General features: G+C 63.2%; 47 protein-coding genes and 2 pseudogenes (1 of these 49 running past the window's edge). 31 read left to right on the top strand and 18 right to left on the bottom strand.

Going from position 1 to position 57,671, the window contains the following annotated elements; all coding sequences use genetic code 11:
- Positions 1-12, top strand: a pseudogene (locus tag VN047_RS09235) (hypothetical protein) (its annotated part extends 195 nt beyond the left edge of the window); the annotation flags it as partial.
- 243 nt (positions 13-255) lie between these two features.
- Here VN047_RS09235 and VN047_RS09230 read toward each other — a convergent pair.
- From VN047_RS09230 to VN047_RS09205, 6 genes and pseudogenes are all read right to left on the bottom strand, one after another.
- A pseudogene (locus VN047_RS09230) lies at positions 256-1,317 on the bottom strand (alginate export family protein); the annotation flags it as partial.
- Between the two features lie 283 nt (positions 1,318-1,600).
- Positions 1,601-2,722, bottom strand: coding sequence for a histidinol-phosphate transaminase (locus tag VN047_RS09225; protein ID WP_325541970.1), 1,122 nt, complete (start codon positions 2,720-2,722; stop codon positions 1,601-1,603).
- 11 nt (positions 2,723-2,733) lie between these two features.
- Positions 2,734-5,370, bottom strand: coding sequence for a TonB-dependent receptor plug domain-containing protein (locus VN047_RS09220; RefSeq protein ID WP_325541968.1), 2,637 nt, complete (start codon positions 5,368-5,370; stop codon positions 2,734-2,736).
- Positions 5,371-5,496: 126 nt separating this feature from the next.
- Positions 5,497-5,805 carry a VOC family protein gene (locus VN047_RS09215; RefSeq protein WP_325541966.1) on the bottom strand — a complete coding sequence of 103 codons (309 nt, stop codon included), beginning with the start codon at positions 5,803-5,805 and terminating at the stop codon, positions 5,497-5,499.
- A gap of 220 nt (positions 5,806-6,025) precedes the next feature.
- On the bottom strand, positions 6,026-6,508 hold the full coding sequence (locus tag VN047_RS09210) for a nuclear transport factor 2 family protein (RefSeq protein WP_325541964.1): 483 nt from the start codon (positions 6,506-6,508) through the stop codon (positions 6,026-6,028).
- An 11-nt stretch (positions 6,509-6,519) separates the two neighbouring features.
- Positions 6,520-6,672, bottom strand: coding sequence for a heme-binding protein (locus VN047_RS09205; RefSeq protein ID WP_325541962.1), 153 nt, complete (start codon positions 6,670-6,672; stop codon positions 6,520-6,522).
- Here VN047_RS09205 and VN047_RS09200 point away from each other — a divergent pair.
- The gene (locus VN047_RS09200) at positions 6,671-7,132 is read left to right on the top strand and encodes a hypothetical protein (RefSeq protein ID WP_325541960.1); all 462 of its coding nucleotides are present in this window, start codon (positions 6,671-6,673) and stop codon (positions 7,130-7,132) included. The two genes, VN047_RS09205 and VN047_RS09200, sit on opposite strands and share 2 nt — an antisense overlap.
- An 80-nt stretch (positions 7,133-7,212) precedes the next feature.
- Here VN047_RS09200 and VN047_RS09195 read toward each other — a convergent pair whose 3' ends face one another.
- Positions 7,213-7,686, bottom strand: a complete 474-nt coding sequence (locus tag VN047_RS09195) for a hypothetical protein (protein WP_325541958.1) — start codon at positions 7,684-7,686, stop codon at positions 7,213-7,215.
- A gap of 620 nt (positions 7,687-8,306) precedes the next feature.
- On the opposite strand from VN047_RS09195, the gene VN047_RS09190 reads away from it, so the two are divergent.
- The 3 genes from VN047_RS09190 to VN047_RS09180 all read left to right on the top strand — a co-directional run bounded on the left by VN047_RS09190 (position 8,307) and on the right by VN047_RS09180 (position 12,966).
- Positions 8,307-11,204, top strand: a complete 2,898-nt coding sequence (locus VN047_RS09190; protein WP_325541956.1) for a TonB-dependent receptor domain-containing protein — start codon at positions 8,307-8,309, stop codon at positions 11,202-11,204.
- A 74-nt stretch (positions 11,205-11,278) separates the two neighbouring features.
- Positions 11,279-11,953 (top strand): Rid family hydrolase, encoded by a 675-nt coding sequence (locus VN047_RS09185; protein WP_325541954.1) that lies wholly within the window; start codon positions 11,279-11,281, stop codon positions 11,951-11,953.
- Positions 11,938-12,966 (top strand): LamG-like jellyroll fold domain-containing protein, encoded by a 1,029-nt coding sequence (locus VN047_RS09180; RefSeq protein WP_325541952.1) that lies wholly within the window; start codon positions 11,938-11,940, stop codon positions 12,964-12,966. Before VN047_RS09185 ends, VN047_RS09180 begins: the two co-directional genes overlap by 16 nt.
- Here the strand turns inward: VN047_RS09180 and VN047_RS09175 are convergent.
- From VN047_RS09175 to VN047_RS09165, 3 genes are all read right to left on the bottom strand, one after another.
- Positions 12,935-14,101, bottom strand: coding sequence for a hypothetical protein (locus tag VN047_RS09175; RefSeq protein ID WP_325541950.1), 1,167 nt, complete (start codon positions 14,099-14,101; stop codon positions 12,935-12,937). The two genes, VN047_RS09180 and VN047_RS09175, sit on opposite strands and share 32 nt — an antisense overlap.
- Positions 14,102-14,179: 78 nt before the next feature.
- A complete protein-coding gene (locus VN047_RS09170) occupies positions 14,180-15,046 on the bottom strand; it encodes a LytTR family DNA-binding domain-containing protein (RefSeq protein ID WP_325541949.1) in 867 nt (288 codons plus the stop codon).
- Positions 15,043-16,167: a sensor histidine kinase gene (locus tag VN047_RS09165; protein ID WP_325541947.1), complete on the bottom strand. Its 1,125-nt coding sequence runs from the start codon at positions 16,165-16,167 to the stop codon at positions 15,043-15,045. Before VN047_RS09165 ends, VN047_RS09170 begins: the two co-directional genes overlap by 4 nt.
- Positions 16,168-16,576: 409 nt before the next feature.
- Here VN047_RS09165 and VN047_RS09160 point away from each other — a divergent pair, with 409 nt between their 5' ends.
- The 5 genes from VN047_RS09160 (at position 16,577) to VN047_RS09140 (ending at position 25,170) form a co-directional block, all read left to right on the top strand.
- Positions 16,577-22,342, top strand: a complete 5,766-nt coding sequence (locus tag VN047_RS09160) for an autotransporter domain-containing protein (RefSeq protein WP_325541999.1) — start codon at positions 16,577-16,579, stop codon at positions 22,340-22,342.
- A gap of 220 nt (positions 22,343-22,562) precedes the next feature.
- Complete coding sequence (locus VN047_RS09155; RefSeq protein ID WP_325541945.1) at positions 22,563-22,889, top strand: hypothetical protein; 327 nt, start codon at positions 22,563-22,565, stop codon at positions 22,887-22,889.
- The gene (locus VN047_RS09150; RefSeq protein ID WP_325541943.1) at positions 22,883-23,356 is read left to right on the top strand and encodes a hypothetical protein; all 474 of its coding nucleotides are present in this window, start codon (positions 22,883-22,885) and stop codon (positions 23,354-23,356) included. Before VN047_RS09155 ends, VN047_RS09150 begins: the two co-directional genes overlap by 7 nt.
- Positions 23,357-23,372: 16 nt before the next feature.
- Positions 23,373-24,446 carry a hypothetical protein gene (locus VN047_RS09145; RefSeq protein ID WP_325541941.1) on the top strand — a complete coding sequence of 358 codons (1,074 nt, stop codon included), beginning with the start codon at positions 23,373-23,375 and terminating at the stop codon, positions 24,444-24,446.
- Positions 24,447-24,528: 82 nt separating this feature from the next.
- Positions 24,529-25,170 carry a carboxypeptidase-like regulatory domain-containing protein gene (locus tag VN047_RS09140; protein WP_325541939.1) on the top strand — a complete coding sequence of 214 codons (642 nt, stop codon included), beginning with the start codon at positions 24,529-24,531 and terminating at the stop codon, positions 25,168-25,170.
- A gap of 6 nt (positions 25,171-25,176) precedes the next feature.
- Here VN047_RS09140 and VN047_RS09135 read toward each other — a convergent pair whose 3' ends face one another.
- Genes VN047_RS09135 through VN047_RS09125 form a run of 3 tightly spaced genes read right to left on the bottom strand, consistent with a single transcriptional unit; the run spans position 25,177 to position 30,203 of the window.
- Entirely contained in the window at positions 25,177-27,366 is a 2,190-nt protein-coding gene (locus tag VN047_RS09135) for a winged helix-turn-helix domain-containing protein (RefSeq protein WP_325541938.1), read from the bottom strand.
- Between the two features lie 35 nt (positions 27,367-27,401).
- Positions 27,402-28,241 (bottom strand): hypothetical protein, encoded by an 840-nt coding sequence (locus tag VN047_RS09130; RefSeq protein ID WP_325541936.1) that lies wholly within the window; start codon positions 28,239-28,241, stop codon positions 27,402-27,404.
- 33 nt (positions 28,242-28,274) lie between these two features.
- Positions 28,275-30,203 (bottom strand): TonB-dependent receptor domain-containing protein, encoded by a 1,929-nt coding sequence (locus VN047_RS09125; RefSeq protein WP_325541934.1) that lies wholly within the window; start codon positions 30,201-30,203, stop codon positions 28,275-28,277.
- A gap of 291 nt (positions 30,204-30,494) precedes the next feature.
- On the opposite strand from VN047_RS09125, the gene VN047_RS09120 reads away from it, so the two are divergent.
- A complete protein-coding gene (locus VN047_RS09120; protein WP_325541932.1) occupies positions 30,495-30,803 on the top strand; it encodes a hypothetical protein in 309 nt (102 codons plus the stop codon).
- A gap of 259 nt (positions 30,804-31,062) precedes the next feature.
- Positions 31,063-31,749 carry a hypothetical protein gene (locus tag VN047_RS09115; protein WP_325541930.1) on the top strand — a complete coding sequence of 229 codons (687 nt, stop codon included), beginning with the start codon at positions 31,063-31,065 and terminating at the stop codon, positions 31,747-31,749.
- A gap of 140 nt (positions 31,750-31,889) precedes the next feature.
- On the opposite strand, the gene VN047_RS09110 is transcribed toward VN047_RS09115, so the two are convergent.
- Positions 31,890-32,855, bottom strand: coding sequence for a FecR family protein (locus tag VN047_RS09110; RefSeq protein ID WP_325541928.1), 966 nt, complete (start codon positions 32,853-32,855; stop codon positions 31,890-31,892).
- Positions 32,852-33,394, bottom strand: coding sequence for a sigma-70 family RNA polymerase sigma factor (locus VN047_RS09105; protein WP_325541997.1), 543 nt, complete (start codon positions 33,392-33,394; stop codon positions 32,852-32,854). Before VN047_RS09105 ends, VN047_RS09110 begins: the two co-directional genes overlap by 4 nt.
- A gap of 239 nt (positions 33,395-33,633) precedes the next feature.
- Between VN047_RS09105 and VN047_RS09100 the strand changes: the two genes are divergently transcribed.
- The 13 genes from VN047_RS09100 to VN047_RS09040 all read left to right on the top strand — a co-directional run bounded on the left by VN047_RS09100 (position 33,634) and on the right by VN047_RS09040 (position 48,721).
- Positions 33,634-36,240 (top strand): TonB-dependent receptor, encoded by a 2,607-nt coding sequence (locus tag VN047_RS09100; protein WP_325541926.1) that lies wholly within the window; start codon positions 33,634-33,636, stop codon positions 36,238-36,240.
- Between the two features lie 266 nt (positions 36,241-36,506).
- Positions 36,507-38,405: a S9 family peptidase gene (locus tag VN047_RS09095; RefSeq protein WP_325541924.1), complete on the top strand. Its 1,899-nt coding sequence runs from the start codon at positions 36,507-36,509 to the stop codon at positions 38,403-38,405.
- Between the two features lie 261 nt (positions 38,406-38,666).
- Positions 38,667-40,835 (top strand): CHASE3 domain-containing protein, encoded by a 2,169-nt coding sequence (locus VN047_RS09090; RefSeq protein ID WP_325541922.1) that lies wholly within the window; start codon positions 38,667-38,669, stop codon positions 40,833-40,835.
- Entirely contained in the window at positions 40,832-41,203 is a 372-nt protein-coding gene (locus VN047_RS09085) for a response regulator (protein ID WP_325541920.1), read from the top strand. The genes VN047_RS09090 and VN047_RS09085 overlap by 4 nt, the downstream gene beginning before the upstream one ends.
- The gene (locus tag VN047_RS09080; RefSeq protein ID WP_325541919.1) at positions 41,196-41,480 is read left to right on the top strand and encodes an Hpt domain-containing protein; all 285 of its coding nucleotides are present in this window, start codon (positions 41,196-41,198) and stop codon (positions 41,478-41,480) included. Before VN047_RS09085 ends, VN047_RS09080 begins: the two co-directional genes overlap by 8 nt.
- A gap of 87 nt (positions 41,481-41,567) precedes the next feature.
- Entirely contained in the window at positions 41,568-42,194 is a 627-nt protein-coding gene (locus tag VN047_RS09075) for a response regulator transcription factor (protein ID WP_325541917.1), read from the top strand.
- Positions 42,195-42,372: 178 nt separating this feature from the next.
- Positions 42,373-42,942, top strand: a complete 570-nt coding sequence (locus VN047_RS09070) for a hypothetical protein (protein ID WP_325541915.1) — start codon at positions 42,373-42,375, stop codon at positions 42,940-42,942.
- 62 nt (positions 42,943-43,004) lie between these two features.
- Entirely contained in the window at positions 43,005-43,361 is a 357-nt protein-coding gene (locus tag VN047_RS09065) for a hypothetical protein (protein WP_325541913.1), read from the top strand.
- Positions 43,362-43,459: 98 nt separating this feature from the next.
- Positions 43,460-44,395 carry a hypothetical protein gene (locus tag VN047_RS09060; protein WP_325541911.1) on the top strand — a complete coding sequence of 312 codons (936 nt, stop codon included), beginning with the start codon at positions 43,460-43,462 and terminating at the stop codon, positions 44,393-44,395.
- Between the two features lie 146 nt (positions 44,396-44,541).
- Complete coding sequence (locus VN047_RS09055; protein WP_325541909.1) at positions 44,542-45,102, top strand: hypothetical protein; 561 nt, start codon at positions 44,542-44,544, stop codon at positions 45,100-45,102.
- 71 nt (positions 45,103-45,173) lie between these two features.
- Entirely contained in the window at positions 45,174-45,341 is a 168-nt protein-coding gene (locus tag VN047_RS09050) for a hypothetical protein (protein WP_156377318.1), read from the top strand.
- A 129-nt stretch (positions 45,342-45,470) separates the two neighbouring features.
- Positions 45,471-46,226 (top strand): fimbria/pilus periplasmic chaperone, encoded by a 756-nt coding sequence (locus tag VN047_RS09045; RefSeq protein WP_325541906.1) that lies wholly within the window; start codon positions 45,471-45,473, stop codon positions 46,224-46,226.
- A gap of 17 nt (positions 46,227-46,243) precedes the next feature.
- Positions 46,244-48,721, top strand: a complete 2,478-nt coding sequence (locus tag VN047_RS09040) for a fimbrial biogenesis outer membrane usher protein (protein WP_325541904.1) — start codon at positions 46,244-46,246, stop codon at positions 48,719-48,721.
- A gap of 72 nt (positions 48,722-48,793) precedes the next feature.
- On the opposite strand, the gene VN047_RS09035 is transcribed toward VN047_RS09040, so the two are convergent.
- The gene (locus tag VN047_RS09035; protein WP_325541902.1) at positions 48,794-49,663 is read right to left on the bottom strand and encodes a LysR family transcriptional regulator; all 870 of its coding nucleotides are present in this window, start codon (positions 49,661-49,663) and stop codon (positions 48,794-48,796) included.
- A 125-nt stretch (positions 49,664-49,788) separates the two neighbouring features.
- Here VN047_RS09035 and VN047_RS09030 point away from each other — a divergent pair, with 125 nt between their 5' ends.
- Both VN047_RS09030 and VN047_RS09025 read left to right on the top strand, forming a co-directional pair.
- Complete coding sequence (locus VN047_RS09030; protein WP_325541900.1) at positions 49,789-51,285, top strand: MFS transporter; 1,497 nt, start codon at positions 49,789-49,791, stop codon at positions 51,283-51,285.
- A gap of 213 nt (positions 51,286-51,498) precedes the next feature.
- Complete coding sequence (locus VN047_RS09025; protein ID WP_325541898.1) at positions 51,499-52,635, top strand: GGDEF domain-containing protein; 1,137 nt, start codon at positions 51,499-51,501, stop codon at positions 52,633-52,635.
- A gap of 227 nt (positions 52,636-52,862) precedes the next feature.
- On the opposite strand, the gene VN047_RS09020 is transcribed toward VN047_RS09025, so the two are convergent.
- Positions 52,863-53,270 carry a hypothetical protein gene (locus VN047_RS09020; RefSeq protein WP_325541896.1) on the bottom strand — a complete coding sequence of 136 codons (408 nt, stop codon included), beginning with the start codon at positions 53,268-53,270 and terminating at the stop codon, positions 52,863-52,865.
- Between the two features lie 107 nt (positions 53,271-53,377).
- Between VN047_RS09020 and VN047_RS09015 the strand changes: the two genes are divergently transcribed.
- On the top strand, positions 53,378-53,518 hold the full coding sequence (locus tag VN047_RS09015) for a hypothetical protein (RefSeq protein ID WP_325541894.1): 141 nt from the start codon (positions 53,378-53,380) through the stop codon (positions 53,516-53,518).
- Between the two features lie 7 nt (positions 53,519-53,525).
- Here VN047_RS09015 and VN047_RS09010 read toward each other — a convergent pair whose 3' ends face one another.
- Positions 53,526-54,674 (bottom strand): YadA-like family protein, encoded by a 1,149-nt coding sequence (locus VN047_RS09010; protein WP_325541892.1) that lies wholly within the window; start codon positions 54,672-54,674, stop codon positions 53,526-53,528.
- A gap of 169 nt (positions 54,675-54,843) precedes the next feature.
- Here VN047_RS09010 and VN047_RS09005 point away from each other — a divergent pair, with 169 nt between their 5' ends.
- The 3 genes from VN047_RS09005 to VN047_RS08995 form a co-directional block, all read left to right on the top strand.
- Positions 54,844-56,220 (top strand): HAMP domain-containing sensor histidine kinase, encoded by a 1,377-nt coding sequence (locus VN047_RS09005; RefSeq protein WP_325541995.1) that lies wholly within the window; start codon positions 54,844-54,846, stop codon positions 56,218-56,220.
- Positions 56,221-56,228: 8 nt separating this feature from the next.
- Positions 56,229-56,873 (top strand): response regulator transcription factor, encoded by a 645-nt coding sequence (locus VN047_RS09000; protein WP_325541890.1) that lies wholly within the window; start codon positions 56,229-56,231, stop codon positions 56,871-56,873.
- 328 nt (positions 56,874-57,201) lie between these two features.
- On the top strand, positions 57,202-57,671 hold a 470-nt coding region (locus tag VN047_RS08995), incomplete at its 3' end, for a response regulator transcription factor (RefSeq protein ID WP_325541888.1).

The raw sequence follows: 57,671 nt of genomic DNA, 5'->3' as shown, positions 1-57,671 counted from the left end.
CGCCAGCTCGTCTGTCTGGTCCGTGCCTATCTTGCGGACCCTTCGGTGCTGGTACTCGACGAGGCGACGTCGGCGATCGACGTGAGTACCGAGCGTCGCATACAGCAGGCATTTCGGGTGCTGAGCGAAGGGCGCACGACGCTCGTCATTGCGCACCGGCTGGAGACGATCCGTTCGGCGCACCGGATCGCGCACGCCGGTCGTCGAAAAGCTGTCGAAGCGCGAGGCGAGCCAGAGCGGACGGTAAGCGGCAAAGGCATCGATGCGCTTGGATGGTGTCGCCTCGAGCCGAATACCGGTGGCGACGAGATTGGCGCGGCCGACGGCGTTGTAGAGGCCGGCAGGCGCGAGGTCCGCTCGTCTCATCCCGAACAGCGTATCGAAACGGCCGAACTTTCCGCCGCGACCGTCGCCGCTTGCATAGTCCAGCTCGATCGCGATGCGAGGCGACCAGGGATGCCGGAGGGTGTAGCCTGTCTCGAGATGGGTAAACCAAGCGGAGACGTCGATCCTCGCCGCCGTTGGCGATAGCGAGGCACTGACCGATCCCGACTGGTAGATCGTTTCGCTCTCGAAGTCGGTTCGGCCAGCGGCAGGATCACGATAAACGCGCAGGCCGACCGTATTCAGCGAGCGGTCCCGCGTCGCAAGTCTTGGCGCATCGCGTTCGCCGAGATGATAGTAGGACAGTTCGATGGCGTCGCGCTTGCTCGCGAGTTTCTTGCTGAGGAGGCCGCCCCACAGAACAAGGTCGAAACTCTCACGGTCGAATTTGACTCGATTATCTACGATCTCGGGTCGCTTGTCGGGAAGCCGGACCTGCGGCGACGCGTAGATCAGTGTCGCGGTCAGATCGTCCGGCAGGCCGAGATCGGCGCGCAGGCCCGTATAGCCGTTGGTCGTGTTGCGATAATCGTCGGCGGCGACGAGGCGGCGCGATCCGAGATTGAGGGTGAAGCGGCCGGCCTGCAGGCCGAGCTTCGTACCCGGTCCGAAGGCGTTCGGCACGTCGTAGCCGACATAGGCCTGCACCAGTTCTAGCGTGTTGACCTCTCCGGTCGTGATCGGCGTCCCCGCGTCGCCTCCATAGACGCGGCTGTCGTAGAGCTCGGCGCCGAATCTCAGCCGTCCGGTGCGAAATTCGCCGGTGACGATCGTGCGCATATTGAAGAGATCGTCTGACTCGTTGAAGCCGGTGCGGGGCTGGTCTTCGATCGTCTCGTACCGCAGGCGTGTGTTTGCGCTCAGCGTCAGACCGTCTTCGGCATAGGCAGGGGTGGAGACGAGCAGCAGGACCGGGAAATAAAAGCGCTTCAAACAAACCTCCTCATCCCCGCGCGGGCGGGGATCAAAAGGCAACGCTTGAGCGCACGCCGCGCTTGTCCGGGAGGTTGCTTCGCCCCGGTGATCATTCGATATTCTCCGGAGATCATCTTGGCAAGCTCTGCGCGCAGGACGACGGCTTGCCGGGCGTCAACCGCCGATACAGCCAAGAAGCAAGAGGAGGGCAAGGACGCCCCAAGGTGCCAGCCCGGAGGAGGTCGCAGCGATCGCTTCGCGAATTCGATTTCGCGCCGGCAATGTGGAAAATTCCGCCACCTCAGCCCGCTGTGACATGCGGGGTCTCGCGGATCAGCCCGATTGCAGCGTCGACCTCTTTCGGCGTTCCGACGGTGATGCGCACCCAGTCGCCCAGTGGCGCGAAAGCGCGTCCGATGCGGATATCGCGCTTGGCAGCCTCAGCGCGGAGCGCGTCGGCCGCCGGGGTGCGGAAATAGACGAAGTTGGCGCGGCTATCGGTGCGTTCGAAGCCGAGGGCGTCGATGGCTTGTTCGAGCCGCCGACGACCTGCATGCGTCCAGTCGCGTACGCGCGCAATATAAGCCTGGTCGGTCAGCGCCGCGGATGCGGCCCCGAGATTGATGCGGCTGAGGCTATGCGGTGCGCCGATGCCGGCGTCTCGCAGGCCTTTTGCGAGCTCGGCCGGAGCCACAGCATAGCCGATCGACAGTCCGGCTAGGCCATAGGCTTTGGCGAGGGTACGGAACACCAGCACATTGGCGCCGGCCCTCAGCTGGCGGATCGCGCTGCGGGCGGCGAGATCGTCATATTCGAGATATGCCTCGTCGACGACGACGAGGGTTCGCTTCGCCGATTCGACGAGAAATCGATCGAAGCTTACCGCATCATTGACCGTTCCGGACGGGTTGTGCGGGTTGACCAGATTGACGGCAAGCGTGCGTTCGTCGATCGCGGCGAGCAGGGCAGGGAGGTCGTTCTCGAGCCGTGCATTGAGCGGCACCGGCTTTCCGACGCCGCCGAGCGGCGCCGCCGCATCGACGAGCGCAGTGTAGCCGGGCGCCGAATAGACGACATTGCCGCCGCCGGGGCGTTGGCGCGCGAGATAGAGGCCGAGCGGTTCGAGGACTTCGCCGATCACCACCTGTTCGGGTGCGACACCCTCGATCCGGGCGATTTGCCCGGCGAGCGCATCAACTTCGGTCTGATCGACGTAGCGCGCGATATTGCCGAGCGTGGCCTCGATCGCCTTCGCGACCTTTGGTGAGGGTCCGAAGGCGCTTTCGTTGAGATTGAGCCGGATGGGTGCTGCCGCCGTAGCCTTGGCGCTGCAGGTCCCTGGCACGGCCACGGCCGCCGCGACCATGCCGGATGCCGCCAGCCAGTCGCGGCGCGTGAAGCCGCCTTGTCCTTCGCCGATCATCGCTCCCACCATCAGAAATTGAACCCAAGGCGGGCATAATAGAAGGCGCCGCTGAAGCCGAAAGGCGAGAATTCGCTGTAGGGGAAGACTCCGAACGTATCGGCGCCGGTCAGCGCAGGGGTCGAGGCGATGTTCTTCGTCGGATAGATGTTGAAGATATTGTTCGCGCCGAAGGTTGCGGTGACGTTTGGCGTCACCTCGCCGGTGAAGCTGAAATCGGTGATCCATTTGGGCTTGAGCTGCTGAATGACATCGACATTGCCGGCGGCGCCGGACGCGGTCGGGATCGTGCGGTAGGGCGTCGACTGCGCTGCGATCAGCGCGATATTTGCCGGCGTCTGATTGGTGAGCGCGACCTGCTCGACGCGGCCGTAGCGCGTGCCGCGCACATCGAAGGTGATCGGCCCGATCTTCCAGTTCGCTCCGATCGCCACCTTGTCGCGCGGCTGGCCATGTTCGAGCCGGGTCTGTTCGTTGATGTCGAAGATCGGCGTCGTGATGCCGAGCGCAGTGATCTGGCCCGGTGTCGCCGAGAGGCGCCGGATCTTCACATCGTTATAGTTGTAGGCTGCGGTCAACTTCAGTTCGCCCGCGTTGCCGAGATCGACGGCATAGGCTGCGGTGACGTCGACGCCCTGCGTGCGCGTATCGACGGCGTTGGTGAAATAACGCACCGAGGTCACGCCCGGGATACCGAGCGCGGCGAGATAATCGCGCAGCGTCCGGCGGCCCGCAGCATCGACGAAGTTCGACGACAAGACGATCTGGTCGTCGATGTCGATATGATAGTAGTCGATCGACGCTGAGAGCTTGCCGCTCGCGAAGGTCAGGCCGCCGCCATAGGATACGGCCTTCTCAGGCTTGAGATCCTGCGCCCCCAGTGCCTGCGCCAGCGACGATCCGACGGGCGCGGTGCGCACGAGCACGAATTCCGGAAAACCGGTGTTATTGTTGACGATGGTCCGTGAACTCGTCGAGCTGAAATATTGCTGCGCCAGCGACGGGGCGTGGAAGCCGGTGCTCACCGAACCGCGCAGTGCAAAACCCGCGGGGAGGGCAATGCGAGTCGACGCCTGGCCGTTCCATGTGTCGCCGAAATCGCTGTAATCCTCATAGCGCCCCGCGAGGTTGATGTTCCAACCATCGATCGGCTCGGCGTCGAGTTCGGCGAAAGCGCCGATCGTGTCGCGGTTCGTGTCGATCGCGTCGGCGGGCTGGATGCCCGCGAAGCCTTGCGAACCGATCGTCGGCACGCCGCCCGCGCTCGGGCCGTCGAGGATACGCGCCGGGCCGAAAGCGTAGCTGTCGGGCTCGCCTGGGGTGATCTTGTAATAGTCCTTGCGATACTCGGTGCCGATCGCAAAGCCGATCGGATTGGCAAGGCCGACCTCGAAGTCATGCGACAAGGTCAGGTTGGTTGTCCACTGGGCGTTTGCAAACTTGCCGGCGTAGAAACTCGTCGGTGAACTCGCGCCGAGCGTCGCATTGAGCGTGTTGTTCGGACGGTAGGCGATGCTGTTCCCGCCATAGACGCTCGACAGGTCCCAGGCCCAGCTGCCGAGATCGCCGCGCAAGCCCAGCGCGCCCGAATAATCGATACTCTTGGTGTCGATGAAGGGGAGGAAACCGTCGGGATAAATGGCGCGGACATTTTCGTCCTGTCCGGCGCGGCGGAACGAGGCATTGGAATGCGCCTTGCTGACCCGGTAGCCGCCGAAACCATAAAGCTCGATGCTGTCGCCCAGCGGCTTCTCGAGATTGACGATGACACTGGCATCCTTGAGGTCGCCCTGGTCGGCGAAACGCCAGACGTTGCGATCGACGGTCGCTTCGCGCGGATCGAGCCGCGTGCCGGCCACGCCGCCGGGCGGATTCAGGCCAAGGCCGGCGCCATATCTCGCCGACAGCGGTTGCAGCGTGCCGGTCGGCGAGATGCCGAAATAGAATTGACGCGTGTCGGGAAGCGCGCGGTTCGCAGCCTTGTGGTCACGGTAATAGCCGGTCGCGTTGATGAAGCCGTCGTCGCCCAGCTTGATCCCGCCGCCTAGCGAAACCTCGTATGTGTCGCCGCCGCCGTCATACGTCGTGCCAGCGCTCGCCGATCCGTGAAACGCCGTGTCCTGGCGAAGCAGGATGTTGATCACGCCCGCGATCGCATCCGAGCCATATTGTGCCGAGGCACCATCGCGGAGGATTTCGACACGGCCGATCGCGGCGGCGGGAATCTGGTTGAGGTCGGTCGGGGTCGAGCCCTTGCCGATCGTGCCGCCGGTATTGACCCAGGCGGCAGTATGCAGGCGCCGGCCGTTGACGAGGACGAGTGTCGCATCGGGCGAGAGACCGCGCAGCGTCGCATTGTGAATATGCGTGTTGCCGTCGGGGGTCGTCGGTGTCGCGAAGGCGAAGCTCGGCGCGAGCTGGCGGAGGATCTCGGTGGTTTCCTGATAGCCCGAGGCGCGAATTTCGTCGCCCCTGAGCACGTCGATCGGCACCGGCGAGGTGGTCGCGGTACGCTCCGATACGCGCGTGCCCGTCACTACAATATCCGAAGCGTCGCTATTTGCATCGGCCGTTTGGGCGTGCGCCGGAAAGGGAAGGAGCGCGATCGAGAGCAGAAGTGCTGTTTTGGGGGAGAGCTGGAAGGTCATGGCGGTTTCTCCTGTTGCCTGACGCCCACGTTACTCAACCAAATTAATAGACAAACATAGTTTTTCTATGGGCAGGGATAATGGCGGAGGCGAACGTTGCGTCGCCAGCGCGCCTTCTGGGGCAGCTTAACGCTTTGAAGGGTCGTGAAAGACCACCTCGATATTGCGGCCGTCAGGATCGCGCACGAACGCAGCGAAATAGCCGGGATGATAATGCGGCCTGTAGCCCGGTGCGCCATTGTCGGAGCCGCCGGCAGCCAGCGCGTCGGCATGGAATTTGTCGACAGCCTCGCTGGCCCCTTCCAGCGCAACGTGCAGTTTGCCGTGCGTTGGATCATGTTCGGCAATCCAGAAGCGCGGCCGCGCATTGCCATAGCCCGCCACTCTGACCGAGCCGTCGCTGTCGTCGCACTGATAGCCGAATAATTTCGACAATTAGGTTCGACAAAATCGATAATATTCGGACTCATACTGCGCAGGATTGCTCCGCCATTCCATTAGATAGCTTGCCCGGGATCGGTCGATTGACGTGATCGCGGAAAGGCGATCGCCGATGTCCGCTTCTCGATTTTCGGCCCCAAAAGCCGCCCGTCCGCTAGCGGCCAATCGCGAAACTGTGGGCGGTGAGCGATACCGCCTACAGCTTCGCAAAGGCTCATTCAGCAATCGGTATCACGCGCGTCCAGAAATCGTCGAACGCATGTGCGTCGAAGAAAGCGTGGGCCCGCACGATCCGCCCGTCCTTCAGCGTCAGGATCCATGCATAGCTGTTGACATAGGGCTTGCCGTCGCGCGCCGTGCCCTTGGCGTCGAAATGCGCGATCACCGTGTCGCCGTCGGCATAGATCTTGTGCACGCTGGGGATCAGCCGTGCGCTCATCCGTGCATTGAACGGACGGATGACCTCGCTCATGAATGCTTCCTTTGAGGGATAGGTCCTGCTCGCGAGCGAGTTGCCCGAGATCGTCCATACCGCATCGTCGGCGAGCAGATCGTAAGGCCCGCCGGTCCCGGCCGCCCAGGCATCCATCGCCTTGGCGATCGTAGCGCGGTTGGTTTCGGCTTCGTTCGCCGAAGCCTTGGTCGTCAGGGCCAGTGCGGCAATCGCGAAGCCGATGGTCTTGATCAAGTGTTTCATCGTCTCTCTCCTCAGTTCAAAGCCGCGACAGCGGCGCTGGCCACTTCAAAATCCTGGTCGACCATGCCGCCCGACACACCGACCGCGCCGATCAGCCGGCCTTCCGCGTCCTTCACCGGCACGCCGCAAGCGATTGCAGCGAGCGGGATGACATGGACCTTCATGCGGCACGCCCTGTACCAGGAACTGCTGCTCTATTCGTTGCCCCAAGGAATTGCCTCCGGGCAGTTGGCTACGGCGACCGAGGACAAGGGTCGACATTCCGTATCGCGGGACGACTGCGCCCGTGCAGACGCCGCAGTGCTCGCATCGAGCGACCGAACCAATCGAATTTATGAAGTGACCGGTCCGGCCGCTGTGCCGACGTCCGAGGTTTTGGCCCTGGTCGCGGAGATTACGGGAAAGCAGATCGACCATATCTCCATCAGCAAGGATGATCTCAAATCGGCGCTGACGGCCACAGGTTTGCCGCCTTCGCTAGCCGCTATGATGGCACGGTTCGATGAAGCGACGGCTCTTGGTTTCCATGGCACTGTCACCGATGTTGTGCGCGAACTTACCGGTCGGGAACCGCGGTCAGTGCGGGAGTTTCTCCGGGAAAGCCGGGCGGCGCTTCTGGGCTGACGACGAATACCGAATCGGTGGTCCGCTTTCCCCGATTTGGGCCTGAAAGCGGACTGGCTTCAAACGGCGAGCAAAGTGATTTACCGCCTTGCTGTCCAATACTCTCCCGGGCGTTCCGGCTCCGGAACGGCGGACGCTAAAATTCTATGGAACAGCTTGGACAATGTTTGCCCCTCAGGATCGGCGCTCGTCAAAAACCTTCGGATTTGCCAGCCAGTGGTTTCGACCCGCAAGTCGAAGCTGGTGCCGTCGACGCTGATTCCTCGCCCGCGCGCAGTGTCTTGCCCGGAAAGCACATCTGCCGTTGGGGCAAGAACGGGAGCGATTTGAGTCGCGACAGCTTCATATTCATCCGCGCGGATCGGTATCTCCCACCGTGCCTCGACGAGATACAAATTGCAGTCGCTGCGGCGAAGCAAACGGACGACGGTTAATGTCGCCGGCTGCGCGTGGCGATCCTGGTACAGCCGGATCACCCATGCTCGGCCTGGATATTCGAGCGACGGTGTCGCGCCGAAGGTTACGACGTTGTCGAAGCCTTTGCTGGGCGCCAAGCCGGCAGCCTCAATCGCTGGTCCCAAGGGCTGTGGTTCACAATTGTCCGCAGCGGCTTGCGATGGAATAGCTATTGCAACCGAAAGCCATAGAGCAATGAAAACGGGCCGCATACTACACCTATCTCATTGAACACCCTGTATTCACAAGCATAAATCGGTATTGGCTGCTGCGCCGACGTGGCTATCGATTGCACGTCCGCTTTGGCAAATCCTTCGCTAAAAGCCGACCGTCTCCAAGCGGCCACGAGCGACGCAGAGGTTACTCGTAAGGTTCATTGCGACGATAACTCGATACGCTCATGATTTGCCGATGAGGTGAACAGCAGCCGCTCGCCCGAGTGTGCGAAGCCTCCCGGGCGGGCTTCCCCTGATCGTTTGCGACCCGGTCGCAACGGGCATCCTCGCTCTTTTTGATCTTCGCAGGGGGCACGATATGCCTGCGCAGACAGCAGCGCGCCGTTCGTCGCGGCGCTGCGCCATTCACCGATTGCAGCCTCTGACAATCGTCGGGTTTTCCTAAGCTCCGCGCATGTCCGCAGCATCGCGGGCCATAGCCATGCGCGCCGAAGAGGCGAAATCGCTCCGACGCCATGGACTTTCAACAGGGAGTACATGAGATGAAGAAGACTGTTAGCGCGCGCCTGCTGGGCACCGGCGCCGCGTCCCTTGCCATGGGGGTGGCTTTGCTTTCGGGACCGGCGGCGGCGCAGGAAATTGTGAACGACGGCGCGGTGGGGGGCGACACCATCGTCGTCACAGGGTCACGTATCGCGCGCCATGACGTGGACGCTCCGGTCCCCGTATCGGTCGTGAGCAACACGGACCTGCAATATGACGCCGCGCAGAATATCCAGGACACGCTCAACGAAATGCCGCAGGTCGCGATCGGCCTGACGCGCGCCAATTCCAACTTTCTGATTTCGGGAACCGGCGTTGCGACGATCGACCTGCGCGGGTTGGGGGATTCGCGCACGTTGGTGCTCGTCAACGGGCGTCGCTTTGTCGGCGGCCTTCCGGGCGATTCTGCAGTCGACGTCAACAATATACCGACCGATTTCATCGAGCGCGTCGAGATCGTCACGGGGGGCTCGTCGGCCGTTTATGGTTCGGACGCCGTCGCCGGCGTCGTGAATTTCATCCTCAAGGATCAGTTCGAAGGGGTTTCGGTTCGCGGTCAGGCTGGCCTGACCGGCAAGGGCGACAACGCGCGCTACATGACGAGCGTCACCGCCGGCACGAGCTTTGGCGCGGACGATCGCGGCAACATATTGACCAATTTCACCTATGATCGCGATGCGGGGCTGTTTTCGCACAAACGCGCCCGCTCGGCGCAGGATTGCGCGGGCCTGATCTGCGGCCCCGCTTCCTATAGCAGCTATGCGTCGCAGGGCCGGTTTCAGCTCGTCGACGCCGATGGTCTCGCTAACAACGCCTATCAGAGCGGCAGCTTGTTCACCTTTGACCGTGGCAATAATGTCGTGACGGGTTTTCCGGCCGATGCGGGCTATAACCGCAACGACGATCGCTATATCTCGGTGCCGGTCGAACGTTATCTCGCCTCGGCGATCGCCAATTTCGATATTTCCGACAGTGCGAAGCTCTTTGGCGAGCTGACCTATGGCCGCGTGCGCTCGAACAGCCGGCTCGAGCCTTTTGCGCTCGACTGGACCGACGTCTATACCGGCGTCGACGATCTCGGTATGTCGATCGACAATCCGTTCATTCCTGCCGAGGTTGCCGCGGCGATCGCGGCGCGGAACAGCGATGCGGACCCCGACAATGACGTCGCCGCGATCCAGTTCCGTCGCCGCCAGAACGACGTGTTCGACCGCAGCAATGTCGTGCGTCGCGACACATGGCGTGCGGTTGCTGGCATCCGCGGCGATCTTGGTTCGAAGTTCAAATATGAAGCTAGTTATGTCTATGGCTACATGAACGACTACAACGCCAGCGAGGATATCGACAATCGGCGTTATCGCAACGCGCTGAACGCGATCCGCGTTGGTCCGGGCAATGTACTGGGCGTTGACATCGTTTGCGCCGACGCCGCCGCCCGCGCGGAGGGTTGTATTCCAATCAACCTTTTCGGCTATGATACGGCAGATCCGCGCGCGGCGGCATATGTCCAGGCGGTCATTCCCAAATCGCAGGAGATTACGAATCAGCAGCATGTGGCGACCGCAACGATCAACGGCACGCCGTTCGATCTTGGGGCGGGCGACGTCGGTTTTGCCCTGGGCTTCGAATATCGCAAGGAAAAGTCGGTCAGCGATTGGGATACGCTGACCAACACCGGCGGCAATTCGGGTAACCAGACCCCGGACCTTGTCGGCAGCTACACGGTCAAGGAAGTCTTCGGCGAAGTGAATGTCCCGCTGATCCGCGACAGCTTCGTCGACTATTTCGGCCTTATCGCGGCGGCGCGACTGTCGGACTATTCCACCGTGGGCAGCGTGCTGAGCTGGAACGCCGGCGCCGAACTCCAGCCGTTCGAGGGCCTGCGCCTGCGCGGCGTTTATGCCGAAGCGAACCGGGCACCGAACACATCCGAATTGTTCAGCCAGCCGTCGGAAACCTTTGCCTCGGTCACCGACCCCTGCAACGGCGTGACCGCATCGACATCGAACCAATATGCGGCCGCCTGCCGCGCGGTTCCGGCCATCCAGGCCGCGATCGCGGCGAACGGCGTGTTCGAATATACGCTGGCTGACCTGCAAGGCATCAACGGCTTTCAGGGCGGGAACCTGAATCTGCAGGAAGAAAAGGCGCGGACCTTCACGATCGGCGCGGTCATCACGCCGCTCCAGATGCGGAACCTGTCGTTGACCATCGACTATTACAACATCAGCATCGACCGCGCGATCAACACGATCGACCGCACCTATGCCATCCAGCAGTGCTTGCTGACGGACCTGCCGCTTTATTGCGACAATGTCGTCCGCAATGCGAACACGGGCCGGGTGACGCGGGTCGACGGTCAATTGATCAACGTCGCCGGATACAAGAACAGCGGTATCGACGTCGGCCTGCGCTACTGGACCGGACTGGGCATCGCCCCCGACGATCGTCTGTCGATAACGGCCAATTATACCTATCTGATCGAAAACTCGACCCAGGCCGACCCGGTCGCGCCGGTCGAGGATGCTGCCGGCACCTTCGGCCAGGCTTTCTCGCGCCATCGCTTCACCGGGCGGGCGGCCTATTCGGTCGATGATTTCACCTTCAGCTGGCAGACCAAGTTCATGAGCGGCGGCGATTATGTGCTGAACTTCACCAGCACCAATCCCGACATTCTCGCGCTGAACAAGATCGACGATTACTGGTTGCACGATCTGCAGGTCCGCTACGACATCGACCAGAAGTACAGCTTCTATTTCGGGATCGACAATGTGTTCGACACACAGCCGCCGTATCTGCCGGGTACTCCCTTCGGCACGCCGACGGGTCTCGAAACGGGCGATGCGTTCGACCTGTTCGGGCGCGCCTTCACGGTCGGCGTCAACTTCCGCTTCTGACGGGTCGCTCAGAGGCGGGAAAGGGGGTGGGTTCGCAGGTGCCCGCCCCCTTTCTTTTGGATTCCGAGGCATATATGACAACCACCGGATTTCTCTCGAGAATGCGCAGCCAATATCGTTCGGCTTGGTACCTCCTGGGCGTTTACACCTTCGCGCTTGCGGCCCTGACAGCCGGCGCGAGGGCGGATGCCCGGCCCGCGCCGAATGCTGGCGGTACGCATGGGGATAGCGAGGTCGCTGGCGCCGGCGAGTCCGCGCCTGCAAGCGCATCAAGCGAGTTCCCGCGCTACCTGCCGGTCGCCGGGGGCGAAGTGATCCTTCCGACGTCCGGTGCGCAGCGCGCGCATGACCTGTATCGCTTCGCTGCGGCGAGGCGAAGCGGGAACATCCTGTATCTATCCGGTGTGATCATCGGTCGCGGACCCGGCGTCGGGCGGGATGTCGAACAGTTCAAGAGCCAGGTGCGGCGCGCTTTTGTTCATCTGGAGACGACGTTGGCGGCAGGATGCGCCACATTCGGCGATGTCGTAAAGGTCACCAGCTTCCATGTGTGGGACAGTCCGGATTTTTCCGGGGGGCGCGATGCCCAATTCGCTGCATTCAGCGAGGTGCTCGGAGAATTTATTGCCCCGCCGTACCCCGCATGGACGGCGGTCGGAACGACAGGACTGCTTGCCGAGGGCGGCATCGTTGAAGTCGAACTCGTCGCCCATCTGGCTCCTGGAGACCGCGCATGTTCCCCGGCGTGACGTTATTGCGGGGCGCCCTCCTCGCAGGGGTGCTTTTGTTTGCGCATCCGAGTCAGGCGCATTCCATCCGCTTCTCGGAAAATCGCCCGACGGACTATGCCTTCCTTGATCTTTCCGCGGTGCCCGCAGAATTTGGCATGGGCGAATTCAGTCTCGAGTTCTGGATAAGGCCCGATCCGACATTCCCCGTCGGTTCGACGCTGCGAGGGACCTATGGCCAGCTGCGCAACTGGTCCGATGCCGACCCCGAACCCTATTCGAGCTCTGGATGGTGGCATGCCGGCAACTGGCTGCTGGACGGTCACACGCGGCCGCGAGGGTTTGGAGCCAGCGATACGCGCGAAGGGACATTTTCGCTTCAATTCTATGGCGGCGGGCGCCTGCGGTGGATGTTCGCGGATTCGGGCGACAACATGCCGCCGGGAATGGTGTATGCTGTGCAGGCTTGGCCCGCGGACGCGACACCCAGCCTACTCGACGGTCAATGGCATCATGTTGTTGCGATCAGGCGCTGGCGCGAGCCCGCGGGCGCCACCTTGGAACTGTGGATCGATGGCCGCCGGATCGCACAAACCGACATAGCTTTGCGCACCGACATGCGACGTTTCTGGCATGCGTTGCCGCATCCCCGGAATCCGCCCGGACTGGGCGGATGGAGCTTCGGCGCGGAAGTAATGACCGCATGGGGCCAGTTTTTCACGCAGTATGAAGATTATAAGGGCCTTCTCGACGATATTCGATTCTGGGGACGCGCGCTCGAACCTGTCGAGATCGAGCAACTGGCGAGCGGACGAACGGCAAAGCGTCTGCATCGCTTGTTGGCCCAGTTCACCTTCGATGAGGGGCGGGGAGATCACGCGATCGACACATTGGGTTCGGGTCTGCGCATGGCGATCCGGAACCGCCGTCCCGATACATGGTCGAAAGAAAGCCGACCCGAATGGCGGGCCGGCGAGGGGGGCGGCGTGACGACCAGCAGCGCTAGCCGGGAGCGGGTGGCTGATAATCCTTGAGTTCCGGAGTTACCGGTCGCTGCGGCGACGGCTGCTGGTTCGCGCGCCCCGGCATGACCGGCCCTTCATCGCCCTCCGGCGTGCCGCGCAGGCGGTGATCGGGGTTGGTGCCCCGGCGGCCGCCATAATCCTGCAACGGCGGACTGTTCGGCCGCTCGGCGGGAGGCTGCGTATCGGCGCGCCCCGGCATGACCGGCCCGTCGCCGCCCTCTGGCGTGCCACGCAGGCGATGATCGGGATTGGTTCCGCGGCGGCCGTCATAGTCGGAAAGTGGAGGGGTATTTTGCCGCTCGGCGGGTTCCGCGCGACGCGGAAGCTCTGAACGGTCGCGCTGGCGCGGATTTGTCGCGCGCCGATCGATCGATTCAAGTGCTTGCTGGCGCGCCCGATATTCGTTCGGGGCATTCTCGCGCAAAAATGCCTGATAGCGTTCTTCGGCAAGACGAACCCGCGCCTCTTCGCGTTCGACAATCCGGACGAGATCCTGATTCCCCGGATCGTCGTCGCGCCGGCGCATTGCATCGTCATATTGGCGGCGGGCCTCAAGCAGGTCGCGCTCGAGCGCGTCGCGTTCCTGCATGGGATTACGGTCCCTGCGAGGCGCTTCGTCCTGACGCTCCTCTTCGGGGAGCTTGCGCTTCACGGTTTTGCGGGCTGGCGGCGGCTGGCGCCTGCGGTCCGCGACATTGATGTCGAGTGTATCGTGATCGGGAACGAGCACGGGGCCGCCCATCCACCGGCGCGACCCCGCGTCGGCACGCAGGTCGCGGTTCATTTCGATCAGCACCCCCTCCCAATGCGCGAGCGCTGCGGGGTCGTCATTCTGCATCGCGCGCACGAAGTCGGGGTCGGCGCCCAGCTGTTGTGGCGCGAGCCCCTGCCAGCGCGCGATGACCTCAGGCGTGACCACCGAGCTTCCGGTCGCGCCCGCTTCGCGCGCGCGCCGGACCTCGCGCGGATCGATTTCCCCGCGCAGGCCCCGCTCCAGATTCTCGCGCGATTCCCGTCGGCTGTTCTCAACCTCGCGCCGCGATTCCGTCGCCGACTGGTTCGGTGTGGGTGGCGCCGATTGCGCGGCGGCGGGCAGGGGCAAGGCGATGCTCGCAAGCAGCAGCGCGCGGAGAGGCAGGAGCATGAAACATCCATCGTCTGATCGGGCGACCACGAAAAGACCGAGGGGCGACGAACGGCAACGGACCTTGCGACGAACGCGTCATCCAAACGACGAATGCATATTGCCCCGCCCTTCGGGCAGATCGCATTGCCGATCCGGCACTTTCCCTCTCAGTCTCTGGCGAAGGGGTTTCAGATAGGTGCGTCCTACCTGGACCGCGGCCCCGGACCGGAGCAGCAACTGGATATCGCCATATCCGCGGTCTCGGACCGAACTGATATGATCGAGCCGAACGATCGCAGAGCGCCGAACGCGAACATAACGGTCGTGACCCAATCGATCGTGCAGGGCGCCGAGGGTCGTGCGCAGCAGATAGGCTCGCTGCGCATTGTGGATATGGACATAGTCGCGCTCCGATTCCACGCGTTCGATGTCGCCGACGCGAAGCGGCACGAAATCGCTTCCCCGCAGCGCCCAGATTTCTTCGCGGTCGCGCGCGTCGCACCCTGTGTCCGGATCCTCGAGCAATTCCCCCAGCCGCCGCTCCAGTTCGCGTGCCTGTCCCGACATGCGCTGATGATGGACAAGCGTCTTGGCGCGGGCGATGGCCTGTTCGAGACGCGCATGCGTTACCGGTTTCAGGACATAATCGATCGCCTGTGCCCGAAAGGCATCAATGGCATGCCGGTCGAAGGCGGTCACGAAAATCACGAACGGGCGCAATCCGTCCATTCGGGTCAGCTTCGCCGCCAGATCGATCCCGTTGGTCCCCGGCATTTCGATGTCGAGCAAGACGATGTCGGGTCGTCGCTCTTCGACGAGCGCAACGGCTGCATCGGGATCGGTGCTCGACGCGACCAGCCGAGTGTCCGCGATATCGTGGACGAGAAATTCGAGGCGCGCGAGGGCGAGCGGCTCGTCGTCGACAGCAAGGATATCGAGCGGCATCGTGAAGGGCGCGGTCATGGCGCGGCCCCCGCTGCGCCAGGAAACCGCCTGTAGGGGATCGTCAATCGTGCGCAAAAACCGTCCTGGAACGACTCGGTTTCCAGCTTTGCGCGATCGGCACCGAACAGGGCGACGCGGTCACGCACATTGCCCAGGCCAATCCCCATGCCGTCCGTGAAGACTCGATCGGAAACGGGCGCTGTGGAAACACGCCTGTTGGTGACAGCAATGATCACAAGATCATGTGTAAGCCGCACATCGATCGTAAGCCGAATCGCTGCGCCCTTGGCGGCGAGGCCGTGTTTCACCGCATTTTCGGCCAGCGGCTGGAGGATGAATGCGGGGATGGCGGCGTCCCACGCGTCGGGAGTGACCGTGAAGGCGGCCGACAGGCGGTTGCCGTATCGCAATTGCTCGATCGCGAGATAGGATTCGGCCGTCGCAATCTCGCTCGACAGGCTGACGTCGCTCTCAGGATCCCCGACGATCGACGCGCGCAGGAAATCGCTGAGGCGGCAGATCATCGCGTCGGCGACCCGGTTTCCTCCGGTCGCCACAAGGGCGGCTATCGAATTGAGCGCGTTGAACAGGAAGTGCGGGTTGAGCTGGAGGCGCAGCGCCTTGGCTTCCGCGCGTCGATGCGCCGAAACCGCCTCGGTCTGACGCTCGATGGCGATCTCGACCGATTGCCGCGCGTGGAGGAGCGAAAGGGCGAGAAGGCAGCAAAGAAAATGCAGGGCATAGACATAGATGCCGAAACCGAATTGGCGATTCTCGGTCGGCACATAATCCGCCCATTCGGGAAAAAGCAGGGCGGCCCCGATGCGGACCGAGGAATAATCGACAATGCCCTGCACCATCGCGGCAAGAATGGCGGCGGGAACGAGGATCGCTGCGGTCGGACCGATGCCGAGGCGAACGACGTGACGGCGCAGGCGCTCCAGACTTATGGTCAGTGCAGGCGCCGTTGCCATCATTGGCAGGCTGATGACTATGTTGCTGACCAGCGTCGAGCGCCCGCCCATCCACATGATCAGGTCGATCGCGAGATAGCTGGAGACCCAGATCGACACGGCCAACGGGAATGCAGACGCCCCCGTACGGCTCGATATCCGCGACATTGAGAATGACTGGATCATGAAATTCCGTCCCCGCTCGCATTTGCGATGCGGCCGATTTCGCGCGCCCAGAGGTCAAAGGCCATGATGGATCCCTGATGGATCGCCGATGTTATTCTGAAAATTGGTCCTTCAATCATGGATTTGGTGCTCGGAGCGCTCGCGTTGATCGCGCGAGAGCGCCATTTGTCGCAGCGACTATCCCCCCGCTGACCGACGGCGGCCATTCCCTCGGATGCCATGTGCAGTCCCCGGTTGCGTGGCGATGTCGGGGTGCGCGGTTCCGCGTGTGCCCCGACATCACTTAATGTCAGCATAAAGGTCCACCCCCGTGAAATCGTCCCATTCCCGCGTCGCTCGTACCACCGCCTCCAAAACGTCCACCCGCACGCTGCTTCTGGCCAGCGCTGCCGGATTTTCCATCGGCTTGGTGCCGACGGTCCATGCGCAGTCGTCGGACCTGTTCGTTTATCTTCCCGAAGGACAGACACAGCAGGGCGACGTCGAAGTGCCACAGGGCGACAGCCGCATCGTGCTGGACATGAACGGCGGGCGGCTCGACCACGCAACGGGCAACGTGAACCTCGGCGCGACGGCGAACAGTCCGGCGCTGCTCACTGGCGAGCTCGGCATGCAATCGGGCGTCGACGATCTGTGGCTGCGCGCGCAGGGCACCACGACCGCCAGCGTGTTCGAGGGCACCGCACGGCTTGCCGACGGCCGAACCTTTGGATCGGTCGGCTACGAGGCGTCGGGCAATGATTCGGTGCTGACCCTCACCGCGCCATCGGCCGGCGGAAACAACGAAATGGAGCAGACGCTCCGCCTCGGCGGTGACGGCCGCATCATCGTCGAAGCCGTTGTCAACACGACCGGCACGCCCGACCGGAGCGCGATCGTCGTGTATGATGCCTCGACGTCGCGCGGACTTGGCGAGGGCGGTGATGGCAAGATAGATCTTGTCATCCGGGCAAATATATCGGGCCAGGCCAATAATAGCGAAGCACTCGTCGATGCACGGGCCGCCGACAGTGTCACGGTCGAGAGCAACACGACGATCAGCACGACGAGCGGCTATGCGCTGAACGCAGGTGATGCTGAAACCGTTGTGGAAGCATCGGCGTTCGTCCAGATTCGCGAGACGTCGCTGGCGACGGAAGAGGGATCGGCCGCAATCCGCACGACGAGTTCGGTCGACAATCTGGGAACCATATCGGGCATCAATACACGCGTGGCGGGCGGCACCAATGCGCAGGCAATCGACGCGACCAACGCGACTATTACCAACCGCCGTAACGGCGGACAGGTCGGCAAGATTCAGGCGTCGGGCGATGCGATCCTGACGCGGGGCAACACGCTGATCGTCAACGACGGCGAAATCTCCAGCCTGTTCGGCGCCGCTGTGCAGGCCCAAGGTATCAACTCAAACACCGTGCTGCGCAATGGAGCGCAAGGTCTGATCCGCGTCGGCGCCGCGTTTGAAAGCACTGGGACCAGCACGACTGCCTATCAGGGCGTTAATGGAACCGACGTCATCGTCAACGAAGGGCAAATCGCCGGAAACGTCGACCTTAGTGGCGGGAACGATATCTTTCTCGTCAAGGGGAACGGCTCCATCACGGGAACCATCAGCGGCGGGGCGGGCGACCATGATGCCTATGGACGCTCTTATTCGGAGACCGCCACGGTCGCGCTGGCGGACAATATACTCAACGTCGACGGGCGCAGCGGTTTCGAAATGCATGGCATCGAGGCGTCGGGCGCCGATACGACGGTAACCGTCACTGCCGAAGGCACGCTGTCGAACGGCATCCAGATGATCGGCGACGGGACGGTCATCAACGAGGCCGATATCTCGGCGGGAACGGGCTACGGCGCCTATGTACGCGGGATCGCCAATGTTCCGGGCGGCGGTATATTCATCAATCGCGGAAACATCAGTTCGAGCAACTATGCACTGATGGGCGAGGATGTCAGCGGTCGCATCGTCAACGAAGGGGCGCTCAGCGGTAGCCTCGGCGTGCGGCTCGATATCGGCGAGGATGCCGAAGGCGATCTCGATTTCGTCAATTCGGGGACGATCTCGGCACTGTCGCAGAACAGCTCCGGTCTCACCGCCAATATAGAGAACGTCGGCCACCTCGCGCGTTTCGTCAACAGCGCCACCGGTAGCATCTTCAACAATACGGCGGGGTCGAACGCCGATTCGCTTTTCGGTCTCAACATCCGGTCGCGTGCCGGACGTGTTGAACTCGACAATGACGGGGAGATTTGGGCAGCGAGCCGCACCGACGGCGGCGCACGGATCGAGGCGCGGTCGATCGACGTCGACAACAGCGGGACGATCGAAGGACGCGGCGCGGGCGGCAGCGGGCTGACGATCATTGCAACGGGAACCTCGGAAAGCGGCGATCCCGAAACCGTTGCATCGGTGCGCAACAGCGGTACGATTCGCGGCAACGGCGGCGGCACGGACATCGACGGCGGCACGGGCCTCGCCTATGGCTTTGGCGCGCAAATCCATGGCGATAATGCGATCGTCGAACTGGAGAATGACGGGACGATCGAATCGACCGGCGCGGATTCGGTGGCGGTCCTTGTCCACGCCAATAATCCCGATGGCGCATCGCGTGCGTTTTTCCGCATGGTCAACCGCGGGACGATCCGCGGGAGCGGCACCGACACCGTGCTTGCGGAAAATGATCTCGTCCGCCGCACCGCGATGGATGTGCCGGGCGCGATCAGCGACAGTAGCTATGAGCGGGTCGTCGCCAGCGCGATCCAGACCTATGGCACGACCGATCACATCGTCAACCAAGGCGATATCATCGGCAACGTCGACCTTGCCGACGGCGACGACTGGTTCGAGAACCGCGGCACCGTCGAGGGCGACGTCCGGATGGGCGAGGGCGACGACGCCTATGTCATTGCGCTCGGCAGCACGCTGACCGGCTCCGCTTATGGCGGCGACGGCACCGACACGCTCTTCATCGATGGCAGCGGCGATCAGAACGGCCGTCTAGATGCCGCCCACTATCGCGAATTCGAACGCATCGCGGGACTTCCCGGCGCGCAGCAGGGGACGGGCATCCTGTCGGTCGTCGGCGATTTCGACGTCGATACGGTCGGCCTCGCCAATGTTTCGATCCAGATCGACGCCGGCGACACGGTCGGCAGCCAGGGCCAATATATGTTCACCGGCAGCGACGGGGCCGAACGCATTACGAACAATGGCACGATCACTGGCAGCATCGACCTTGGTGCGGGCGACGATATCGTGGTGAATTCGGGCATCGTCCAGGGTGACGTACTGCTCGGCGCTGGCAATGATCGCTATGTGGCGCGCGCGGGGAGTGTGATCGAGGGGCTGCTCGACGCCGGCGACGGGATCGACACGTTCGAATTCCTGCTCGCGGACGATACGGGCAATCTGCCGAGCGGGTTGATCGGCTTTGAATCCTATGCCGCGCGCGGGCAGGGAACGATCAACGTCACGCTCGATCAGGATATCGACACGATCGAACTGCTCGACGGTGCGAACCTGATCCTCAACGACGGAACCGGGACGATCCAGAATATCGTCGGCGACGACAGCAACAATATCGTAACGGTCACGGGCACGCTGGCCGGCGGGGTCAACCTCGGCGGCGGTGACGATACGCTCAACCTGACGCTCTCGGGCATCCTGTCGGGCGCACTCGACGGCGGCGCGGGCAGCGATACGCTCAACCTGACACTCGCCGGCGCCTCGACGATCAACGGCATGAACGGGTTCGAGGTCGCCAATATCTTCGGCGAAGCGCAGCTCACGCTCGGCAGTCTCGGCGCGGGGCAGACGGTCAATTTCGACGGGTCGAGCAACGAGCTGATCATCGCGTCGGGCGCGGCGTTCGATGGCATAGTCAATGGCGGCGACGGCCGCGATCTGCTGCGCATCCAGTCGGGCGCCGAGGATAGCCGCACGGTCGTCGCATCGCAGATCCTGAATTTCGAGGACCTGGAATCGGAGGGGCCGGGGACGCTCGCGTTGACCGGCGGCGCCTACAGCTTCCAGACTGTCAGCGTCGACGGCGCGCTCGAACTCGGCGCGAACACCAGCCTCGCGTCGGCGGACGGCGTGGTCTTCGGCGCGGCCGATAACCGCTTCCGTCTCGGCAGCGGCGCGACGGTGACGGGCGGCGTCGACGGCGGCGCCGGCGACGACCTGCTCCAGCTCGAACAGGGCGAAGGCATAGTGCGGGCGCTGTCGTCGGTCGGCGCGACCAATTTCGAGCGGCTCGAAAGCTCCGGCGCTGGCGAACTGCGCATCGACACCGACGCGCTCTTCGATCTGGTGTCGATCGACGGCGGCCTGACGACGATCGTTGCGGGGACGACGCTGACCGCGCCGGTCGTCGGCGGCGGCGGCAACGACACGCTCGCGGTGCTTGGCACGCTCGTCGGCGATGTCCATATGGGCGCCGGCGACGATCGCCTGATCCTTGCAAACCTCGATCCCGCCAACAGCTATGCGGGCGGTGCGGGCGCCGACACGATCGAGTTCCGCACGGCGGCCACCTATGAAAATCCGCTCGAATTCAATGGCGACGAGGTCTCGGACTTCGAAAGGCTCGCGGTCAGCGGCGGCGTGGTATCGCTGACCGGCGACACCAGCTGGGACGGCGTGGCGATCACCGGCGGTCGCCTGATCGGTCAGGCGGGGACGACGATCACCTCGTCGTCGGCGATCCTCGTTGGTGCCGGTGCGACCTTCGGCTCGGCGGGCACGGTCAATGCCGACATCGACGTGCGCGGCACGCTGTCGCCGGGCGCCTCGCCAGGCACGATGACGGTGAACGGCGACGTCATCTTCCGTACCGGATCGAACCTGCTGCTCGAATTGACCCCGACGGTAAGCGATCTGCTCAATATTTCGGGCACGATGACGATCGAACAGGGCGCAGCGGTCGATATTACCGGCGTGCTGCAAGGAGCGCCGGGCGAACTGCTCGACCTCGTGGTCGCCGAGGGCGGCATCGAGGGGCGCTTCACGACAATCAACAAATCGGACACGATCTTCGGCTTTGTCGTCCAGAACGGCAATCGCCTGCAGATCCGCAGCGAGTTCGAAAATGACGCGGCCTATCCGTCCAATGTGCGGACCAGCATCGACTATTCGAACCAGGTGCTCCGCGGCGGATACGGCGTTCAGGCCTATACCGATGCGTTGAATGTGCTGACCGACGCGGAGGGGCGTGCGAACCAGACGGCCTTCGCACAGCTGACGGGAGAGGCTTATGCCTCGGCGCTCCATATCGGTACCGACGCGGCGCTGACACTGTCGAACAGCACGCGCCAGATGGCCGCTTTCGCACCGGTCCGCGACGGGCTGTTCGTCTTCGGACAGGCGGCATTCGGCGATGGCAAGCTGCGCGGTAGCGCCCGCACCGGCGCTTCGGCGGGGCAGACCAGCACCGACGGCGTGCTCGGCGGCGTCGGATACGGCTTTGGCGAGAGCGGCCAGGCCGGCCTGTTCATCGGCTCGCTCGACACGCGTCAGAGCATCGGCGCGCTGGGCGCCGAGACCAAGGCCGACGGCTTTGCGGTCGGTGCGTATGCCAATGCGCGTCTTGGCGGGTTCGATGTCCATGCGATGCTGGCGCGCGTCGGTTCCGACGCGACGACCAGCCGTTCGCTGCTTGCCGCTCCTTCGGCCACCGCGGTCGGCCGCTATGACCTCGACAGCTGGGTCGCCGATCTGACCGTCGATTATGGCATGACGGTGGGTGACCTGCGCGTCGCACCGCGCGCCGGACTGACCTATGTCGACACCAAGCGCGAGGCCGTCGCCGAAAGGGGAGCGGGAGCTTTCGCATTGTCGGTCGACGAAAAGCATATGCGGGGCCTCTATGCCGACCTCGCGTTGCAGCTCTCCTCGACGATCGAGGCAGGCGGCACAGCCATCACGCCCTATGTCGAAATGGGCTACCGCTTCACGCTTGACGGCATGTCGGCGACCGCGACCGGCGGCTTCACCGGCGCGCCCGGCGAAGCCATGCGGGTCGACGGCGCACGGCTCGACCGCAGCGCGGCGAACCTTGCGGCCGGCGCATCGATCGACCTGGCTCCGGCGGTTCGAGTCAACGTCGGTTACAGCCGCGATCTTGCCAAGAGCGATCGCGGCACCTTCACCGGCGGTCTCTCGATCCGCTTCTGATCAGTTCTCCGGCCCCGGACATCCGCGAGGGTGTCCGGTTTCGGCCCCGGTCGCGTTTCGGCGGCCGGGGCTGCTTTTGAATATCGCTCGTCGCGCCGCTCGGCCGTTCGTCGCGTGCACGCTTCAGCTTCGCTCGGCGGCGCGGCAGGCCCCGGTCGATCCGCGGCCGCCCGTTTTTCCTCGATGCTGCCCTGCCGGATCCGACACAGAGGAGTGATTTATGAAATGCCTGATGTGGGCGGCCCTGTCCGCCCTGATTCTCACCGTGCCGGTATCGGCCGCGGACCCCAAGGATTCGGAACAGCAGACGGCCGCCGCACCGGCACCGGGCGAGCAAGACGTCGCCAAGGCTTGCAAGAAGAAAAAGAAGGGCGGCCTCGGCGGCTTGCTTCGCGCGGCGCGCAGTTCGGGGCTGGTCAGTGTCGTGGCGGGCAAGGCCGGAACCGGCGGCGCGCTCGTCAACTCGGCGGTCAATACCACGATCGATGTCGCCGACGCCACCAAACGCATGGCGCCGCCGTCGCCGCCGGAGAAACCGAAATGCTGAAGCGTTCGATGGTGCTGCTCGCGGGCGGCGCCGCGCTGCTCCTCGCAGGCTGCAGTTCGAACGCAGGTTCGGACTCGGATGACACTGCGGCTGCGCAAAAGACCAGTCTCGGCGTGCAGGGGGAGCCGCTGCGTGCCGGGCTCTATCACGTCACCCAGACCGGTGACGTCGATATTCGGGAGGAGCGATGTCTGAAGGCCAGCGACGTCGAGGCGGGGCGTTTTGCCGTCACCGACATGACCGGCGACGGCTGGACGATCAATACCAACCGGATGTCGGGCGGGATGATCGAGATTGCGGCGCGCCATCCGTCGGGCGGCCGTCTGGATATCGAGGGGACGTTCGAGAAGGAATCCTTCGAGCTCGAAGGCACGCTGGAGCTGAAGGTCAATGGCGAAGCACACGTCGTTCGCACAAAGCAACGTGGGGAGTTCGCCTCGCCGACCTGTCCCGAAGGCATGGGCTGACGGGGCGGCGTCGCAGATGAGCCTTGATGCCCCCCACCGCCTAGCGCTTGTGGCGGCGTTCGCCGCGCTGTTCCCGACAGCTGCGTCGGCGCGCGACTGCGCCGATCCGCTGCAGACCGCCGCCGAAGCCGTGTCGGGCTTGCCGGGTGACATCCCCTATCAGATCCCGGACCAGCTTCAGGAACTGTATAATGAGGCATCGGAACTGACCGAGAGCGATCCCGATGCCTGCCTCGTAATCGTGGGACGAATGAATGCGCTGATCGCGCGGTACAGATCCGGCGGTCCGGCTCCCGAGATCGAGGAGGTGGATCTGCCGGACCAGCGAGATGCGGAGGTCGTGCTCTCCGACTTGCGGCTCGACGATCAGGAACGGCTTCGCCGGCGGATCGAACGGGCGTCCGATGACGATGGGCGGCATTTGCAGGCGGTCGGCGATTATCGCGATGCCGCACGTGTATATGCTGCGACGATGCGCGCCTTCTCGGTGTCGCAGCACTCCCGCCCGTCCGAACTGTCCGAGATCGACACCGCGGTTGCCGAGATTGATGCGCTGACACGCGCGTTCGAAGAGATCGTCGTCCTCAACGCGCCCAACGACGTCATGCATACGCGGCTGGAGGACGCGGTGCGCAGCGTCGAAGAAGCACGCCGCGCACTCGAGCGCGCCTGGCAGCGCTACCACGCGCGCAAGGCAGCCGAAGCCGACGATTTCATCGCGCCGCTGACCTCCCCCGGTTTCCAGCCAGCGCCGCTGGTGGGTGATTTCATCGCGCCGCTGGGCGATGCCGAGACGCGCGCGGCACAGGTTCGCCTGCGCGCCGCCGAGCGCGCGCTGAAGCAGGTCCGTAACAGCTGGGATCCGTACATCCACCGCATCGACTGGCCGTTTCTCGATATGCGCGACGGCTACAAGCAGGCATTTCAGACCGAGTATAAGGGCTTCGAAGCCGAGATGGCGGCGTTCGACGCGACGCTCGATGCCTATGCCCCCGATCGGATCGCCGAATTCACCCGGCGCCGCGTCGAACTGACCGCACGCCACGAACGGCGGCTCGATGCGATTTTCGAACGCTATGCCATTCGTTGAACGGAAAGGCTCCGCCATGCTCAGGCTTTGCATTCTTGCTGCTGCAGCGATCGCATCTGTCCCCTCCCATTCGCAGGCACCGGTGAGGAACGCTGTGGTCGGACAGGCTCTCGACGAGCAGGGTCGGCCCGTCGCCGACGCCGAAGTGACGGTGCGCTATCAGTCGAACCCGGGCGGTGTCAGCATCAGCCGTTCGTCGCGAACCGATCGTCAGGGGCGTTATCGCATCGATCTGCGCCAGCCTCCCGGGGTGTGGACAGTCCATGCAAAGGCGAGGCTGATGGTCGACGGAGCCGCGTTGACGGTCGATCTCGTGTCCGACAATGCCTCGCCATTTGCGGGCCATGCCGGTGCGGTGCGCAATTTCCGGTTGCGTTTCGCCGAGCAGACCGCGGACGATCCCTATGGCGTCGGCGGTATGCTCGTCGTCAATTCGGCGATCGGCGACTATACGCCGCTGGCTGAGGTGACGGTGACGCTGCACCCGGTCGGCGGCGGCGCGCCGGTCGAGCGCAGCTTGCGCAACACGGGCGAGGGGTGGGTTCTAACGGGGTTGCGACCGACATCCTATCGGGTGACAGCGAGCCATAGGGGCCAGCCGATGCTGGTGAGCGCGGCGCTGACCCCGCAGCGCGATTATAACTGGAAACCGGAATATGTCGGCGGTTTCGAACGGACGGGGCCCGGCATTTACCAGATGCGGATCGAGGTCCGCAGCCGCTGAACCGGTTCAGTCGAGGTTGATCAGCATCAGGTCGCGATTGTCGGCGATCAGTTGCGGGGTGACGATGCTGCCGTCGGTGGCAATCGCAAAGGGAATGCGCGGTGCCTGACGCAGCGGCGCCAGACGCCGGCTCGCGCCATCCCAGCCCGTGATCCACAGTTCGGCGCTCGGGCCCTCGCCACGGACATGGACGATGCCGTCTTCGCGTGGCGCCCAGGCTTCGAGGCCCGCGACGTCAATGCGCGCGGGAAGTGCTCTCGGGGCGCCTGACCGCGGATCGAGTTCGACAATGGCGCTTTCGCCGGCGCGGCGCGCGAAAAGCCGCGCCCCCGCACGTTCGACGATTGCTATGCCGCGGCTGCCGGGCACGGGCGATGCGCGGCCTGACACCGGATCGAGCGCGATGAGATGCCAGCCCGAGCCACTGACGGCCGTGAAGAATAGCCGCTTTCCATCGGGGCCCCAGGTGGCACGCCCCTTTGGACCTCCATCGCGGGTAAGCCGGGTCAGTCCCGACCCGTCCGGCCGGATCGAATAGACGTGCGTCCGGCCGTCCACCACGCCGAGGAAGATGGCCCGCTGGCCATTGGGTGACCAGCGCGGTGCATAGACATAGCTTGCTTTCATGTCGCTCAGCCGAACGATCCTGCCGTCCGGCCGGTGCGCCCATATCTGGTTCGTCCCGCTGCGATCCGACGCGAATAAAATCGTCCCGTCGGCGCGGGCGTCGGGATCCCAGTCGGTGCCTTCGCCAGTTGTAATAGGCGAGCTGGCGCCGCCCCCGGCGCCGATACGCGCGAGATTGGTCTGAATGCGTCCCGTCTCCACCGCGATCTGCCGGCTTTGCCGGTCGACCGACATGCGGCCGAGTGGGAGCATGCCCAGCGTGACGCGGCGGGGATCCGATTCCTGGACGGCATCGATTGCCCACAGGCCGAAGTCGCCGCCGCGATTGCTGCTGAAGAACAGCGTGCGCTCATCTTTTGCCCAAGTAAAACCCGCCGCTTTCCATCCGTCGCCGGTGAGTGATCGCGTTTCGCGGGTCGATACGTCCAGCATATGGATCGAATCGCTGCCCATGGCGGCGGTGCGGCGGAAGGCAAGCCGGCGTCCGCTTGCCGATACGGCGGGTGCCGAATCGCCAAGCATATCCACGGGCGGATTGGTCAATGCGCGCGAACGGCCGCTGGTCACGTCGATTGCGACGAGCCGCCGCGCCCGGGCGCCTGCTGGCCGGTGTCCGACGATCAGTTCGTTCGCGTTGAGCCAGGCCAGACCGGCGTAGGGATCGCTGCAAGCGCTGATGACCCGTTCCGCACCGTTGGGCGGCGTTATCATCACAATCGAGCATTGGCCGGCTGCGTCCTCGCGCAGGAAGGCAAGGCGGTCGCCGTCGGGGCTCCATGCGGGCGCGGATTCGTCGGCGTGCGGCGTGTCGGTTATACGCACGGGCGTCGCGTCGCCGACGCTGACGTTGCGCAGATAGATATCGCGCGGCACCCAGAACCCTGGCCCCGCGGAATAGGCAACTGCGAGTCCGTCGGGCGACATGGCGGGGAACATCTCGACCCCGGCTTCCTGCGTCAGCGGCCGGACCCCGCTCGCTGACCATGTGTGCGGCGCGCCGACATAGAGGGTAAAAGCCCCGACAGTACCGCAGATCGCAAGGACCGCGACAGCAGCGACCGCCTTGGTACGAAAGGAAACGGGTGACTTGGCCCGCGCTGGAATAGGTTCCGGAGCCGCTTCCGGCGTCTCGATTTCGAATCGCAGCCGGTAACCGACCCGCGGAATCGTATCGACCGAAATATCATCTGCGCCGGCGAGCGCCTTGCGAAGCTGGCTGACGCTGCGGTTGAGCGAATCATCGCCGACGATCCGTCCTTCCCAACAGAGTTCCAGCAGCTCCTCGCGGCTCACGACACGCCCCTCAGCCCGGTGCAATGCAACGAGAACCTGCATCACCCGCGGTTCCAATGTGGTGACCTCGCCGCCACGGCGTAGCTCCAGCGCCGCCGGAGTGACTTCCAGCGTTCTCAACTGGAAGGGCGCCTCGATCGCGAGTTCGATCGGGCGCGCCGGGATGGAGGACATCTCGTTCATCGCCGCCTGGAAAGTGTCGAAGGACAAATCGTCAATCGCACCCTGCGTAGCGGGTCCTGCGGTCGATGAACAGGTGTCGTTGGCGGGTTGCATGCGCCGCGCCAACCCCCTGCCGGGGCGGGGCCAGCTCAAGGTCCGGGCCTTGCCGGCGGTGATGCGGTGAAGGGCCTTCCGACCGAGAGCGTGGCGTCGAACCCCTTGCGACTGCTGCCCGCTGACACGCCGCGTTGCCCGGTTTCTCCGCGAGCCGTCAAGGGACGCGGACCGCATTCTTCCGGCGTCCCTTCGGCCGGGCGGCGGCACGCCCATATCTCGCCACCTGCCACGTCGAAGGAAATGGTAACGGTCCGATCCTCGGGCAGAAACTGCGACATGGCCGGGAAGGGAGATCCGAGCGAGGTCCATTCGCTTTTGCCCGCATGACCGTTACCCGTCAGCGCGATGACGGGTGCCGCCGGCCGTGCCTGCTTCGCCGCCAGCAACAGGGCCGCCATCCCTTTTTCGCGAGCTGCCGAGGTCCCCGGTCGTTCGCTCGGATGATCGAAGGCGACCACCGCCATGTCGGGATGCTTCGTCTTCAGCCGGCGTAGCGTTTCGACAAGATCGAAGATGGCGCGGCTTGCGCGTCCGTCGCGGATCGACCAAGCGGGTGATGCGAGAAGGGCGATTTTCGCCGCTTCGTTTCCGTTCGAAGCGAGATAGGTGTCGAGCGCGGCCTGCTCGGCGGGCAGGAACTCGATCCCGACGGTCAGAGGTTCGCGCATCATCGCGAACGCGCAGACGATGTCGGCAAAGGCGGCCGGCAACTCGGCCGTGCCATGCGCTTCGCCCACGATGATGAAGTCGGGGCGAACGGTGTAGCGAAAGGCCTCGACACCGGGCATCGGCGTGCAAAACGCACCAGCGTCCGCAGGTGTCGCAGCCGGCGTCGCGGTAGCTGTCAGCAAGGTAAGGATGATGTTTTTCACTTGATAACTCCGGGGTAAGGCAGGTGATGCCGGTCAGATATTCACCGTCAGCGACAGGCGAAAAGCGCGCCGGCTAGGCCGGTCGAGCAGCTCGGACCGCGCCGCGACCCAGCTGTCGGCGCCGAACAGGTTCGTCATCCGTGCGCGGATCGCCATCTTGGTCTTGCCGATGTCGAATCCCTGCCGCAGCCCGATGTCGACGGTCGTCAGCGACGGCGTACGCAATTCGCTGCGCGAAGAGGCGCGCCTGCTCGACGAATGGTTCACCTGGCCGTCGAACGACAGGCCCTCAACCGCCGGAACAGCATAGGTGAGGCCCGTCATCGCCTGGAATTTCGGTAGCCCGACTGCTTCCTTGGACCAGGCGCCGGTTTGCACCGGCTCCCCGCTGCGCCGCGCGTCGAGATAAACGGCGCCTGACACGATGCGCAGGCGCGGCGTCACATTGCCGACCATCGAAAGCTCGACGCCGCGGTGCCGCAATTCGCCGAACAGGCCATAGACGTTGTTCGCGTCGAAACCGGGGGCCGCCTTTTCAATCGAGAAGAGCGAGCCGATCAATGTCAGGCCGTCGGTCAGGCGACCGTGAAAACCGAGCTCCCGCTGCGTCGAGAGCGCTGGCGGCAGCACGTCGTTGCGGTTTGCGGCATTGTCGGGAGCGGCGCCCGATTCCTCGAGACCGCGCGTCGCGCTCGCGAAAACAGTCCAGTCGGGCGCGATCGCAAAGGCGATCGAGGCATCATAGAGCCAGGGTTTCTGCGTCGTCGATTCCCGCGGACGGGCGGGCGCGGCAATTTCGCGCCGATGCCAGCTTTTCTGAATGCCGCCCTTCAGCCGCAACCGGCCCATCGTCGCTTCATAACCGAACGCGCCGCTGATCTGATCGATCGAATCGAGGGTTGTCGGCAGTGGTGGCAGATCGGGCTCGGGCGAGGGGGCGATGCCTTCGCCGAGATCGAAGGCGCCGAGCTCGACCGAAACGCCGGGTGCGAAGCGGTTGCGCGTCTGGCGGCCGCGCAGCTCGGCATAGAGGCGGTGGTCCGCGGCGAGACGCCAGCTTCCGCCGAGCGAGGCTGACCAGGTTTCATTATTGCGCGGCCGGTTCGCAAAGCCGGTTGCCCGCCCCAGACCGTCCTCGTCGACGACAAGCTGGGTGAAGTCGGCGCGATCGAGGTCGAGCCGCGAGTAGATGAGCGAACCCGTGACGTCGAAAGCGTCGTCCAGCCTCGCGGAACCGAGGACGCCGATGTTGAGGTCGGCGCCGTCATGATCGCTCCAGCTCGTCACATAGCGGCGTGGGTGCTTCATCTTGCGCGGCAGCTTCGCGCCGCTCACGCTGACGCCGTAGAAGCCTTCGAGGTCGAAGATGTTGAGCGACGCGAAGCCGGTGACGCTGGTTCCGTCGACCGGGCGCCATTCGGTTACGGCTCCGAACCGGTAATATTTGGGCGACAGGCCCGAAGAACTCTTGCCGAGCAATGCCTGTGCACCGACGAGCCCGGCAAGACGGTTGTCGGCGCTCGTCTGTGCTAGGCGAAGATCATAGGAGTGGCCGCCATAATCACGCAGCATGACCTCGACATGCACGGGCGACGCGTCAAAGGGCGACCGCAGGCGATATTCAACGACGCCTGAAGGGGTGGCAAAATCCGTATCGAGCGCGTTATATCCAACGCGTGTCACGACGCCTGAAAGGATCGTGTCGATTACCCCGCCCGATTTGGCAAAATAGCTGTCGTTGATCCGGTAGTTGCCCGCGTCCTGGAGGTTGAAGCCGCGAACCTGCGTCTCGGTATAAAGCCCGATCTGCTCGACGCCGATACGGACGCCGAATGCGTCTGCTGCTCGTTCGACCGCGCGTTCGTCGGTCGTGTCCACGGTCTGGGCGTGAACGGGAAATGCTGCGACGGCGACCGCAGCCATCATCGCGCGGCCGACCAGCCACGGGGATTGGAAGTACATCTTTGCCTCGGCGTTGAACGGGGAAACTGCCGCTGCCGCTATCGGAACTGCGAGACGAGCGCGATGATGGCGCGCTGATGATATTCCGATATTTTTGGGATTAATTTCTCCGCTTCGATGGACGAGTCCTATCCCAGAGCCCTGCTGCGCGGCGTCGGGGAAACCCGGGGGCAGGTTCCAGATTGTGGATCATGACGGAAAGATATTCGAAGTCGTCCCAGAAAGCTGAAGCCAACACCCTGATGATCAATTCGGGCTGTTGTGACGAATGCGGCGTCGTTGTCACGATGCATGAGTCAGCTTGAGTTTGACGCGAGCGACCTGCGGGTCTTCATGATGGAGCGGGGACAAAGTCAGGAGGTCAGCGTGCTCAGCGTCTGGACCCAATCGATGCCCTATGGAAAGGATCCGGAGGGATTTCACTGGGGCAAGGATATCGTGTCCGCGACGCAGACCGGGAATACGATCGATTTGAAGTTCTTGAAGGCCAAGAATATTTCGAGCATCTACCTCGGCGACGAAGCCATGGCGAAGCGCGTCATCTATGCGATCAACTATCTTCGTATCGAGTGCGATCCCGCCGCCAACACGGGATTTTGATCCGCAGAGATGGTGCGTACAGGGTTGGCGGTCGCGTTAATGGTTTCAGCGTCCCTGTGGGCGGAACGGGGGGAGCCGCAGACACCGCCCCGGCCCGCATCGCAGCTACAACACCTACATCAGGGCAGCGCGGCTGGGCGGAAGATGTCCTACTATTATGATCTGCTCCGCCACGCGGGCGCGAAGCACAAATCCGAGTTGTGGGACCAGGTAGAGAAACAGCCGTTGCGCGCGTCCGGCACAGCGGCATAATCGGCGCATGCCCAGCGACACCGATTATACAAGAATGAAGCGTTTGGCAGATCTCGCCTTGGCTCATGGTACGGCATTCGCTTATGCGCCATGGCTCCTAGCAAAAGGCGGTGGCCTGAAAGCTCAGGCCAAGTCGGCGCTCGGAACGTTTCTTGCGGAGGCCCAAGCTTGGCCGGAGACCGTTAGACGGGATTTTATTGTCTGGCTGGACAGGGCTCGCCAAGAATTTAACGACAGGAAGGCGATCACGCCGCACCCTGTGATGACCAAGCTCGTCTTGCCCACGCTGCAAGTCTGGATCGCGAACGAGCCGGATGCGGCTTGGCCCCATATTCTGTTGGGACGGTTCCATGACTGGAAGCTCGATGCCGTTCCTCCCGAGGTCCATTTTCGCGCGGCGCTGCGGAGAGACCCCGCTATCACAGAAGCTCAGCGCGGCCTTGCATTCGCGCTGGTGGACATCGTCGAATATAATCAGCATCATTTGCCCGGTGCATATTTCGGCGATCGCGCGGAGGACGTCGCTCGCATGGACGAGGTCCTCATCCTGTCAGGGGCCGTGCCGGACGCGGGCGAGTCGGCATGGCTGAACCGTCGGGCCAGGACGCTGAGGGGACACGCAGCGGGCGAGACCGTTTCTCTGGGTGCTGCTTCCTACCCGTTTGACACAGGCCGTCCTCAGTCTTCCCCTTGACGCTTACACGCGACGTTTCCTGTCAGCTTTTCAGAAATTGTTCCCAAAAGCGGACGGTCTTCAAGCGGCCAGTCGTCGACATTCGCCGGGCCGGCCCGGTAGCTCGGTAGAGGCTGACACGCTAGCGTCGTTGCCCAGGTTCAGTCTTGTCGGCCAATCCTGATCTCGTCACCATTTGAACGGTCGATCGGAACGCCAAGGCCGTCGCGAACGGCGACCGCAAAGCCATCGGGGTCATCGATCCGAAAGACGCCGTCGAACCGTTCGCGGCCGACGGCCGGATCGACGATGACGAGCTTGCGCTCATTGTAGCGGTTGAATTCCGCGACAGCATCCGCGATCGGATCGTCCACGAAATCGACACGGCCGTTACGCCAGGCGAGGGTGCGCTCGATGGCCGCGAGTTCCGCAGGAGCACTTTTGATAGCGGCGTTGTCGGCGACGAACGCGCGCTGGCCCGCGGTGAGCCTGATCTTGTTGCCGCTGGCGCCATCCGCCCATGCCTCGACCACGCCTTCAGTCACGAGGATGTCGGCGCCATTGTCACGGCGCCGGACCGAAAAGGCAGTGCCAAGAGCCTGAACGCGGATCCGGCCAGCTTCGACGATGAAGGGACGGTTCTTGTCCTTGGCTACCTGGAACCAGGCCTCGCCCTTCTCCAGCTCGACCAATCGCTTTGCTTCGGCCAGCCGTACGCTGATCCGGCTGGCGGTGTTGATCGCTGCGGTTGAACCATCGGCGAGCGGAACCCTGCGTATCTCTCCAACACTGGTCGCATAAACGGTTCCGTCACGCATGATCAGGACGGCGCCAACGACGGAAGCTGCGAGTGCCGCGCCTCCAGCGAGCATGGATCGGCGGCTGAACCGTCGCGCGTGCGCAACCTCCGCTTCGGACATGGCCATGTCGTCATTGGCCGCTGCCGTATCGGACTGGTCCATTGCCATCCACATCGCCTGCGCCTCCAGAAAGGCTCCAGCGGCCTTCGGTTCTCCGGCCAACCAGGCCTGAAAGGCAGCTTCCTCGGTCGGACTCCAGTCGTCGGCGTCCATACGTACAACCCATTGCCATGCATGGGTGTCCAGCTCGTCCCGCGACGCGTTCATGACCTGGCTCCAAGTCCGTGAGGGCCTTTGTTGCGGCCGCCAGATTGATCCTCCGTGTCGATCCTCATGTCGCGCCAGGCCCGCTGAACGGCCAGCATGCCCTGGAACAGATCATTCTCAACCTTGCTCTCCGTGATACCGAGCCGCGCGGCGATCTCCTTTTGCGACAATTCATCGAATTTCCGCATCTCGACGACGCGGCGGCGGCGCTCCGGGAGAAGGGCAATGAAGGCGCGCAGGCTGCTCATCTCCATGCGGGCCGCGACATGGCGCTCCGGTGAGGGAGTCTCGTCGATAAGGCCTGCGACCTCGGATTCGCTGAGGCCGTCGATTGGAATGATCTTGGCCCGCTTCATCCGGCGTGCCACGAGGTTGCGCGCCATCGTGAAGAAATAGGCATCGGGGCGTTCGATATGCTCAACCTCGTCCAGCATGGCGAAGCGGCAATAACAATCCTGGATCACTTCATCGATATCCTCGGGGGAAAGTTGGGATCGCCTCAGCCAGACTCGCACGAACCGTTCGTGCGGCATGACCATGCTGGCCACCCACTTCGCGATCCGCCGACGGTCTTCGAGGCTCCTTTGAATTGACGTCGTCGTTCCCCCTCGCGCGATAAGGCGCCTCACAAGGATAAGAGACCTGACCGCACCATTCTCCTTTTTTTATTTTATTTTGCGGATCGGCACAAAAAAGGGGGCGGCAAAAAAGGAAAGTGGCGGGACCAAGTCTCCTTGGAATCATGGGCGCAAGAGCCCAGAGAAATATGGGGGACGGTATGAGATCGGAATATTGCAGAGGCTTCATCCTCGCAGCGAGTGCGACGGTCTGCGTCTTGGCGACGCCTGCCGCAGCGCAGGAACGATCTTTCGACATCCCCGCTCAATCGGCGACGACCGCGGTGGCGGCATTGGCGCGCCAAGCCAATGTCCAGGTCTTCGCGGCGCGCAAACATACGCGTGGCAAGCGCGCCAATGAAGTTCGGGGCCGGATGAAGGTCGAGCAGGCACTGGACATGCTCCTGAAAGGAACAGGCCTCACCGTCCGTGCGACCGGGACGCAGACTTTTACTGTCGTCCCTTTGTCCGAAGGCAATAGCGAGGCGCCGACTGGTGCAGCAACGCAAACGTTGGTGGCTAACGCCGGCGAAGATGTTCAGACCGTCGATGAAATCATCGTCACGGGCACCCGCCGTTCTGAATCGGTTCGCGACGTGCCGTTTAACCTGCAGGCGATCTCGTCCGACACGCTGGAGAAGACGGGCGCCACGGGCGTTGCCGATGTCGCGCGCACGATACCAGGACTGTCGATCACCGACCGCGGTCCGACCGAGGGTGTGAAGCTCGTTCTGCGCGGCCTGAGAACGGGGACCGAGGCCCGCCTCGCGCCGACGACCGCGGTCTATGTTGACGATATTCCGATCGACATGCCTTTGCGCGGCGCGCCGCTCGACCTGAAGCTGGTCGATGTGGAACGCATCGAGGTCCTGCGCGGACCGCAGGGGACTTTGTTCGGTGGCGGTGCGATCGGCGGCACCCTGCGCTACATCTCGAAGAAGCCCGATACCGGGAAATTCGAGGGCCGCGTCGGGGCCGAACTCACGTCGACACGCCATGGCGGGGTCAATTACAACCTCACCGGCATGCTCAACATTCCGGTCGCGGACTGGATCGCGGTTCGCGCGAATGTGGGCCACTTCGACAATGACGGCTTCATCGACAACGTCAGGCTCGGCACCAACAACGTCAATGATGACCGCACTACCTCGGCACGCATCGCGGTGCTGATGAAGCCGGTCGACGATCTTGAAATCAACCTCACATATCAGCGCCACAGCGCGCACTATGGCGACCGCTACAATCAGCGGGAAACCCAGCCCGATCTCACTGTCAACTTCGTCCATCCGGGCGATTCAAAATATAGAGCGCAGCTCGCAAGCCTGACACTCGCCTATGATTTCGGCGGGGCCAATCTGACCTCGAGTTCGTCCTATGTGGACGAGCGGCTCGATACGAGCAACGACGGCACCTTCAATATCCGCGACATCATCTTCGGTGGCTTTCTGGATCCCGACGATATCCCCGAGTTTACGGTGATCGCGGAAAACCACTCGAAATCGCACCGCTTTACGCAGGAAGTGCGTCTCGTCTCGAACACGGATGGTCCGTTCAGCTGGATCCTTGGCGGATATTACAGCAAGCAGCGCGTCCAGGGCTATCAGCCCGAACGCGTGCCCGTGCCGTTTCCCGGGCAGGATGCGTTCGAACAGAATATCATCGGCGCCGAGCTCAACGACGACAAAGAATATGTGATCGAGGACGATACGCGCTCAAGTCAGCTCGCCGTGTTCGGGGAGGTGAAATATCAGCTAACCGATGCTTGGCAGGCGTCGGTCGGCGGTCGCTATTTCGACGTGCGGGGCCGCGGTACATTCTATTCGATCGACCAATGGTTCGGCCGAAATGCCCGTGACGCGAACGGGCTGGGCCGTACGACGCCGCTGCCCGAAGAGATTTCCAACGGGCGATACCGCGAGAAGGACAGCGTCTGGCGTCTCAACACCTCGTACAAGATAGCTGATGCCGGCCTCGTCTATGTGACGGTTGCGCAAGGCTATCGCCCGGGCGGCTTCAACCTGCTCTCGCCCAATACGGGAATTCCGGCCGACGGGCGGCAGTATGACTCCGACGACCTTGTCAGTTACGAACTCGGCGGCAAATTCTCGCTCGCGCAGAACCGGATCTATCTGAGTTCCGCGCTGTTTCGCATCGACTGGTCGGACATTCAGACGACGGTGCGGACGCCGAGCGGTTTCGCGTTTCAGGGCAATGCCGGCAAGGCCGTGTCGCAGGGTGTAGAAATCGAACTCGATATCCATGACGTCGTGCTGCCGGGGCTCTCGTTCAAGCTCGGCTATGGTTATACCGATGCGAAACTGACCGAGACGATCGAGCGCATCGGTTTCAAGGATGAGCGGATGCCGCTGATCCCGCGTCACGCGCTGTCGCTGATGACAGATTACAGCGCCGAACTGGGTGGCGGCCTGAAAGCGGGCTTCAACTGGCTGACCACCTACACCGGCGGCACTTATAATAGTTTCGGTCCCTTCCAGCCCGTTCGCGATGCTGCCACCGGTGCGCTCATTCCGTCCACCAGACCCAATCTGAACTATCTTCCGATCGGCAGCTATTGGCTCATCACGCTGTCGCTTCGCCTCGAAGGGGAGAGCTGGAGCGCGCGCCTCTTTGCCGACAATCTGTTCGATACGCGCTTCCAGACGACGCGGGATTATATGAACGCGAACACCAATTTCGCGGGTCCTGATGTCCTCTACAGCGCCAATCGGCCGCGGACTGTCGGCCTGGAACTCACCAAGCGCTTCTAGCGCGCGCGCTGTTCTTCCGAGACGCCGGAAGCGACACGTCCCGGCAATCTGCTGGCCTGCCGCATAACCAAAACAAGGGGATCATCATGTCAGTGCCGCGACATCGGGCCATGCGGATGGGCAGGGGGAAGTCGCTTTTGCTCAGCGTCGCCATGCTCGTCCCGACTTTGGCCCATGCCGAGCCCGAGGTGGCCAGTCAGACAGGATCTTATCCGGCGGTTGCTGGCTCTGCGGACAAGTTGGACCCGCAGCGCCCCGGAGTAGCCGTGCTTTCCGGAACGCCCGAACGCCCGCTCACCGATCCGCGGCACCTGATGTCCGCGACGCGGCCCGATGCCCAGCCAGTGCCGATCGCCGACCTGTTCTTCCTCCGGTCGAGCCCGTCCGCCGCCTGGACGCCGTCGGGCGATGTGGTGATCGCCACCGATCTTACCGGGCGCATCAATCTGTGGCGCGTGCCGGGGGGTGGCGGGTTTCCGGTCCAGCTTCAACAATCTGAGGACAAGACCCTCTATCCGGCGGCTGCTCCCGACGGAAAGACCATTTTCTATGCGTCGGACATTGGAGGGCGCGAAATCTATGACATCTTTTCTATCCCTGCGGATGGCGGCGCAGCGGTCAATCTGACGGCAAGCCCAGATGCGTCTGACAGGGGCCCACTTCGCCTGAGTCCGGATTCTCGCTTTCTCGCGTTCAATCGCCGCGTTCGCACCGAACCGAACACCAATGTCGCCGTGATGAACCTCGGCGATCGGTCGGTTCGCCTGCTGACGCAGGAAAAGGAAGCCGGCATCATCTGGTCGGTGGTCGCCTTCTCTCCCGACGGAATCCATCTCTATGCGAACCGGTCGAATTCGAGCCACAGCGAGAGCGCCATCTGGCGCATCGACATGGCCACCGCGGCGGCGACCAAGGTCGCGGGCGCAGAGCCCGGTCAGCCTTATGAGGCTGCTGCGGCCATTTCCCCCGACGGCAAGAGCCTCTCGGTCACGAGCGAGAACCGGTTGGGCGTAAGGCAGGCCGTGCTGCTCGACCTTGCCACCGGCGAACGCAGGGAAGTGCATGCGGGCGATTGGCCGCAGGACGCCGGCGCCTTTTCGCCCGATGGCCGTCAACTGATCGCTGTCGAGAATGTCGATGGCCGCGACAGGGTGTATCTCTATGATGTGGCGAAAGGGCGCGCTCGTGCGCTGTCTTTGCCCGACGGCAAAACCGCGGACTATGACGGCACTTTGCCGGCCTTTTCCCCGGACGGACGCCGTCTCCTGTTCCCGCATTCCTCCGGCAGCGCGCCGTTCGATTACTGGACCATCGACTTCGCGTCGGGCGAAGCGTCGCGGGTTACTCGCCTTGGACTCGGTAGCGTTAACGCGCAGCTTCTGCCCCGGTCCGAGATTGTCCGCTACAAGAGCGCGGACGGAACCGTCATCAGCGCCATTTTGTGGATGCCATGGAATCTGAAGCGCGACGGATCGGCGCCTGTTGTCGTGATGGCGCATGGAGGGCCCACGGGCCAGACGAGCGACAGCTTCGATGCCACTGCCACCGCTCTGGCGTCGCGGGGCTATATGGTCATCGCCCCGAATGTCCGCGGGTCGACCGGCTATGGCCGCGCTTTCGAGCATGCCAATCACCGGGATCTGGGCGGCCGCGATCTCGAAGATGAAGCTTGGGCCGCGAAATTCCTCGTTGCATCGGGCTATGCCGACCCGAAAAAGATCGGGATCACCGGCGGCTCCTACGGCGGCTTCATGACCGTGATGGCGCTCGGGCGCATGCCCGATTTCTGGGCCGCGGGTGTTGCAGCCTATGGCATCGTCAACTGGAACACGATGTGGGAACGTGGTTCGCCTGCCCTTCGCGAATATCAGCGCGGGCTCATAGGCGACCCGGTGGCCGATCGTGAGGTTTACAGTCGCGTAAGCCCGCTCACATATCTCCGGAATACTAAGGCGCCGATGCTCGTGCTTCAGGGGCAGAATGACATTCGTGTCCCGGCCCATGAGGCGGAGCAAATCGTCGCTACTCTCAACGAAGCAGGAAAAGTTGTTGAGGCCCACTTCTACGCGGAAGAAGGCCACGGATTTCAGAAACGCGAAAACCAGATTGATGCCGCCGAGCGCACAGTCGCTTGGTTCGAAAAATATCTGAATCGCGGAAAATAAAGATGCTCTCGATTCATTCGCGCCGATCTGACCAGGGACCTATGGTCTGCTTTTCTTCCGAATTATCTCGAAGCGGACCGTCTGAAACCGGCCAATTGTGGTTGGTCCGCTTGCGTGGGAACTCGGCGGGCTGGGGCTTGCCAGCCTCGTTTTCTGTCGTGATGCCGCTGATTAACCACTCGTTTCAGTGCGCGCGTCACCATCTTCTGCTACCGACGCATTCAATGCGGCGTGTCGGTGCGTCAGGAAGGATGATCAGGCATGCGCAAGGCGGCAAGCTGGCAACGAGCGATGGCGGCCAATTGGGTGCTCATCGTCACCGGCGCTGGCGCCCTTCTGATATTAATCTTTCTGTCGCTCGCGACCGACCGGGGGTTCGAACAGAATACGCGCCTGCGCCAGCAAGTCTCCAATTCCTATGATGCTAGGGCGGCCTTGCAGGGTGTGTTGACGCGGCATCAGGACATCGAACTCGGCCAGCGAGGTTATGTCATCACCGGCGATCCGGAATTTCTTACTCCCTATCGCGCGGCCGAGGCGCGCATCGACGCCAATTTCGACCTGTTTGAAAAACTGGCGGGGAATGACGGGCAGGGACGGCTGATCGACGAGCTTCGCCGGACGTCGTTGCAGAAACGCCGGTTCGTCGCGCGGACGATCGACCTTGTTGAAAGCGGGCGGCGAGACGAGGCGGTGCGTCTGATCGCGAACGGCGAGGGGAAACGGTCGATGGACCGTATCCGCGTGCTGATCAGCGAGATATCGGAGGCCGAACGGCAAAAGTTGGAAGAGCGCACCATCGCCGTGAATGCCGCGCGAGAGCGATTGCGCGACCGCACCTTCACGCTGCAGATCGGATTGATCCTGCTGCTTGCGCTTTCGGCGATCCTGATCGGGCGCAGCCAAGGGGCACGTAAGAAGGCGCATCGCCGCGCGCGCGATCTCGCGGTGCGGCAGGAGGCTATATTCGACAGCGCCAAGGACGGGATGATCGTCCTGAACCCGAGCGGCAGCATTGAGAGCCTCAATCCATCGGCTGCCAAGATGTTCGGCGTGCCGTCCGAATCGCTGCTGCGGCGCGACATCGGGTCGCTGTTTGAAATCGCGCCCGACCGGGGGCAGATCGAAACCTTCCTGCGCCGGTTGAAGGCGAACCGGAAGGAGAATTACGGGCAGATCCAGGAGTTCGTCGGCCGCCGCCAGAATGGCGCGACCTTTCCGCTCGAGGTGTCGGTCAGTCCGGTGCACCTCGCCGACGGCACGCTGTTCGTCGCGGTGATCCGCGATATCAGCGACCGGCGCGAGGTTGAGCAGATGAAGGGGGAGTTTGTCGCGACGGTCAGCCACGAACTGCGCACGCCTTTGACCTCGATCGCGGGCTCGCTCGGGCTGATCAGCGGTGGCGCGGCGGGCGAAGTCCCGCCCAAGGCCGCACGGCTAGTCGAGATTGCGCACAGCAATGCGGCGCGCCTCGTGCGGCTAATCAACGATATCCTCGATATCGAGAAGATCGAGGCGGGGCGGATGCAATTTGATCTCCGCCCGCTCGCGCTGGGGCCGCTGCTCGAAGCGGCTGAGCATCAGACCTCGGGCTTCGCCGGCGAATATGGCGTGCCGGTCCATATCGAGCCGGTTGCAGCCGGGGCAGCGGTCCTTGCCGATGAGGACCGCTTGATGCAGGTCGTTACGAACCTTCTGTCTAACGCGATCAAATTTTCACGGCGCGGTGAGGCGGTGACGGTCCGGGTTACGCCGCTCGACCGGCGATACCGGATCAGCGTCATAGACCGGGGCGAGGGCATCCCCGAATCGTTCCGCAGCCGCATCTTCGGCAAATTCGCGCAGGCCGACGCATCGGATTCGCGGCAAAAGGGCGGCACCGGTCTGGGGCTCAGCATCGTGCGCGAAATCGTCGTGAGGCTTGGCGGTTCGGTCGATTTCGAAAGCGTCGAAGGCGCGGGCAGCATCTTTCACGTCGATTTGCCGGCGGCCGAATTACCGGCGGCGGTTCCGGCGTCGGGCGAGATCGAGACACCACCGCTTGGCGACCCCACCTTGCCAGTCGTGCTCCATGTCGATGACGATCCCGACATGCTCGCGGTCGTCGCCAGCGCCTTCGACGGCAGGGCGGCAATCCATTCGACGCCGAGCGTGGCGGAGGCACGCGCAGCGATCCGGCGGACGCGCTATGACGCCGCGATCCTCGATGTCGGGATGCTCGACGGATGCGGAACCGACCTTGTCGCCCCGCTGCGCAAACGCGCGCCGAGCTTGCCTGTCGTCCTGTTCACCGCGCAGGAGGTCGACGGCGCACCGAAAGAGGGTATCGACCTTATCCTCGTCAAATCGCGCGCCAGTCTCGACACGCTGGTGCGCGAAGTGACCGATCGGATCGGCTCGAAGCGGGCGAATGGCGGAGGCGGCAAATGAGCAACCGGATTCTCTACATCGATGATGAGGGCGATATTCGCGAAGTCGCCGAAATGGCGCTCGAACTCGATTCGTCCTTCGCCGTTCGCACCTGCGGGTCGGGTCGCGAAGGGCTGGCGGCGGCGCGCGAATGGCAACCCGATCTGATCCTGCTCGACGTGATGATGCCCGAACTCGATGGGCCGGGTGTGCTCGAATTGCTCCGGCAAGATCCCGCGACGGCGGCGATCCCGGTCGTGTTCATTACCGCGCGGACGCAGGCGCATGAGGTTGCGCGGCTACGCGAACTCGGCGCGCGCGGCGTGCTCGCCAAACCCTTCGACGCGATGGCGTTGGCGGGGCAGGTGCGGGCCTTGCTCGATGGCTGAGATCGACGCGCGCCTGGCCGCGATTGCCGAACGCTTCGCCGCGCAGGCGGCTGAGACCGCAGCGGAGATTGCGGCCGCGCTCGGTCGCGAAGATTGGTCCGAACTGGCGCGGCTGAGCCACAGTCTGGCGGGGCGTGCGGGGATGTTCGGCTATGGCGCGATCGGCGATGCGGCGCGGTCGATCGAGGAAGCGGTCGATGCCGACCTGGCGGACGATGTGACGGTTCGCTTGACGCAGGATTTACTCAACCAAATGGCCGCGCTAAATCGCGCCTGAGGGGTGGTTATGATTAACGGCGGAGGGTGGACCATGGCCCGCCGCCGGTGATATTATATAAGTTCAACAATATCGTGGTGGATCGAAATGACGAAAGTGCTCGTGGCGGACGATGATCCGCTCACCATGGCGGGGATTACGGCGCTTCTCGACAAGAGTAATTTCGAAGTGGTGGCGACGGTGGATACCGGCGCGGCGGTGCTCGACACGCTGCCCGGCGCGCGGCCCGACCTTCTGATTCTCGACAATGGCATGCCCGAACGGAGCGGGCTCGACGTGCTGCGCACGCTGCGCAGCCGCGGCGACAACCGCCCGGTCGTCCTGCTCACCGGCGGCCTCAACGACGAACTTGCGCGCGAAGCGATCCAGTTGTCGGTCAACGGCATCGTGATCAAGGCGACCGCGCCGCGCGACCTGCTCACCTGCCTCGAAAGCGTCGTGCAGGGACGGCGCTGGCTCGATCAGGATGTGATGCAGCGCGTGATGGAACAGGCGATGTCGCCCGATGCGCCGCGCGATCCGTTCGAGGTGCTGAGCGGGCGCGAGCGCGCGGTCGCCTCGCTTGCGAAGCGCGGACTGCGCAACAAGGAAATCGCCAACGAGCTGGGGCTGACCGAAGGAACCGTAAAGGTCCATCTTCACAAGGTTTTTGATAAGCTTAACATCCGTGGCCGCACCGAATTGATCCTGCTCGCGCAAGACCGCGGACTGTGAATTTATACCGAAAGTTATAGAGATTTTTCGCCGTTAGAGAGCGCCTTTGTCGCCTCCCGGTGAATAACGCACGCGCGAGGGTTAGCGCATCTGTCGATCAAGTTGGCGGCATCGGGCCGTCACCGACGACAGGCGATTCATGGGCTTTTTGCGCACCCTTATCTTGCTGGCCTTGGCGGTGATCAGTGTGATCGCCAGCCAGCATGCGCACGCGCAGGTCACCGCCTATGCGGTCGGGCAGGGCGCGGTGAACAGCGTCGAGGTCGGCGTCGAAGTGCGCGCGTCGGTGCTCGGCCGCTGCGGCTTTGCAACCGGCGGCGCGCCCACCGGCACCATCGACCAGGCCGATTTCGACCAGAGCGGCTTTACCAGGGATTTCGCGATTCAGCTCAATTGCACCGGCGCATCGCGGATTGCGGTTTCGTCGGCGAACGGCGGGATGGCCAACGCGGTGGCGAGCGGCACCGGATATCAGACCAAGGCGCCGTATAATGTCGCGCTCTATGTTGCCGCCGACAATGGGACCAATGCGTCGGCCAGCTGCGCCGCCGCGACGCTCGCCGCGGGCGGTAGCTGTACCTTCGCCGGTACGGCGGGCACGGCCAGCGGGCTTCGCCTCTCGGGCGCCTCGACCAAGGCGAACGGGTCGTATTTGCGCGTCAGCGCCCCCGCATACGCCGGAACCGATACGCTTGCCGCGGGTCGCTATACCGATACCCTCTCGATCACCGTCAGTGTCAGTCCTTAACGCCATGTTGAACAATTCGAATCCGCGCCTATTAACTATCGGCTCCTATTTCGGGGTCCGATATGATGGCACCTACGACATTGATTTCGAACCGGATCGCCCGAGCGGCGCTCGTTCTGGCCGGCATGGGATGCGCGGCGCCGGCGATGGCGGACGAGGTGAACCAGATCGCCATTTATGGCGAAGTGGCGCCGCGCTGCTGGGTTGCCCATCCGATGAAGATCGCTGCGACGAATGCGGCGGTGCAGGTCACACCCGCACGCGCGATCTGCAATCAGGCGCGTCCGGTTATGCTGGCCGAAGTGCGGATGATCGATTCGGAGGGCCTATTGATGAAGCTCGTACCCGCCGCCGCCGATCGCGCAACGCCACTCTCCACCCGCACTGCGCTAGAGATCGTCGTAACCCCTCAGCTATGAGGGTTTGGACGGCCGGTTTATCAACGCTGGGATTGGCGTGCGGACTCGGGGTCGCGCAGCCCGCCGTCGCTCAATCGCAGATATCCTCGGTTTGCGGGGTGACCGGCGCCGCGACCGCGCCTGCCAGCATCACCTATGATCCCTTTTCGCCCGGCGGCCTGTCCGAGGCGACGGTGCCGCTGATCCTGCGGCGCAACCGCGGCCTGATTCTCGGCCGCACGCGCGAGGTCAGCCTGGTGATCGTCTCACCGTCGGGATCGCCCGCGCTCGACGTCACCTATAACGGCTATCGCGTCATCTATCCCGAGGGTTCGACCGCGGGCCGCCCGCGTTCGCTGAACTCGAAGGACAATGGCGCCGGCGCGGCGGGCGAGATTCGTTATGATTTCGGCAGTCTGCTCGCCGCGGACACATCGGCCCCACTCAACCTGCGCGTCACCGTGCCGCCGGGGACCGACCTGTCGGCGGGCGAGCCGATCATCCTCGACCTTCTCTATATCTGCTCGGGCGAGAATGGCATGGCGAGCGTGTCGGTGCCGACGCGCGATACCGGCTCGATCCGCATCAACGTCAACACGGTGAGCGCGCTCCAGGCTTATTATGCCGGATCGCCGCTCGATTTCGGCGAGATCGGCGACGCCACCACCGCGGCGGTGCTCGCGGCGCCCGATCGCTACACGACCCCGGCATCGAACTCTCTTCGCGTGCGCAGTTCGGGACCGTTCGAGGTCAGGATGCGATCGCAGAACGACTTCAAGCTGACCTATCCGGGCGGCAGCCTGTCGAACGCGGCGCAGACGATCCGGTACAGCGCGCGCTTCCTGGGACAGGAGATCACGTCGAACAGCGGCTTCGGTACGCGGACCTGCGCGCGCGCCGGCATGGACGGCAGCGCCGGGGTGCTGCCGCTGCGCACGACGCTGAAGGAAGGCGGCTCGGCGAAGATCCCGGCGACCAACTATAGCGACATCATCAGCATCACCTTCACGCCGATCGTTACCGCGAGCTCGGCGACCAGCTGCGCAGGCCTCTGACCGCCGCTATATCGTCAGGTATAGGAAATGATGCCCGAAGTTAGCTTCGTTTTTGCCGGACGCTAAATATTGCCGGCAGTCGATCCGGCCTATCTCCAACTCGTCAGGGCGATGAGCCCTCCCGGATTTTCGATTGGAGATATGAAATGAAAAAGCTTGTTCTCTCGGCCCTGATCATCGGTTCGACCTTCGCCGCTGCTCCCGCTTTCGCCCAGTCGGCCGCCGGTTCGGTCGACGTGACCGGCACCGTTGCAGCGCGCTGCTCGGCCGTCACCGCGATCACCGGCAGCATCACGCTCGGCGAACTTGCAAAGAGCGACGGCACCGTCGACGCCAGCTTTGCCGGCAACACCGGTGGCCTCAGCCGCAACTTCACCGTGAAGTGCAACGGTTCGAACCCCAAGATTTCGGTCGAAGCCAAGCCGCTGGTGAACGCCGCCGCGACCAACTCGCCGAACGGCTACACCAACACCGTCCACTACACCGCGACGCTGATCGCGACGGGTGCGAAGGGTGGCACCACGCCGGTTGCCGACCAGTCGCTGAGCACCGGTGCGACCTCGGCGCAGGTCGGCGACCGCCTCGCCGCGACCGCGAACAACATCACGCTGACCGTGGGCAGCGGCCTGACCTCTGATTCGACGGCGATCCTCGACGCCGGCACCTATGCCGGCAAGGTCGAAATCACGATCGCACCGACCGCCTGACACCTGGGGGGGTGTCCCCGGCAGGCCGACGTCCACAGGCCTGCCGGGGTTAGCCTTTGAAGGATATGGTCATGTGCAATCCCAAAGCTCTCGCGGCCGAACTTCGCCTTCGCGCGCTCGACGCCGAGCCGCAGGAACGGGCCGACCTGCTGTTTCTCGCGGCGGAATATGAACGAATGGCCGACATGCCCGCATTCGGTGGTCGGCCGGACTGGTTGGGGGTCCCTCTCCCCAAATGAAGGCGGCCGGCGAAATTGCCGGTCGCCTTTATGGATAACATCATGATTACCGGATTTCTTTCTTGGCGGATCACTGCCTTCGGTCCATCGTCGCGTCCGCGGGTGGGGCAACGGGCGAGGAGTAGATCATTGCAGTTGCTCAGGAGTTTTGGCGGCCCAGTCGTCGCCGTGGCGATCGCGGCCGCCGTGTCGGTGGCCGCCTATGCGATGGTCGTCCAGCCGGTGGTCATCGACCTCACGACCTCGGGCCGCACGATGAGCCAGGTGATCACGGTCGAGAACACTTTCGACAAGCCGCTGCCGGTGGAAATGCGCATCGAGGGGCTCGAGCTGACCCCCGACGGCGTCAATGCGACCGGCAAGGATCCCGGCGAGCTGTCGGTCTTTCCGCCGCAGACGCTGATCCAGCCCGGGCAGCGCCAGAGCTTTCGCGTGCAATATGTCGGCGATCCCGCGCTCGCGCGCAGCAAGCATTATTTCGTCACTGCGGCGCAGCTGCCGGTGCAGACGAACGACACGCAATCGAATGTCCAGCTGCTCTATAATTTCCAGGTTCTCGTCAGCGTGTCGCCCGACGGGGCGAAACCGGCGCTGTCGATCGCGTCTGCTGAAATCGGCAAGGATGCCGAGGGCAATCCGGCGCCGGTGATCTCGGTCGCCAACGCTTCGGCGGCACACGGCTATCTGTCGCGCGGCCGCGTCCGCATCGTCCAGTTCGCCCCCGACGGCAAGGAAGTCTTCCGCAAGGAAATTTCGGGTCCCGAGCTGCAGCAGACGCTCGGCTATGGCCTGATCGGAGGTGGCCAGACGCGCCGGATGACCCTGCCCATGCGCCTTCCGCAGCCCGGCGGGCGGATCGAGGCGCAGTTCACGCCCGACAGTTGAAGGCTTTGGCGGTTCGCATGAACCCTCTTTTTATCGCAGGATTTTTGCTCGCCGCGTCGGCGATCCCGGTCGCAGGCCATGCGCAGGCGCCGGCGGATGCTGGCACGCGCGTCGTGATCGATCCGGGTGCCGACGGCGCGGCTATCAACCCGACCGGGCGTGCGGTGGTGCTGACCGCGCCGCTGCTCGACGGGCAGGCTTACCTTGGCGATACGACGCTGACGCTCGAACCCGGCGGGCAGGCGAGCTTTTCGGCCGAGCGCCTGCTCGCGCTGCTCGCGCCGCGGCTGGCGCCATCGCTGATCGACCGCTTGCGCGCGCGCCTTGCCGAGCGTGGTACGATCGGGCGCGCCGACCTTGAGGGCGTCGGCGTCGGCATCCGCTACGATCCGCTGACGTTGCAACTGGTCATGGAGATCGCACCCGCGAGTCGCGCCACCCGATCGGTCACGCTCGGCGACGATGCGGCGCGCACGGTGGTAACCTACATCGCGCCCGCCGATTTCAGCGCCTATCTCAACATCCGCGGATCGATGGACTGGGTACAGCAGGGCACCGACGAGGGCCTCGCGGCGCCGATCACCTTCCTCGACGGTGCGGTGCGCGCGGGCGGGGTGGTGCTCGAAAGCGAAGCGAACTGGCAGGCGGGCGCGCGCGGCGCCGATTTCCAGCGCCGCGGCACGCGCTTCATTTACGACGACCGGAACAATCTCGTCCGCTGGGCGGGTGGCGATCTGCAGACGCTGGCGCGCGGGTTTCAGGCGGCGCCCGAAATCAGCGGCCTCTCGATCTCGCGCTTCTATTCCTTGCTCGACCCACAGCGGATCATCCGCCCGCGCGGCAACCGCAGCTTCCGCATCGAGCGGCGCTCGGTCGTCGAGGTACGCGTCAACGGCCAGCTGGTGCGGCGGCTGGAGCTCGATCCCGGCACTTTCGACCTCAAGGATTTTCCGTTCACGCAGGGCTCGAACGACGTCCGGTTGACGATCACCGACGACGCCGGGCGCACCGAATCGTTCAACTTCGATATCTTCCTCGATCAGGCGCAACTCGCCGAGGGGCTCAGCGAGTTCGGCCTTTACGCCGGTGTGCTCGCGCCGCTCGGCCGGCGCGGTCCGGTTTATAGCAATGATATGGCGTTCAGCGGTTTCTATCGCCGCGGGATCAGCGACCAGCTGACCATCGGCGCCAACGCGCAGGCCGACCCCAATGGCTGGATGGGCGGGGTCGAGACGGTGATCGCGACGCCGATCGGCTCATTCGGCGGCTTCGCTTCAGCCTCGCATGTCAAGGATGTCGGCTCGGGCTGGGCGTCGATCCTGACCTTTCAGCGCACAATTACGCGGCGCAGCGGCGGCGCCGATGCGCTGTCGCTGTCGTTCGAGACGCGCAGCCGCAACTTCGCGCCCATCGGCGTTGGCCTGCCGTCGAACCCGTACCGCTATGTCGCGGGCGCGAGCTATAACGGCGCGATCAACGATGCGCTCTATGCCGGGCTCGACGCGCGCTATTCGCGCGGGCGCGCCGACGAGCCCAATGTCGCGAGCCTGCGCGCGACGGGCGGCTGGCGCATCTCGCCGCGGCTGAACCTGACCGGCGACGTCAGTTACGAACGCGCCGGCCGGCGGGACCGCGTCGGCGTCTTCCTCTCGCTCGTCTTCCGCCTCGATCGGGCGTCGAGCCTGCGGTCGGACTATGACAGCCGCAACGACCGCAAGCGCCTGACCTATCAGACCTATCGTGGCTCGGGCACGGGAGCGTATAATTTCAGCGCCGATGTCGAGCATAGCGACCTCGGCGTCGCGACGACCGCGAACGGCATTTATTACAGCAACCGCGCCGAACTCGGTTTCAGCCATTTCGGCACCTTCGACCGCGATCTCGGCGGATCGACGGGGCAGCGGAGTTCTTTGCGCTTCGGCACTTCGCTCGCGGTCGCCGATGGCAGTTTCACGATCGGACGGCCGATTCAGGACAGTTTCGCGATCGTCCGCGCGCACCCCTCGCTGAAGGGGACCAACCTCTTCGTTGACGCCAATGGCCGCTTTTCGACCGCGAACAGCGGGGCGATGGGGACCGCGCTGCAACCGAGCCTCAGCAGCTACAGCGAGCGCAATCTGCTCGTTACCGCCCCCGACGCGCCGATCGGCACCGATCTTGGAGAAGGGTCGTTCCGGCTGCTCCCCGCCTATCGCAGCGGATATAAGCTAACGGTGGGATCGGATTATATGGTGAGTGTCGTGGGACGCCTGCTCGGCACCAATGGTGAGCCGATCACCTTGGTCGCGGGAACCGCTGTGGAGGAAGCGCATCCCGAGCGCGAGCCGGTGCCGTTGTTCACCAATGTGGCGGGCCGGTTCGGCGCGACCGGGTTGGCGCCTGGCCGCTGGCGTATCACTTTGAACGATGCCGATCGGACACGGTTCGATCTCGTCATCCCCGGCAGTGTCAATCGCACGATAGCGGCGGGCGATCTTGTTCCCACTATGCCGTAACGGTGTCTGCTTTCTTGAGGCCGCTCCTGAAAGCGGCCTGACCGCAAACGGCCATTCGCGTCCGCTCAAAGATCACTCGCTTCCGACCCCTGCCGGCGCTTCCGCAGCGACAAGCATCTGGCCAAAGGCGCGCGCCGCCGGGGATGCCGCGCCGCCGCTGTGAATCAACATGAATTCGGCACTGGGCAACGAGGGGAGGCCATAGTCGCCGTCCAGCAGGCGCAGGCCTGGCTCGAGGTCGCTGCGCATGAGTACCGCCACGGCCAGCCCCGAGCGGACCGCCGCGCGAAGGCCCTGCTCGCTCGGTGAGGTGAAAGCGATGTGCCAGTCGATCGATGTCGCATCGAGCGCGGCAACCCCGACCAGCCGGTTGATGCAATTCGGGGGATGAAAGGCGAGCGGCAGCGACGCGCCCTCGGATAGCAGGAAGTTGTCGGCCGCGACCCATGCGAAATCCGCACGCCGGAGCGGTGTTCCGCCATTCTCGCCCCCGGCGGTCGACAGCACGACGGCAAGGTCCAGTTCCTCGGCGGCAATCATCGTGCTGAGGTCCAGATAGGTGCTCACATGCACATCGAGCCGCACCGAAGGAAAGGCGCGCGAGAATTGACAGAGCAGCGCCGGCAATCGTTCCCCCATGAAGGCTTCGGGAGCGCCAAAACGCACGATCCCCGTTACCGGGGAAGCGCGGAAGCGTTGCGCCAGGGCATCGAGGCCAGCGAGAATGTCCCGGGCGTGCCGCAGCAGCTCTTCGCCGTCATCGGTCAGGGTCAACCGACGCGTCGTTCGACGCATCAGTGTCCGGCCGACTTGTTCCTCAAGGCGCCGTATCTGGTGGCTCACCGCCGGTTGGGTGAGATTCAGCCGACGGGCGGCCCGCGTGAAGCCGCCTGTCTCGCTGACCGCCACGAACGCGCGCAATAGGACCGGATCGATATCCATCTTCAAAGATTAATTAGAGTTGATCATGAATTCCAGAAAATAAAATCATTTCCATCATCACATACCACCCCCCAGATTGCGCATCAGCCGGGGAAATTGGACCCGGGCGATCGAAAGGCGCACCCATGTATCCCAACCCCGCCGGCAAAAACGCGCTGGCTCTCTTCGCGGTGTGCCTCGGCGCGCTGATGTTCGGTCTCGAAATCACAAGCGTGCCAGTGATCCTGCCGAGCCTGGAAAACGTGCTGCATGGCGACTTCCGCGAACTGCAGTGGGTCATGAACGCCTATACGCTTGCCTGCACGACCGTACTGATGGCAACCGGGACGCTAGCGGACCGCTTCGGCCGCAAGCGCATCTTCCTGATCAGCGTCACCGCCTTTGGCGCCACGTCGGCGCTTTGCGGTCTTGCCGACAGCATGACGCTGCTGATCGCAGCCCGGATGCTTCAGGGGCTTGCCGGCGGGGCGATGCTGATCTGCTCGATCGCAATTCTCTCACACCAGTTTCAGGATGCCCGCGATCGCGGCCGCGCTTTCGCGACCTGGGGCGTCGTTTCGGGAATCGGGCTCGGGTTCGGCCCGATCGTCGGAAGTGCGATCATCGCGCTGGCGGGCTGGAAATGGATATTTCTCGTCCATCTTCCTCTCTCGCTCCTGACCCTGGCGCTTGCCGTCGGCACGATCGCCGAATCGCGCGACCCCGACGCCAGTCGTCTCGATCTGGCGGGAATAGTGACCCTTTCGCTGGCGGTATTCGGTCTGGTCTATGTCATCACGCAGGGCGCCGCGCTGGGCCTTTCCGCCGCGATCGCGATCGCTATCGCCACTGTCGCCTGTTTTGCGGCCTTCCTGTTTGTCGAACGGCGACAGGCGCATCCGATGTTCGATTTTTCCGTCTTTCGGAACCGCAGCTTTTTTGCCGCCATCCTTGGCTGCATGGCCATGAACATCAGCTATTGGCCCTTCATGATCTATTTGCCGATCTACCTTCAGGTCGGCATCGGTTACGACACCCTCACCACCGGCCTGTGCCTGCTCGCCTACACATTGCCGGCTCTCGTCTTTCCTCCCGTCGGCGAGCGTTTGTCGCTCCGATACGGGCCGGGCCTCGTCATCCCGTCCGGCCTTGCCACGATCGGCCTCGGTTTTATCGCAATGAAGGTCGGTAGCGTCGCGGCACAGCCGGGCTGGCTGACGATGTTGCCCGGCCTGCTGCTTGCCGGCATCGGGATCGGTATCACCAATACGCCGGTGACCAACACCACGACGGCGTCGGTCCCGCCGAGCCGGGCGGGAATGGCGTCGGGCATCGACATGAGCGCGCGGCTGATCACGCTGGCGGTGAATATTGCGCTTATGGGCATATTGCTGGTCGAGGGAACGGTCGCCGCGCTGCGAGGCGTCGCCCCTGCGGTCGTCGGGCTCGCGGAGTTGCGTGCCGCAGCCGAAGCGGTCGCCGCCGGGCATGTGGCGATCGACAACCTGCAGGAGGGAGCCGTGCAGCACGGGCTCGTCTCCGGCTTCGGATTTGTCATGATCTATGGTGGGTTAGGGGCGCTAGTCTTGGCGGCGGCGAGCCGCGCCCTGTTTCGGCTGGGCCAAGACATGACAAAGACTTGAGGTCTACGTCTGCTTCTCCATTCCGATACCCCAAAGCGGCTCGTCCGCCACCGGTCAGTTGTGCCAATGAGCTTGGGTCCGCGGAAACATCTCACAGGATGTTGAGCGAGTTGCTGCTCCGTCGTTCCGGTATTCACCTGACCTTTACCCGGATTATCGCATCCCCTCCGATCAACCGGATCGGGGATCCGAATTTCGCCATTGGTCGGGTGTATGAATTATTATAACATCATAGGGATTTTGAACACGAGCATGGCGGCGATATTCTGCATCGCGCTGCTGGCGATCTGGCGAAACAACCGGTCTCTGCATTATATTCGGGTATTCGGGCTGTCGTATGCGATCAGGTCGCTGTGTTTCGGCATATTTTACTTCGCCTTCTCTTTGGAAAATCCGGTTTTGCGCTATTCGGCGAACATCTTCCTGCTGTTCGCGATCATGCTGCTGTCCATCGGTTTGTCCAATCGGCGCGGGCAACGGCCTCGCTACGGTGCTCTCCTTGCTATCGGGGCGCTCACGCTGGGGCCGCTCCACTATTATCAATTCATGGATCCGAACCTGCTGGCCCGGGTCATCATCCTCAATTCCGGGCTGGCTATGCTCAGTCTCCTGATGCTGCTGGATGTTGCAAGGGCGCCGCGCCGTACGCCGGTGGAGCAGGTGCTTCTCGGTTTACTGCTCGTCTCCTTCGCCGGCTATCTTCTTCGGCCGCTGTTCCTGATTGCGTCAGACGCCTCTGGCCAGCGGTTTGAAAGCTCGTACTGGCTTGTGGTTTCGATTTCCGACGCGCTCATCTGCGCGATGACGGCGGTCGGGGTCCTTGCGGTTATCGCGAGCGACGTGATGGACGGCATCAAGTCCGATGCGCTGATCGACACTCTGTCGGGATTGTTCAATCGCCGCGGTTTTGAACCTCGTGCGCTCAGAGCAATGGCGAGACAGGCAGCGGGAAAGCCGGTGGCGATCATCCTCAGCGATCTCGACCATTTTAAATCGATCAACGATTTGTTCGGTCACAGCAGCGGCGATTTGATCATCCGGCACTTCGCGGACGTCCTGAAGGAAGAAGCGCCCGGAGGTGCAATTATGGCGCGTCTGGGCGGCGAAGAATTCGCGATCATGCTACCCTCAGGCGCGCCCGTCGCCGCGCACCAACTAGCCGAAGAGATCAGGACGGCGTTCAAGCAAACCGCCCCGGACATTATGTCCGGCGAGGCAAGCCCGACGGCAAGCTTCGGGGTCGCGATTGCGAGGGAAGATGAAAACCTGCAGGCTCTGATGGATCGCGCCGACCGTGCACTTTACCGAGCCAAAGGCGACGGCCGCGACCGCGTGCATCTGTCAGAGTAGACCAAGCCCACGCGGTTCCGAGAGAGTGCGAACGCGCGAGAAGAATGTCCGCTTCCTCACGTAGATTTCTCAAAAGCGGATCGGCTGTAGTCGACCAGTGTGGGCGGTGATAGACTCTCGGTCCCGCCCACTTTTGGAGATTACTTCGGAGCCGTTAGGCAGCGGATATGGGCTCCCGTCGGCCTTTTGAAAAGGGGCGCGGATTTCGCCACGCCCCCTTCCTTGTTTCATGTTTCGGAGAAGGTCAGCCCTTGCAGGGGCCGATGTTGGTGCTGGTGACCTGCATCTGCATTTCCATATCGCCGCCGCCCATCGGCGATTTGCCCTTCGAGGTGACGAGAACGTCGGTCTTCTTGGCACCGAGGGTTCCTGCGAGGGCGAGTTCGACCTTTTGCGTGCCCTGTGTGCAGGTGCCCGGCGACATCGATCTTGCCATCGCCGATCCGGTTCTTGCGCCAGGTGCAGGCCTCGCCATAGCCTTTCGACAGCGCACCGGCGACATCCTCCTTGTCTGCCTGTTCCTGCGTCAGGCATTGTTCGGCGCCGCTGGCGGCCGCGAACTGCTTCGACATCTGGTCCTTCACATTATCGGGAACGCCCGGTATCTCGAACCTGACCAGCTTGACGTCGGTCATCCAGTTGCCGGCTTCGCGCTTCACCGTCCCGGCCGGCGCAGCCGCCGTATCGTTGCTCTTGCCGCAGCCGCTCAGGCGAGAGGTCGGCCAGCGCGGGAGTCGGCAGCATGCAGATCGCAACCATGGCAAGGGCTAGCGGCGCGGCAGCGGTAAGAAGTTTCGATGCTCTGGTCATCAGCATTCCTACATGGTTGGCGGCCGAATGCCGTCCCCAAAATTCATTCTCTGATGTTGTAAAAACCGGCTGAACCAGCTTCAGAAGCCGAGGGTCATGCCCCCGCCGGCGGCAACCTTGCCATTGCCGGTGGTCCCGGCATTCAACCGGAACTGGACATTGTCGCTCACCCGCCCGATGATCGCAGCGGAAAAGGCAAAGCGACCATCATAAGTGCCGGTGCCAACGCCGATGCCGATCTTGTTGTCGCCGTCGAGCGGGGGGATCGAGGCTATTGCGGTGGCAATTGCCACCCCGCGCCCGACTAGGCGATCGAGCCGCCGGATATCGAAATCAAGGCCAGAAAGCCGGGCATCAACAGCATCAAACGCCGATCCGACATTGCTGAAGCTCTGCCCGCCGATCATATAGCTGGGGGCGGAGACGGCGCCGGTCGCCGCATTATATGCCGATCCGCCACCGAGCGCGTTCGCGGCGCTCGCACCGAGCGCATCCACGCGCACGATCGCCGTATCGGCGGTCTGCTGCGCGCCATTTGCCAGCCCTTCGATCCGATCGTCCGCGGTTGCCATGTCGGTCCGGATCACGGCTTCGCGTGTGTCGGTATAGGCGTTGGCATCAGCCAGCATGGCGGCACCGGCTGACGCGACATCGGCGCGGATCGCGGCTTCGCGTGTGTCGGTATAGCCGTTCGCCGCATCCAGCGTCGCGGCATCGCCGGCGGCCATGTCGGTCCGGATCAGCGTTTCGCGTGTATCGGTATACGCTTGGGCATCGCGTTGCGCGATGAAATCGCCCTCGTTCATCTGGGCCACGTTGACCGCATCGGAGAAATTGGTGCCGTCGGCGACATTTGTGATCCGCCGCCTCATGGTGACGGAACCGACCGAAACAACATTGTCTTCATCGGCCTCGGATTTTCGTCCCAGGGCGACGCTGTTTTCGGCACTCACCGATGCGCTTTCTCCAATGGCCGTGCTGTCGTTCCCGAAAATGACGGCGCTGGCGCCGACTGCCGTACTGTTGCTCCCATTGGCGAAGCTGAAGGCACCGCATTCGGTCGAGCCTTCGATATCGTCGGGGGTGCCTGCGACACCATCGGGGCCGGGATTGTCGTTGGTGTTGCACTCGGGTGTTGAGTCGGCCCACGCCGGGACCGGTAGCAACGCCATTGCGAAGATGATCGCCGCCGCGCTGCTGCCCAGAAATAGCTTTGGAACCCTGATCATGATGCACTCCTCAAAGGTCGAAGGCGGAATGCCGCCCTGCAATTTTTCCCTCTGAGGTGATAAAAACCGCCGCCGTGCGGCGCATCGGCCAAATGGCCTGTCCACATGGCCGATGCGATAGCCAGATGGCCTACAACCCTTGCGCCGGCGCAGGATCGCGGCGAGATTGATGGTCATGGCCGACGACAGACAGCCCCTTTTCAAGCCCGGTGCGGCCATGCGGACGGATGGCGCCGATCGTGACAACGCGCCGCAACGCGATGGTCAGATCGAGGCGGCGGCGGAGCATTATCCTATCGGGCTGCTGGCCAGCTTGCTGCGCTATACGGGGCTTGCCGCGGCATTTTATTCGATGTCGGTGCTTTTCGCGCCCTATGTGGCGCCGATCACGATGCGGTCATGGCGCGTCGTCACGATCATTTTCATGAGCATTTGGCTGATCTCCATTTATGTCCATTACCGGGTCAGGCCCGAGCGGGCGGAGGAGATCCGGCGCTGGAATCTGATCGGCAAAACCCTGCTGGCCGGCGCGGTTTTGATCATCATGGCGATGATCTGGATCTTTATGCCGCATGCGCCGGAACCGCTGCATCTGCTGATGACCATCTTCGTCATGGCCTATCTGTCCATCACGATCATCTCGGCGCCGCAACATAGCGCGGTCAACAGGTTCGCGATCATCGCGATGCTGGGCTCGATCCTGATCGTCTACGACTATCAGACGCCGTTGTTCAATGGTGTCATCATGGTGTTCGTCCTGCTGTTTGCGGCCATCATGTTTTTCCTGAGCGAAGTCTTTCCCGAGACCATCAGGCAGACGGCGCAAGCTCATGCGATTGCCGAAGCGGCGCGCATCGAGGCCGAGATGCAGCGCGACGCGAAAGGGCGGTTTCTGGCCTCGGCGTCGCATGACCTCGGCCAGCCGTTGCAATCGGCACGGCTATTCTTCGATCAGGTTGTGCGCGGCACCGACCCGGTACGGCGAGCGAGGGCGGCCATGCACACCGAGGCGGCCTTTTCACTGATCGAACGGCGACTGCATCAAATGATCGAGCATCTGCGGCTTGAATCCGCGGGGACCACCGCGACCCTCGCCGAACTGACCGTCGGCCATTCGATCGCCCGGACGGCGGCGCTGGCCGAAGCCATGGCGGCGCAACAGCAGGTTGCCATCCATGCGCTGCCCAGCAGCTTGCGCGCCGTCGCCGACTTTGAATTGCTGGAGCGGGCGCTGCTGAATCTGGTCGACAATGGATTGCGGCACGCGCAGTCGACGCGACTACTGATTGGCGCGCGGCGGCAGGGCTCGTCCATTCGCATCTGGGTCATCGACGATGGCGTGGGAATTGCGCCCGGGGATATCGCGTCGCTGTTCGACGATTATTTCCAAGGCAGCAATCATGGCGACGAGGTGCGCGGCGGGTTTGGATTGGGACTGGCGTCGGTACAGCGGACCATGGCTTTGATGAACGGCACAGCCGGGCTTGATCCGAACTGGAAGCAAGGGGCGGCCTTTTTTCTTGAGTTGCAAGGAGCAGCTGCCTAGCTTGCATTATGAACAATTGCCTGATCTGCGACGATCACCAAATGATGTTGCAGGCATTGAAAGGCAGTGTGCAATTATCATGGCCCGACACCGACATTCTTCTTGCCAGTGACTTCCCGTCCGCCTGGGCGGCTGCGAAAGCTCATCCCGACTTGATATTGTGCGATCTGGGGATGCCGGGAGCGGCCCCTGTCGACGGAATCCGGCGTCTCAGAGAAACGACCCCTAACTCTCCCATATTGGTGGTCACGGGTGTTGAGGACGACCAGTTGCTGCTCGACATGTTCGCGCTTGGTGTCGCCGGCTTCATACCAAAAGTGTCCAGCCCCGCGATTTTGGAACTGGCCGTGCGCCTGATCCTCGCTGGCGGTCATTACCTGCCCGAGCGGATGATCCAATTGACCGGCAGGCCCCATCAGGCAAATGGCACGTCACCGAATTTTGCCGCAAACGCCCATTTTTCAAAAATGACCGGGCGCCAGATCGAAGTGCTGCAAATGATCGCGACCGGCAAATCGAACAAGGAAATCGCCCGGGCGCTGTGCCTTTCGCCTGCGACCGTCAAGGCGCATGTCGCGGCCGTGATCGCCGCACTGGGCAGCGCCAACCGCACCGAAGCCGCATTCGCTGCGCGGAATTTTGGTCTTATCTAAGACCCGGAGTCATGGAACGAGCAGAATGAGCAATGTGTGAACCTTGTTGTCTGAGCCACCTATGATGAACGCCACGACAGTCCCGGGAGTTATCACACTAGGTACTCCCGCTTCCCAATGGATGATCCGTTCGCTCCTTGGTCTGTCACGAAGCGGGCAATGCCCGCTTCTTTAATTTTTGTCCCGATAGCTGCCTGACGGCTAGCGGCCATCAGCACCGATTCCAATATCGCCCCGATATAGCGCTTGGCCTTAATGCGAAGCGCGACCCTTTTCCGCGCCCGGAGTCCGACCCGCAACCACCCCGCATTATTTCGGGTTGCGGCAGGTGAATAATCTGCGGAGAAGCCTGTGGGAAGGAGGGAGTGGGGGGATGACGGTGCAACACAATGTTTTGATCGTCGACGATCACCGCATCACCCAAAGCGGTCTGCGGTTCCTTTTTGGTTCGCTCGATCGCTTCGTTGTAGTCAATGCGCTTGATTGCGGCGCGATGGTCAATGCTTTTGTACAGTCGCAACCGGTCGACCTCGTTATCCTCGATCTCAACTTGCCCGACGTGCGGGGCATAAATGTTCTCGCCGAGATCGTCGGATCGCGCGACATGACGGTTATCATCCTGACCGGCGAAACGAACCTTGCCGAGATTCACTCGGCGCTCAAACTGGGCGCGCGTGCTGTCGTGAGCAAATCGGACCCGCTCGATCACATTGTCGCCGCCTGCGACGCAGCGCTGGCGGGCGAGGTCTATATTTCGCCGCATATCGAAGAAGCGCTCGGCAAGTTTCAGCAATCCCC

It is taken from the genome of Sphingopyxis sp. (genome assembly GCF_035565275.1).
Taxonomy (GTDB): domain Bacteria; phylum Pseudomonadota; class Alphaproteobacteria; order Sphingomonadales; family Sphingomonadaceae; genus Sphingopyxis.
Note: the sequence above shows the minus strand (reverse complement) of the source record. Positions and strands in the feature narration are given on the sequence as shown.

Excerpts from the sequence above, each read along its gene's own strand:
- VN047_RS09030 (WP_325541900.1), top strand. The coding sequence starts at position 49,789 with ATGTATCCCAACCCCGCCGGCAAAAACGCGCTGGCTCTCTTCGCGGTG.
- VN047_RS09225 (WP_325541970.1), bottom strand. The coding sequence starts at position 2,722 with ATGATCGGCGAAGGACAAGGCGGCTTCACGCGCCGCGACTGGCTGGCG.
- VN047_RS09115 (WP_325541930.1), top strand. The coding sequence starts at position 31,063 with ATGCCCAGCGACACCGATTATACAAGAATGAAGCGTTTGGCAGATCTC.
- VN047_RS09075 (WP_325541917.1), top strand. The coding sequence starts at position 41,568 with ATGACGAAAGTGCTCGTGGCGGACGATGATCCGCTCACCATGGCGGGG.
- VN047_RS09135 (WP_325541938.1), bottom strand. The coding sequence starts at position 27,366 with ATGCAACCCGCCAACGACACCTGTTCATCGACCGCAGGACCCGCTACG.
- VN047_RS09210 (WP_325541964.1), bottom strand. The coding sequence starts at position 6,508 with ATGAAACACTTGATCAAGACCATCGGCTTCGCGATTGCCGCACTGGCC.
- VN047_RS09055 (WP_325541909.1), top strand. The coding sequence starts at position 44,542 with ATGAAAAAGCTTGTTCTCTCGGCCCTGATCATCGGTTCGACCTTCGCC.
- VN047_RS09120 (WP_325541932.1), top strand. The coding sequence starts at position 30,495 with ATGAGTCAGCTTGAGTTTGACGCGAGCGACCTGCGGGTCTTCATGATG.
- VN047_RS09180 (WP_325541952.1), top strand. The coding sequence starts at position 11,938 with ATGTTCCCCGGCGTGACGTTATTGCGGGGCGCCCTCCTCGCAGGGGTG.
- VN047_RS09080 (WP_325541919.1), top strand. The coding sequence starts at position 41,196 with ATGGCTGAGATCGACGCGCGCCTGGCCGCGATTGCCGAACGCTTCGCC.
- VN047_RS09020 (WP_325541896.1), bottom strand. The coding sequence starts at position 53,270 with ATGACCGACGTCAAGCTGGTCAGGTTCGAGATACCGGGCGTTCCCGAT.
- VN047_RS09050 (WP_156377318.1), top strand. The coding sequence starts at position 45,174 with ATGTGCAATCCCAAAGCTCTCGCGGCCGAACTTCGCCTTCGCGCGCTC.
- VN047_RS09220 (WP_325541968.1), bottom strand. The coding sequence starts at position 5,370 with ATGACCTTCCAGCTCTCCCCCAAAACAGCACTTCTGCTCTCGATCGCG.
- VN047_RS09010 (WP_325541892.1), bottom strand. The coding sequence starts at position 54,674 with ATGATCAGGGTTCCAAAGCTATTTCTGGGCAGCAGCGCGGCGGCGATC.
- VN047_RS09190 (WP_325541956.1), top strand. The coding sequence starts at position 8,307 with ATGAAGAAGACTGTTAGCGCGCGCCTGCTGGGCACCGGCGCCGCGTCC.
- VN047_RS09145 (WP_325541941.1), top strand. The coding sequence starts at position 23,373 with ATGAGCCTTGATGCCCCCCACCGCCTAGCGCTTGTGGCGGCGTTCGCC.
- VN047_RS09005 (WP_325541995.1), top strand. The coding sequence starts at position 54,844 with ATGGTCATGGCCGACGACAGACAGCCCCTTTTCAAGCCCGGTGCGGCC.
- VN047_RS09165 (WP_325541947.1), bottom strand. The coding sequence starts at position 16,167 with ATGATCCAGTCATTCTCAATGTCGCGGATATCGAGCCGTACGGGGGCG.
- VN047_RS09090 (WP_325541922.1), top strand. The coding sequence starts at position 38,667 with ATGCGCAAGGCGGCAAGCTGGCAACGAGCGATGGCGGCCAATTGGGTG.
- VN047_RS09000 (WP_325541890.1), top strand. The coding sequence starts at position 56,229 with ATGAACAATTGCCTGATCTGCGACGATCACCAAATGATGTTGCAGGCA.
- VN047_RS09085 (WP_325541920.1), top strand. The coding sequence starts at position 40,832 with ATGAGCAACCGGATTCTCTACATCGATGATGAGGGCGATATTCGCGAA.
- VN047_RS09200 (WP_325541960.1), top strand. The coding sequence starts at position 6,671 with ATGCGGCACGCCCTGTACCAGGAACTGCTGCTCTATTCGTTGCCCCAA.
- VN047_RS09185 (WP_325541954.1), top strand. The coding sequence starts at position 11,279 with ATGACAACCACCGGATTTCTCTCGAGAATGCGCAGCCAATATCGTTCG.
- VN047_RS09175 (WP_325541950.1), bottom strand. The coding sequence starts at position 14,101 with ATGCTCCTGCCTCTCCGCGCGCTGCTGCTTGCGAGCATCGCCTTGCCC.
- VN047_RS09170 (WP_325541949.1), bottom strand. The coding sequence starts at position 15,046 with ATGACCGCGCCCTTCACGATGCCGCTCGATATCCTTGCTGTCGACGAC.
- VN047_RS09155 (WP_325541945.1), top strand. The coding sequence starts at position 22,563 with ATGAAATGCCTGATGTGGGCGGCCCTGTCCGCCCTGATTCTCACCGTG.
- VN047_RS09035 (WP_325541902.1), bottom strand. The coding sequence starts at position 49,663 with ATGGATATCGATCCGGTCCTATTGCGCGCGTTCGTGGCGGTCAGCGAG.
- VN047_RS09100 (WP_325541926.1), top strand. The coding sequence starts at position 33,634 with ATGAGATCGGAATATTGCAGAGGCTTCATCCTCGCAGCGAGTGCGACG.
- VN047_RS09205 (WP_325541962.1), bottom strand. The coding sequence starts at position 6,672 with ATGAAGGTCCATGTCATCCCGCTCGCTGCAATCGCTTGCGGCGTGCCG.
- VN047_RS09150 (WP_325541943.1), top strand. The coding sequence starts at position 22,883 with ATGCTGAAGCGTTCGATGGTGCTGCTCGCGGGCGGCGCCGCGCTGCTC.
- VN047_RS09025 (WP_325541898.1), top strand. The coding sequence starts at position 51,499 with ATGAATTATTATAACATCATAGGGATTTTGAACACGAGCATGGCGGCG.
- VN047_RS09065 (WP_325541913.1), top strand. The coding sequence starts at position 43,005 with ATGATGGCACCTACGACATTGATTTCGAACCGGATCGCCCGAGCGGCG.
- VN047_RS09105 (WP_325541997.1), bottom strand. The coding sequence starts at position 33,394 with ATGGTCATGCCGCACGAACGGTTCGTGCGAGTCTGGCTGAGGCGATCC.
- VN047_RS09040 (WP_325541904.1), top strand. The coding sequence starts at position 46,244 with ATGAACCCTCTTTTTATCGCAGGATTTTTGCTCGCCGCGTCGGCGATC.
- VN047_RS09015 (WP_325541894.1), top strand. The coding sequence starts at position 53,378 with ATGCAGATCGCAACCATGGCAAGGGCTAGCGGCGCGGCAGCGGTAAGA.
- VN047_RS09125 (WP_325541934.1), bottom strand. The coding sequence starts at position 30,203 with ATGTACTTCCAATCCCCGTGGCTGGTCGGCCGCGCGATGATGGCTGCG.
- VN047_RS09110 (WP_325541928.1), bottom strand. The coding sequence starts at position 32,855 with ATGAACGCGTCGCGGGACGAGCTGGACACCCATGCATGGCAATGGGTT.